Below are 57,671 nucleotides of genomic sequence, written 5' to 3' on the forward strand. Positions count from 1 at the left end.
CCCGACGGAGAGGCGGTCGACGTCTTCTGGCGGACCGGCGGCGATCGTGTGGGCACCCGCGCGGCGGACCGGGTCCTCGGCGACGCCGTGGCCGGGGCCCTGACCGGCTCGGGACTGAAGATCGAGCGGCGGACGGACATCGGGGTCCGTGCCGTCGGCGGCACCACGCCGCACACCGGGCCCGCGACCCGACCGGCGGACTGACGCACCGTCACCATGCTCTCGACGACAGACGCCCAGCGGCCCTTGCCGCGACCCCTCGTCATCGTGCACCGGCCCGACGGGTGGGGCGGCAGACGCGTGCGCGTCCATGGCCTCGTCATGGGGCGCGCCTATCACCTGCCGCATGTGGTGGAGTTCATGCGGAGGGCGTGGCTGGACCCCGGTCAGGTGGATGTCCGGGACCCTCGGCAGGTCGAGTGGCGAGGTGGCGGGCCGGACGTCTGGCCCGGCACCGTGTGCGCGCCGACTGCGCCGTGCGGTGAGGAGCGGGCCGGGCCCCGGGTCGCTCCGCCCCGCCCCGGGGACGAGGTCCGCGCGGCGGCGCACGGGACGGAAGCCGAGACGGGGACCGGCCCGGGCCAGGGGCAGGCGGGCCCATGAGATGCAGCGCTCACCCGGCGGGAGCGAGGCGGAGGCCGTGCGACCCTGCGCGGTCGTCCCCGCCGGACGCGTGGCGCCACCGGACGGCCACGTGTTTGACTCTCACGCATGCCAACGATTCTCGGTGCGTCACGGCCCGACCCGGCCGCCTACATGCTGCGGGCAGCAGGCGGCGGCGCCGGGCGAGCGTACGAACAGGAGCTGATCGAGCTGCTGGACGTCCGGCCCGGTCAGACGGTGCTGGACGTCGGGTGCGGGTCGGGTGCGGATCTGCCCGCGCTGGCGGAACGGGTCGGTGGCGCCGGCACCGTGATCGGCGTGGACCACGACCCGGCCATGCTCGCCGAGGCGCGGCGGCGCACGACCGGCCTGCCGGTGATCGACCTCCGCGAGGGGGACGCCCACGCCCTGCCCGTGGCGCCCGGCACGGCGAACCGCGCCAAGGTCGACCGGGTCCTGACGCACGTCGCCGACCCGGTCGCCGTACTGGCGCAACTCCACACGGCCACGCGCCCCGGAGCGCTGGTCGGGCTCGTCGAACCCGACTGGGACACCCTCGCCGTCGACGCGGAGGACCTCGACACGAGCCGGGCGTTCACGCGGTACACGACCTCCGAAGTGGTCCGCAACGCCACGATCGGCCGCAGTCTCGCCCGGCTCGCCGAGCGGGCGGGCTTCGTCGTGCAGACCGTGCTCACCACGACACCCGTCTTCCGGGACTTCGAGGACGCCGACCACATGCTGGGACTGGGCCGTAGCACCCAGCGCGCCATCGAGGAGGGGCACATCGACGCCGCACGCGGCCACAGCTGGTTCGCGTCCCTGTCGGAAGGTCCGTTCTACGCGTCCTTCACCCTGGTCACCGTCGTCTGCTCGCGCTGAGCGAACCCGCCCCACCTCCCGCTCGGCGGCCCGTTCGCCCACGAGGAGGGCCCGCCCGTAACGCGTTCCGTGCCCCCCTCGGGACACGCGCCCGGGAGCGCGGTGCCCGCCGCGCCGGCGGTCCGCTGCGGGCGACGGCCCGCCCCGGCGAGGTGTCGACGGCCGATCGCGGGGCATCCGTCCGCAACCGGCTGCGATCGGCTGCCCGGAGCGTCCCGCTCCGGGCGGCCGGGGCGTCCGGGGTCACACGGAGAATGCGGCCTGGCCGCGGAAGGGCGGTTGACGTGCGCAGTGTGGGTGTCGAGGAAGAACTGCTGTTGGTGGACGCCGAGAGCGGTGAGCCCCGGGCCCTGTCGACGGCCCTGCTGGCCACCGCCTCGCGCGAGGCCGTCCGTGATGACACGGAGGAGGTCTTCGAGGAGGAACTGCACCGGGAGCAACTGGAGTTCGCGACCCGGCCGCACATCGCCATGCCGGACATCGCGGAGGAGATCCGGGGCTGGCGGGCCGAGGCCGCGCGCCATGCGGAGCGGGTGGGCGGTGCGGTGGCCGCGCTGGCCACGTCCCCGCTGCCCGTCAGCCCCTCGATGGGCTTCGGCGAGCGGCACCGCTGGCTGGGCGGGAAGTTCGGCCTGACCGCGCAGGAACAGCTCACCAGCGGCTGCCATGTGCACGTCTCGGTGGAATCCGACGAGGAGGGCGTGGCGGTCCTGGACCGCATCCGGCCGTGGCTGGCCGTGCTCATGGCGATGAGCGCGAACTCCCCGTTCTGGCAGGGCAAGGACACCCGGTACGGCAGCTACCGCAGTCAGGTCTGGGGACGCTGGCCGTCCGCCGGCCCGGTCGACGTCCTCGGCTCGGCGCAGCGCTACCACGAACTGGTGCGGGACCTGCTGGGCACGGGTGTGCTCCGTGACGAGGGCATGGTCTACTTCGACGCCCGGCTGTCCCACCGCTATCCGACCGTCGAGATCCGGGTCGCGGACGTGTGCCTGTCCCCCTCGACGACGGTGCTGCTCGCGACCCTGGCCCGGGGACTGGTGGAAACGGCGGCCCGCGAGTGGCACAAGGGCGAACCGCCCGCCCGGCACGGGACGTCGCTGCTGCGGATGGCGGCCTGGCAGGCGGGACGGTACGGGCTCGAGCACGAGTTGATGCATCCCCTGACCATGCGGCCGGAGCCGGCGGGGAACGTGGTGCGCGCGCTCTTCGACCACGTACGGGACGCCCTCGACGTGACGGGTGATCTTGCGGCGGCCCGGAAGGCCCTCGACGTACTGCTGTCGGAGGGCAACGGGGCGCGGGTCCAGCGGGAGCTGCTGGAGCGGACCGGCAACCTCCGTGATGTCGTCACGGAGTGCGTGCGGCGTACCCAGGGCTGACCGGGCTCCGGGGCGGAGGACGTCAGGCGGCCCTGGGCAGGGGCCGTTCCCGCTCCTCCGGACCGGGCTCCGGCCGGCGGCGCGGGAGGAGGCGTGGACGGCGTCGCGGCCGGGCGTGCCGCGGGGGCTCCGGGACCGCGAACAAGCGGTCCTCGAAGCGGTCCATCGCGATGATCAGGAGCAGAAGCGCGGGGGGAATGAGCACGGCGATGAGAATCACGGGCGTCTCCTCGTGGACTGGAGCTCGCTTTGCCGCCGGAGCGCGAAGCGAACGCCCGTGTTCGTGAAGTTTCTGTGACCGCTCGCGGGCCGGGGCACCGACCCGGGCGGCACCGGCACGAAAGGGCGCCCGGCGTGCCGAGTCCGTCCTTGTGGGCATGTCCGGCAGACCGGCGGCCGTAGCCGGTGCGCCGAGCCAAGGGGCGCCCTGGCGGTGAAGGACGGTCCGGGACGGCGGAGTCGAGGTTCCGGGTGGTCGTCACGGCGGAGCCCCGGGTGGGCGAATCGTCCGTGAGCCGGGCGTAGTTGGCGGGCCACCGGGCCATCAGGTCACCCGTCCCGGACTATTGACTCTTTGTGTGACAGTCGCGATTCTCGTCGCACCGCTTGCACGGGTCATGACAGGGGGATCTCGGCGGAAGGTCCCGGCTCCGGACGGACCCGGCCCCGGCCCGGCCGTCCGCTCACCGAAGGCTTGAGTGATGACGATGAAACGGCTCTCGCGCCGCCGCCGTGGACCCCTCGCGGTGGTGACCCTGCTCCTCACCGCACTGACCCTGGTCCTCGGCACGGCCCCCGGTTCCTCGGCCGAGTCCGGCTGGTGGGTGCCTGCCGCCCGGCCGGCGCCCGACTCCGGGATCAATGTCACGGGCGAACCCTTCAAGGGCACCGGACCGGACGGAAAGGTGCGCGGTTTCGTCGACGCGCACAACCACATCATGTCGAACGAGGCGTTCGGCGGGCGGCTCATCTGCGGCAAGGCGTTCTCGGAGCAGGGCATCGCCGACGCCCTCAAGGACTGCCCGGAGCACTACCCCGACGGCTCCCTCGCCGTCTTCGACTTCATCACCAAGGGCGGGGACGGCCGGCACGACCCCAACGGCTGGCCGACGTTCAAGGACTGGCCCGCCCACGACTCGCTCACGCACCAGCAGAACTACTACGCCTGGATCGAACGGGCCTGGCGCGGCGGTCAGCGCGTCCTCGTCAACGACCTGGTGACCAACGGTGTGATCTGCTCGGTGTACTTCTTCAAGGACCGCAGCTGCGACGAGATGACCTCCATCCGCCTGCAGGCTCGGAAGACCTACGAGATGCAGGCGTACATCGACGGCATCTACGGCGGACCGGGCAAGGGCTTCTTCCGGATCGTCACCGACTCCGCGCAGGCCCGGCAGGTCATCGAGCAGGGCAAACTGGCCGTGGTCCTCGGGGTGGAGACCTCCGAGCCGTTCGGCTGCAAGCAGATCCTGGACGTCCCGCAGTGCGGCAGGGACGACATCGACCGCGGTCTCGACGAACTCCACGAGCTCGGCGTACGGAGCATGTTCCTCTGCCACAAGTTCGACAACGCGCTGTGCGGCGTACGGTTCGACTCGGGCACGCTCGGCACCGCGATCAACGTCGGCCAGTTCCTGTCGACCGGCACCTTCTGGAAGACGGAGAAGTGCGCGGGCCCGCAGCACGACAACCCCATCGGCCTCGCCGCCGCCCCCGGCGCCGAGAAGGAGCTCCCGCCGGGCGTGAAGGTCCCGTCGTACTCCGCGGACGCGCGGTGCAACACCCGCGGCCTCACCGAACTAGGCGAGTACGCCGTGCGCGGCATGATGAAGCGCAAGATGATGCTCGAGATCGACCACATGAGCGTCAAGGCCACGGGCCGGGTGCTCGACATCCTCGAGGCCGACGCGTACCCGGGTGTGCTCTCCTCGCACAGCTGGATGGACATCGACTGGACCGAGCGCGTGTACCGGCTCGGTGGCTTCATCGCCCAGTACATGCACGGTTCCGAGCAGTTCAGCGCCGAGGCCGACCGCACCGACGCGCTGCGCGAGAAGTACGGCGTCGGATACGGCTACGGCAGCGACATGAACGGCGTCGGCGGCTGGCCGGGGCCGCGGGGCGCCGACACCCCCAACCCCGTGCGCTACCCCTTCCGCAGCGCCGACGGCGGCTCCGTACTCGACCGGCAGACCACCGGCCTGCGCACCTGGGACCTCAACACCGACGGCGCGGCGCACTACGGCCTCGTCCCGGACTGGCTGGAGGACGTACGGATCGTGGGTGGCCAGGGCGTGGTGGACGACCTCTTCCGGGGCGCCGAGTCCTACCTCGGCACCTGGGGCGGGTCCGAGCGGCACAGGGCCGGGGTGAACCTCGCCGCCGGCGCACCGGCCACGGCCAGTTCGTCGGAGTGGAGCCTGTTCACCAGTTACGCCCCCGCCAGGGCCGTCGACGGCGACGCGAGGACCCGCTGGGCGAGCCACTGGAACGACAACCAGTGGCTCCGGATCGACCTCGGCGCACCGACCCTGGTCAAACGGGTCACTCTCGACTGGGAACGCGCCTACGGGAAGTCCTACCGGGTCGAGGTGTCGTCGGACGGGACGAACTGGCGGCCGGTGTGGTCCACGACGGCCGGTGACGGCGGCCTGGACACCGCCCGGTTCGACGGGACGACGGCCCGCCATGTGCGTATCCACGGGCTGGAGCGCGGCACCAAGTGGGGCTACTCCCTGCACGAGGTCGGCGTCTACAGCAGCTGAGCCGCGGACGGGGTGAGCACAGCGGCCGGGGCCGGCAGGCCCCGGCCGCTTCCCCGCAACACGTCGCGAGGCTCCGGGGCGAGGCGGGGTGGGCACGGGGAACACCACACCGGCACCGCGGGGCGCAGCACGGCAGGCACGGCACAACAGAGGACAACGAAAGACACGGCACAGCAGGGGAACGAGGGAACCGCATGGCACGGATGCCGTCGGCCGAACGGCGCCGGCAGCTGATCGAGGCAGCGATCCGGGCGATGACCCGTGACGGTGTCCCCAGGACGACGACTCGGTCGATCGCCGCCGAGGCGGATGTGTCGCTGAGCGTCTTCCACTACTGCTTCGACTCCAAGCAGGAACTGCTGGAGTCCGTCATCGAGGCGATCACCGAGCACTACATCGCGGTGGTGCGGGAAGCGATCCGGCCCAAGGCGACCCTGCGGGAGACGGTCCGCGCCGGGTTCCAGGCCTACTGGGACCATGTCTGCGCCAACCCCGGCGAGCACATGCTCACCTACGAGCTCACCCAGTACGCACTGCGCCAGCCGGGCTTCGAACATCTGGCACGCCGTCAGTACGAGTTGTACACGGACACGTTCACCGAGCTGATCGACCAGTTGCGGCACGACATGGGGCTCGAGACGAGCGTCCCCGTCGCGGTCCTGGCGCACTACCTGGCCGTCATGACCGACGGGCTCACCCTGAACTTCCTGGTCCTCGGCGACGCGACCGCCGCTGCGGACGTCCTGGACACGATCGCCGACCAGGTCGTGCGTCTCGTCCGCGCCGAGGACCGGCCGACCGCGCCCGGAACCACCTGACGGCCGCTCGACACTCGCTCCCGTCCGCGGTCCGAACCGGGCCCGGGCGCATCCGTCGACCGCCGCCTCAAGCGGGCCCCGCGGGGCGGCGCCGGACCGGGCCGCCCCACCGCCTCGCCCGACAGCTCCTTTTTGCATTTTCCCATACATTGGGAAATATGCTGGTTTCACCTCATCGTTCGCAGAGCCGCCACGGCCGCGGCGGAAGGACGCCGTGGACGCGCGGGCGTCCGGCCCGTGCCCTGGCCGCCGCCACCGCGACCGCGGCGCTCGCCGGACTCGCGGCCTGCGGGACGGCCGGGGAGGCGGGTCAGGACGCGGGCGACACCTCGGGCTCGGGCGGCTTCACGATCGGGCTGCTGCTCCCGGACGTCCACACCGCGCGCTGGGCGACCGCCGACAAGCCCCTCATCCAGGCGAAGGTCAAGGCGCTGTGTCCCGACTGCACGCTGCTGCACGCCTACGCCTCCGCGGACGTGGCCACTCAGCAGCAGCAGATCGAGTCCATGATCGCGAAGGGGGCCAAGGTCCTGATCCTCGACCCCGTCGACGACAAGGCACTGCGGTCATCGATCGCCCGGGCCCCGCGACGCGAACGTGCCGGTGGTCTCGTACGACCGCCTCGCCCAGGGGCCCATCTCCGCCTACTCCAGCTACGACTCGGAGGAGATCGGCAGGATCCAGGCCCAGGAACTCCTCAAGGCGATGGGACCCAAGGCCCGCGGCGGCCAGATCGTGATGATGAACGGCGACCCCACCGACCCCAACACCCGGGACCTGCGCCGGGGCGCGCTGTCCGTGCTCCAGGGCAAGGTGAAGATCGCCAGGTCCTACTACACCGGCGGGTGGATACCGGAGAACGCCTTCCGGAACATGTCCGCAGCGATCGCCGAACTCGGCCCGGACCGCATCGACGGCGTGCTGTCGGCCAACGACGGGCTGGCGGGCGGTGTCGTCACGGCACTCAAGGCGGCCGGGGTCAAGCCGCTGCCGCCCGTGACCGGGCAGGACGCCGATCTGTCCGCCATCCGCAGGATCGTCAAGGGCGAGCAGTACATGACCGTCTACAAGTCCTTCGAGGCGGAGGCCGAGGCCGCCGCCGAGATGGCCGTCGCCCTGGGACGCGGCGAGAAGCTCGACGACGTGGCCCAGGACCGGGTGCGCAACGACACCGACGACGACATCCCCGCGGTTCTGGGGCCCCTGGTACCCGTGACCGCGGACAACATCGAGGAAACGGTGGTCGAGGGCGGCCTCTACACGGTCGACCAGATCTGCACCCCGGCGGTCGAGGCCGCCTGCCGGAAAGCGGGACTCACCGGATAGCCGGCCGGATGCCGCCGGTGCGGCTCCCGGCCGGAGCGACGGACGGGACGGGCGAAGGAGATGGTTCACGTGTCGAGCGCCCCACTCCTGGCGATGCGCGGGATCAGCAAGCGGTACGGCGCAGTGTGGGCACTGACCGACATCGAGCTGGAGATCCACGCCGGCGAGGTCGTCGCCCTGGTCGGCGACAACGGGGCGGGCAAGTCCACGCTGGTCAAGGTGATCACCGGGGTCGGACCCGCCGACAAGGGCGTCATCGAGTGGAACGGCCGCCCCGTGAGGATCTCCCGCCCCCGCGACGCCCAGGCCCTGGGCATCACCAGCGTCTACCAGGACCTCGCCCTGTGCGAGACGCTCGACGTCGTCGGCAACATCTTCCTGGGACACGAGCTCGGCGGGAGCGGCATCCTCGACGAGGTGTCCATGGAGCGACGGGCCCAGGAACTGGACGTACTGGAGTCGCTGTCGACGCGCCTCCCCAGCTTCCGCGTACCCGTCGCCTCGCTCTCCGCGGGGCAGCGGCAGACGGTCGCCATCGCCCGCGCGCTGCTCAGCGAACCCAGGCTGCTCATCCTGGACGAGCCCACCGCCGCGCTGGGGGTCAGACAGACCGCCCAGTTCCTGGACCTGATCGAGCGGCTGCGGGACCGAGGGCTCGGAGTGCTCCTGGTGAGCCACAACCTGGGCGACGTGAAGGCCGTCGCGGACCATGTCGCGGTGCTCCACCTCGGCCGCAACAACGGCTTCTTCAGCGTGCCGACCACCTCCCAGGAGCAGATCGTCTCCTCCATGACCGGCGCCACCAACAACGCCGTGACCCATCGCCGGGACCGGTGGGGGGAGGTGCTGCGGTGAAGCGGAGCGGAGCGTCGGAGCGCACCGGGGCCACGAGACCCGGGGAGGGCGGGGCCCGGGGCAGCCCCGCGCGCGCCGACCGGGCCCGCGCGGACGCCGACAGGGGTTTCAGAAGCCACGCCCGGGACTTCGTCCGCCGGATGCGCAGCGGCGAGTTCGGCGCGGTCCCGGGAGTCGCCGCCGTCGCCCTGCTGTGGATCATCTTCCAGAGCCTGGACCAGCAGTTCCTCTCTCCGCGCAATCTGTCCAACCTCAGCATCGACATCGTCGGCACGGGCATGATCGCGCTCGGTCTGGTCTTCGTGCTGCTCCTCGGCGACGTGGATCTGTCCGTCGGCTCCGTCAGCGGGCTCACGGCGGCCGTGTTCGCGGTGCTCAACGTGAACCAGGGCATGCCGGAGTGGGCGGCCGTGCTCGCCGCCCTGGTGGTGGGCGCGGCGATAGGCGCCGCCCAGGGCTTCTTCTCGGCCCGGCTCGGCGTCCCGGCGTTCGTCGTCACACTGGCGGGACTGCTGGCCTGGAACGGGCTGATGCTGTACGTGCTGGGCGCCAGCGGCACCATCAACCTCCCCGAAGAGGGCTTTATCCACGCCCTGACCAGCTACTACTTCCGGGAGACCGCGGTCGCCTACGGGCTGGCCGCACTGAGCGTGGCCGTGTTCTTCCTCGCGTCGTACCGGGACTCCCGCCGGCGCCGGTCCGTCGGTGTGATGTACCGGCCGCTCAGCGTCGTCGTCGTGCGCACGGCCGCGGTGGCTGTGGTCGCCTTCGCCGCCGCGTACATCCTGAACCGCTTCCAGGGCCTGCCGCTCGCGCTGCTGATCTTCCTGGCCTTCGTCGTCGGACTGGACTTCGTGCTGCGGCGCACCTTCTACGGCCGCAGGATCGTCTCCATCGGCGGCGGTCGCGAGGCGGCCCGCCGTGCCGGGATCAACGTGGTGTGGCTGCGGATCTCGGCGTTCATGGTGTCCGGGACGCTGGCCGCGGTCGGCGGGCTGTTCCTGGCGTCCAGGGTGGCCGCCGTCGGCCAGACGTCGGGCTCCAGCATTCTCCTGATCAACGCGATCGCCGCGGCCGTGATCGGCGGCGTCAGCCTGTTCGGCGGGCGGGGGACGACATGGTCCGTGCTGCTGGGCATGCTCGTCATCCAGTCGATCGCCTCGGGCATGGTCCTGCTGGGCATCCCGACGCCCATGCAGTCGGTGATCACCGGGTGTGTGCTGCTCGCCGCGGTGGTCCTCGACTCGTTGGCACGGCACTCGCAGAAGGCGCACGGCAGGGCGTGACCCGGCCGGCGCGGAGGGCCCGGCCGTGGCGCTCGGCCGCGCGCGGGCCCGTGGGCCGGTCCGGGCAGCCCGGCAGGTCATGGAAGCCCGGGCCGCGGAGGGGGTCGGCGCCGCACGCGCGTGACGGACGGTGCGGAGCGGGGCTCGGCCGGGGTCCGGGCCCCTGCGGCTACTCGAACCGTGCGGTGTCGCCGGCGCCCCGGCGCACGATCTCCGGTTCGCCGCCGGAGAAGTCGATGACGGTGGTCGGTTCGGTGCCGCAGTCGCCCGAGTCGAGCACGGCGTCCACCACGTGGTCGAGCCGTTCCTTGATCTCCCAGCCCTGCGTCATCGGCTCGTCCTCGTCGGGCAGGAGGAGGGTGCTGGACAGCAGGGGCTCGCCGAGCTCCTCGACGAGCGCCTGCGCGACGACGTGGTCGGGGATGCGGACGCCGACCGTCTTCTTCTTGGGGTGCAGCAGCCGGCGCGGCACCTCCTTGGTCGCCGGCAGGATGAACGTGTAGCTGCCGGGGGTGGCGGCCTTGACCGCCCGAAAGACGTCCTTGTCGACGTGCACGAACTGGCCGAGCTGGGCGAAGTCCCGGCACACGAGGGTGAAGTGGTGGCGGTCGTCGAGACCGCGGATCGAGCGGATCCGGTTGATGCCCTCCCGGCTGCCGAGACGGCAGCCCAGGGCGAAACAGGAGTCCGTCGGGTACACGACGAGGCCGTCGGACCGGATGGAGTCGGCCACGGTGTTGATGGTGCGGCGCTGGGGGTTCTCGGGATGGACGTCGAAGTACTTCGCCATCCGGCGAGTGTAGGTGATCAGGGCGGATCGGCCCCCCGGGCGGGCGAGGACGTTCAAGGCGGCGGCGGCAGGTCGCGGGTGGGGCGGGGCAGGATTCCGGAGAATCGCCGGTGCGGGGCGCGTGCGCGGGCGCACGCTGGGCATGCCCGACTCCGGGTCCCTCCCGGCACGTACGTGCGGAGGGGCAACCGGACGAGCGGCGACTGACGAGCGATCATGACGGGTGCACTGATCGCACCCACCGATACGGAGGAGTGGAACGGATGCCGAACGAGCGCGCAGGACAGCCGGCGCGGCCGGAGGACCTCATCGATGTGCCTCGGCTGGTGACGGCGTACTACGCCTTGCACCCCGATCCGGCGGACCCCGCCCAGCGGGTCGCCTTCGGCACCTCGGGGCACCGCGGGTCCTCCCTCACCACGGCCTTCAACGAGGACCACATCGCCGCGACCAGCCAGGCGATCTGCGAGTACCGGAGCCGGCAGGGCATCGACGGGCCGCTGTTCCTCGGCGCCGACACCCATGCGCTGTCCGAACCCGCGAAGGTCACGGCGGTCGAGGTGTTCGCGGCCAACGGCGTCACCGTGCTGGTCGACGAGACCGACGGCTACACCCCCACCCCGGCCGTCTCGCACGCCATCCTCGTCCACAACCGCGGTCGCGCCTCCGGCCTGGCCGACGGTGTGGTGGTCACGCCGTCGCACAATCCCCCGTCGGACGGGGGCTTCAAGTACAACCCGCCAAACGGCGGCCCCGCCGGTTCCGAGGCGACCGGCTGGATCCAGGAGCGCGCCAACGAGATCATCACCGGCGGGCTGAAGGACGTGCGCCGCATCCCCTGGGCCAGGGCGCTGACCGCCGCGACGACCGGCCGGTACGACTTCCTGGGTTCCTACGTGTCCGACCTGCCGTCCGTGCTCGACCTCGACGCGGTGCGCGCCGCGGGCGTACGCATCGGGGCCGATCCGCTCGGCGGGGCGTCCGTGGCCTACTGGGGCCGCATCGCCGAGCAGCACCGCCTCGATCTGACCGTCGTCAACCCGCTCACGGACCCGACGTGGCGCTTCATGACGCTGGACTGGGACGGCAGGATCCGCATGGACTGCTCCTCCCCGTACGCGATGGCGTCGCTGATCGAGCAGCGCGACCGCTTCCAGGTCGCCACGGGCAACGACGCCGACTCCGACCGGCACGGCGTCGTCACCCCGGACGGCGGGCTCATGAACCCCAACCACTATCTGTCCACGGCGATCTCGTACCTCTACGGCCACCGCGCCCAGTGGCCGGCCGGAGCGGCGGTCGGCAAGACGCTGGTGTCGTCGAGCATGATCGACCGGGTGGCGGCCGACCTCGGACGGGAACTGCGTGAAGTACCGGTCGGTTTCAAGTGGTTCGTGGACGGGCTGCTCGACGGCTCACTCGGCTTCGGCGGTGAGGAGTCCGCCGGCGCCTCGTTCCTGCGGAGGGACGGCTCGGTGTGGACGACCGACAAGGACGGCATCGTGCTCGCCCTGCTCGCGTCCGAGATCCTGGCGGTGACGGGGGCGTCGCCCAGCCGCCACTACGCCTCGCTCACGGAGCGGTTCGGCGAACCGGCCTACGCCCGGGTCGACGCTCCCGCGACCCGTGAGGAGAAGGCCGTGCTGAGCCGGCTCTCCCCCGAGCAGGTGACCGCGGACACCCTGGCCGGGGAGCCGATCACCGCGGTGCTGACCCACGCGCCGGGCAACGGCGCGCCGATCGGCGGCATCAAGGTGACCACCGCCAACGCCTGGTTCGCGGCGCGGCCTTCGGGCACTGAGGACGTCTACAAGGTGTACGCCGAGTCGTTCCTCGGACCGGACCATCTGACGAGGGTCCAGGACGAGGCCCGGTCCGTGGTGGCGGCGGCCCTGCGCGGCTGAACCCGGGCCGCGACGGCCACCGGTCCCGCGCTCGCCGTGGCGCGGGCCGGGCCGTCCGACTGCGCGTGGAGCACCGGGACGGGCCCTGCCCCGCTTCCACCAACAGCATCCTTCCCGCGCGGCGGGGCGCGCCCCGAACGCGGACTCGACGGGCCCCCCGGACTCACCCCGCGTGAGGGTGATCGCCGGTCACGGGCGAACGCGCCCCGACGCCCTCCGAAGCGCCGGACCGGGGTGTGTCAGAGCGGTTCGTCCCCGGAGGGCCGGACGAGGGGCAGGCAGACCCGGAACCGCGTGTCGCCCGGGTGCGAGGCGACGCGGATGTCACCGCCGTGCTTGTCGACCACGATCCGGTAGGAGATGTCGAGTCCGAGGCCCGTCCCCTCGCCGACCGGTTTCGTGGAGAAGAACGGTTCGAAGATGCGGGGGCGGATTTCGGGATCGATGCCCGTGCCCGTGTCCCGTACCTCGATGTACGCCTTGCCGTCCTCGTGCCAGGTGGCGAGGGTGAGAGTGCCGTCGCCGTCCATCGCGGAGAGGGCGTTGTCGATGAGGTTCGTCCACACCTGGTTGAGCTCCGCGCCGTACGCGGGGACGAGCGGCATGTCCCCGGCGTACTCCTTCTCCACCCGCACCCCGGCGGGGATCTTGGCCTTGAGCATCACCAGGGTGGCGTCGAGGAGTTCGTGGACGTCGACGGGCTGTTGGGCGGCGCGGTCGAGCTGGGAGTACTGCCGTGCCGCGTCGACCAGTCCGGAGACGCGGCGGACCGCGTCCTCGATCTCGCCCATCAGCATCTCGGTGTCGACGGTGTAGTTCAGCCAGGCCACCGCAGCCCGACGGTTCTCGTCGGACAGTTCCGCGGTGGCGTCGGCGAGCCAATCGGCGTCGATGCCGCCGGAGACGAGGGTGGGGGCGATGTCCCAGGCGTTCTCCAGCCCTGCCTCCGCGAGCCAGTCGCCCAGTTCGTCCTCGGCGTCGGCCGCCTCGATCGCCGTGAGCCGGCGGGCGTCCCGGGCCCGCCGCACCGCGGCGTCCTGCATCTCCACCAACTCGTGGAGGCGCTTGCCGTCGACGCGGCCGTCGGCGATCAGCGCCAGCTTGTGCCGCATGCGGGTCACCCGGTCACGCAGGGTGTCGGTGGCGCGGGCCGCCGCCGCGGCGGGGTTGTTGAGCTCGTGGGTCAGGCCGGCGGTCAGCGAGCCGAGGGCGACCAGCCGCTCGCGTTCGCCGACGATGATGTCGCTGGCCCGGAGCCCGAGGAACAGTCCTTCGAGCAGATGCAGGGCCATGGGGAACCAGGTACGGATGGCCGTGGCGAACTCGGACGCGGGCAGGACGAACAACTCCACGTCGGTCACCGCACGCATCGTGTTCGAGTACACCTGGTCCACGCGGTCGCCGAGGTAGGCCTGGGTGGCCCCGCCGTAGGCGCCGCGCTGTCCGCTGCGGCTGAGTTCGATCTCGTCGCCGTGGAGCTGGCGGCTGATCGCGACGGTGCCGGCGAGAAGCACGAAGAAGCAGGTCGCGCCCTCGCCCTGGGCGTACACGGGCGTTCCCGCCTCGCGCACCTCCACGCGCCCGCGCTCGGACAGCCAGGCCAGCTGGTCGTCGTCGAGCGCCTCGAAGAGGAACAGGGTGCGCAGCTCGTCCGGGGTGAGCACCTCCCGCGAGACCGAGGCGGTCATTGGGCCTCCAGATAGCGGTGCACGAGCGTGACGGCCATCGCCCCCTCGCCGACCGCGGACGCCACCCGCTTGACCGACTCGGCGCGGACGTCCCCCGCCGCGAACACCCCGGGCACGCTGGTCTCGAGGTGGTACGGCGCCCGCACCAGCGGCCAGCGGGGCGACCGTCCGCCCGCCTCGGGGAGGTCGGGGCCGGTCAGGACGAATCCGCGGTCGTCACGGGCGATCAGTCCGTCCAGCCACTGCGTCTGCGGCTCGGCCCCGATGAACACGAACAGCCAGGTGGCGTCGACCTCCGTGCGGGCCCCGGTGCGGTTGTCCCGCAGGGTCAGCCGCTCCAGATGGCCCTCCCCGTCCCCGGTGGCCACCTCGGTGCACGGATGGATCTCGATGTTGGGCACGGCCTCGATCTGCTGGATCAGATAGGCGGACATGGAGTGGGTCAGGTCCGGGCCGCGCAGCAGCACATGGACCCTCGCGGCGAAACGCGAGAAGTACACCGCCGCCTGCCCGGCGGAGTTGGCGCCGCCGACGATGTACACGTCGTCACCGCGGCAGCCGGCCGCCTCGAAGGCCGCCGAGCCGTAGAAGACGCCCGCGCCGCAGAAGCCGTCGAGCTGTGCGCCGGCGAGACGCCGGTAGGTGACCCCCGTGGCGAGGACGACGGTGTGCGCGCCGACCGAGGTGCCGTCCGCGAACCGCAGGACGCGTCCGGACCCGGCGGCCTCCAGGGCCACCACCTCGGTGGCGCTGAGTATCTCGGCGCCGAACCGGGCCGCCTGCCTCCGCGCACGGTCGGTGAGCTGCGCGCCGGTGACCCCGTCGGGGAAGCCCAGGTAGTTCTCGATCCGGCTGCTCTGCCCCGCCTGGCCGCCGGTGGCGCTGCGCTCGACGAGCACCGTGCGCAGCCCCTCGGAGGCGGCGTAGACGGCGGCGCCCAGCCCGGCCGGGCCGGCGCCGATGACGACGACGTCGTAGAAGTCGGCCGCGGGGCTGGTGCGCAGGCCGACGTGGGCGGCGAGTTCCGCCCCCGTGGGGGCGTGCAGGACCTTGCCCTCCGCGGTGACGACGAGGGGGACGTCCGCCGGTGTGAGCCCGGCCGCCTCGAGCAGCTGGGCGCCCTCGGGTTCGTCGGCGGCTATCCACCGGTACGGCACGAGGTTGCGCGCGAGGAACTCCCTCACGGCGAAGGAGGGGGCGGACCAGCGATGGCCCACCAGCCTCGTCTCGGGCGTCTCCGGGTCGGATGCCGCGCCCCAGATGTCGACCAGGGTGTCCAGCACGGGGTAGAGGTTCTCCTCCGGCGGGCTCCAGGGCTTGAGCAGATAGTGGTCGAGATCGACGACGTTGATCGCGTCGATCGCCGCGCCCGTGTCCGCGTACGCGGTGAGCAGCACCCGCCGCGCCCGGGGGAACAGGTCCATGGCGGCCTCCAGGAACTGGACGCCGTTCATGGTGGGCATGCGGTAGTCGGCGATCATCACGGCGACCGCCTCGCCCCGCAGCCTGACCTCGCGCAGGGCTTCGAGACCCTCGTCGCCCGAGGTGGCGCGCAGCACGCGGAAGCGGTCGCCGTAGTGGCGCCGCAGATCACGGGCGATGGCCCGGGAGACTCCTGGATCGTCGTCGACGGTCAGGATCGTCGCCTTAGCCATCTCTTCATGATGCGCCCGCGGTCGTGCGGGCGCCCACCGGGCCGGCGTCTCCGCCGGGCGTTCCCACGGTGCGGGCGCCTGCCGGGGATGGGCTCCGTGGGCGCTCGCGCGGACCTACGGGCCGGCACCGGCCGCGCGGACGTACGGGCCCTGACGGAGAAGGGCCCCGCCCGCACGGGAACGCCTGGGTGAGCACAGGCGGAAGCCCCGGCGGGAGCGCAGACTGAGTGTCGTCGGGCCGAGCCCGAGCCGCCTCCTTGTGTGACGCGGAGGAGTCCGATGGCACATCCAGTCACGCCCACCGCCGGGGAACCGCCGGAGGAGCCTCACCGGACGGGCCCGCGCGCCCGGTTCCCCGCGCACGCTGTCCTCCGCGGCTGCCGCGCCGCCGTCGTGCTGCCCGCGGTGCTCGCCCTCGGTCTGCTGGTCGTGGGCGACCCGGCGCTGGCGGGCTTCGCGGCATTCGGGGCGTTCGCCTCCCTCGTCATCGCGTCCTTCGGGGGCTCCCGGAACACCGGGGCCCTGGCCTTCGCCCTGCTGCTCGCGGTCGGGGGACTGATGGTGGCCGCAGGCTGCCTGGCGTCGCTGAGCCTGCCCTCCGCCGTGCTGGTGACGCTTCCCGTGGCCTTCCTCGCCTACTACTGCGCGATCGAGGGCCCGCACGGGGGGTCGGGCGCGACGGCCGCGCTGCTGGGATATGTGCTGGCGGCCTCCACCCCGGCGCCGCTGTCCGAACTGCCCATGCGCGTCGGCGGCTGGTGCCTCGGGGTCGCGGCCGGAGGGGTCGCCACGCTGCTGCTGAGGGCCCCCGCGGGCGAGGACTCCTTCCGTTCGGCGGTCTCGCGCACGGCGCGGGCGCTCGGCGGCCATCTGTCGGCGCTGCTGGACGGCACGGCGGGACCGGACGAGGCACGGTCCTCGGAGAAGGCCGTAGGCACGATGCTCACGGAGTTCACCTCCGGGATGCACCAGCCGAGCGGCACCAGGTCCGCCGACCGGTCGCTGACGGACGTGGTCGGGGCACTCCTCTGGGCCAAGGGGCTGATCGGCGAGGCAGCCAACCGGTGCGTGGGAGGTCTGAGCAGGGCGGACAGGCCAGAGACCGAACTCCTGGAGACGTCCGCGGAACTGCTGTGCCGGACCGCGGACTTCCTCGACGACGAGGGCCCGGAGCCCGACGCGACGCGGGTCCAGCGGCTCCTGGCGGCGTACGGGACGCGGGTGGACTGCATGGACCACGAGTCCCCGCCGTCCGGGACGTTCGTCTCCCACGCCTTCTACACCGCCAACATCGGTGAAGCGGCGGCGACCACCGCGGTGGAGACCCTGCGGGCGGCGCGCCGGCCCCCCTCCTACCGGCCGCACATCGCCTGGCGCCGGGCCGTCGCCCCGTGCCGGTCGTCGCTGCGGCACCTGGCCGGCCGGGCGCGCCACAGCAGCGTCGTCACGGCCTGGCGGGACTCGGCCACCATCGACTCGATCTGGTTCGTCAACGCGCTGCGCTCGGCGGTCGCCATGGCGCTGACCATCGTCGTCGTCCACCTGGCGGGGCTCGACCGGGGCTTCTGGGCACTGCTCGGCGTGCTCGCGGTGCTGCGCACGAGCGTCGCGTCCACCGGGTCGCGGGCCGTGGTCGCCCTGCTGGGGACGGTCGCGGGTGTCGTCGTGGGCGGCGTCCTGATCGGCCTCGCGGGCGGCGATTCGGCCGTCATGTGGGCGGTGTTCCCCTTCGTCGTGTGGCTCGCCGCGTTCAGCCCCGGCACGCTGCCCGACGCGGTCGGCCAGGCGGCGTTCACCGTGGTCGTCCTCTGCCTCTACACACTCCTCTCCCCCTCGGGCTGGCAGTTGGGGCTCGTCCGGCTGCAGGACGTGGCCGTCGGGGCAGCGGTCAGCCTGCTCGTCGGGGCACTGATGTGGCCCCGCGGCGCCGCGGGAGTCCTGCGGAGCAACATGGCCGAGGTGTTCCGGCTGGGCGGCCGGGACCTGACCGCGTCCACCGGTTGGGCGCTGGGATTCGTCACCACCCGTCCATCGGTGCGTCTGACCTCGTCGTCGCCCGCGACCCGCCACATGCACGACTCCCTGCGCGGTTTCCTGGCCGAGCCCGCCTCCAGCGGAATGGAGCGGACGGACCTGTGCTTCCTGTCCTCCTCGGCCGTCTGGCTGCGGATGACGACGAGCGGCCTCGCCCGGCAGTCGCAGGTCGTGCTGGACAAGGACCCGGACCGCTTCCGGCTCGGCGACCTCGCGTCGCGGCTCGCCACCTTCTACACCCGGCTCGGGGACCGGCTGGAGCGGGCTGACGTGCGGAACCCGGCGAGCGGGCCGTCGGACGACCGCGTCACGCTGTCCGGGGTCATGCCCCGCACATGCCGGTCCTGGTGGGTGTACGAGTACCTCCTCCATCTCGACCGACAGGCCGCGCGGCTGACGGCACCGACGCTCCGGCTGGCCAGGGAACCGGGCCCGGGCGGCCGGTGGTTCGGGCGCACCGGCCCGGCCGAGCCGTCGGTACGGGAGCGTTCCGGCGAGCAGTGGTGACGCCCGTGCCGTCCGCGACCACCCGCGGGTGACGGCGCCCGGGCGGCCGGCCCGCTGAGATCCCGCACGGGCGTCCGAGCGGACGGCCGCTCCCATCCGGCGCGGGCGTCCCGCCCGACCCGTCCCCACCGGGGACGCCCGACCCGGGCATTGGCCCATCGGACGTCTTTCGTACGGCCGAACGGCGGGCAGGCCGCCCACCCCTGTGGCGACAGGTCGTCAAAGGGGGAACAGAACCCGGTTCACAGGGTTCCGGAGCACCCTCGAACCCCACGTCCGGGGCCCTTTGGTCACTCACCCGCATGGACTAATCACGGAGCGAGAACCCCTGCGGCCATTGGGGTGTCCGCCATTCGGAGTTGCAGCCCCCCACGGGCCATGAGTCCTTGGAAAGCGTGTCCCGCCGGTTCTCACCATCAGGAGGAGACATGGGCACTGTGCAGAACAGCCGACAGAACGACAGGCTGTCCGTGGTTTTCGCGGTCCGGGTCATCGAGGGCGGCGAAGAGGGATTCCTGGAGATGTACGACAAGCTCCGGAAGTCCGTCGCCGGTACTCCCGGCCACATCGTCGAGCGGCTCGGTGAGCCCGTCGACGACTCCCGCCAGTGGGTGATCACCAGCGAGTGGGAGACTCCCGAACACTTCTTCGCCTGGCAGCAGAGCGAGGACCACCGTGCGCTGGTGGCCCCGCTCCGCGAATGGGTCGACTCGACGCAGTCCCTGAGGTTCCGGGTCGTCAAGGAGACCGTGAAGGAGACGTCATGACATACGCCACGAACGGCCCCGTCGCCGTCCTCGGTCTCGGCACCATGGGCAGCGGCCTGGCCTCGCGCCTCCTCGATCAAGGCATACAGGTGCGGGTGTGGAACCGCACCCCGGAGCGTGCCGAGTCCCTCGCCAGAGCGGGCGCCTTCGCCGCGTCCCGCCCGAGCGAGGCTGTCGAGGGCACGAGTGCCGCCATCTGCACCGTCGCCGACGGCGACGCCCTGCGGACCGTACTGCGCGGTCCGGACGGGATCCTGGCACGGGACGGCTATCCCGGAGCCCTGATCTGCGCCAGCACCGTCGCTCCCGAGGAGGTCGTCCGGCTCGCCGGTGACGCACCCTCCGTCCTGGACGTCGGCATGCTCGGCAACCGCGACCACGCCCGCGACGGCGAGCTGCGCCTGTTCGTCGGCGGCGAGGAGCGGGTCTTCACCGCCGGCCGTCCGCTGCTGGAGATGCTGGCCAAGGAGGTCGTCCATCTGGGCGCACTCGGTTCCGGCATGCGGATGAAGCTGCTCCTCAACCTGCTGATGGGCATAGAGGTGCAGGCGATGGCCGAGGCCGCCGAGCTGGCGGCCGCCTCCGGACTCGACCGGAAGCAGGTCCTGCGCACGATTGCGGGCAGCGGCTTCGCGTCGCCGGTCATGTCGTTCAAGTCCCGGCGCCTTGCCTCGGGCCGCTTCGAGGAGCCGGACTTCCGGCTGCGGCTGATGGCCAAGGACCTCATGCTCGCAACGGAGCAGGCCGCAGCTTCCGGCCTGAGCCTGCCGCTCACCGCGGCGGCCGCGGAGACCCATGTCCGCGCCATCGAGCAGGGGTTCGGTGACGAGGACTGCGCCGCGGTCACCCGCGCCCTCACACGGAAACCGGGAACCGACAAATGATCATCGACATCCACGGACACCTGTCCCCGCCGGAGGCGGCCGAACGCTTCCCCATGCCCCCCAGCCTGACCGACGTGGACGGAATGCTCGCCGCCCGGGCCCAGGCCGGAATCGACCTCACCATCATCGGCAGCCCCGTCGGCGCCGGGGCGATGGCACGGGTCCCGGGCGTGGACAACTACAAGCAACCGCGCGACCGGCTGCGTGGCTTCCACGCGTGGATGTCGGGCCTGATCACCACGTTCCCGGACCAGTTGCGCGGGTACGTCTACGCGAACCCGTTCGGGGACGACGACCATCTGGAAGGGGTGCGGGAGACGCTGGCGGACCCCGCCTTCGTCGGTCTGATCACCACTTCCAGCGTGCACGGCGAGCTGCTCTGCTCGCCGCGGGCGGACTCCTTCTTCGCGCTGGCCGCCGAGGCAGGAGTGCCCGTCATGGTGCACGCACCGGCGGAACCGGTCGGCACGGAGCGGGTGGAGAACATCGCCTTCGTCGAGCAGATCGGCCGTTTCGGCGACGTCACCATGGGCATGGCCATGATCGCTTTCGCGGGGTGGCTGGACAAGTACCCCGGTCTGCGACTGATCGGCGCGACCGGCGGCGGTGCCATGGCACTGCTGCCCGAGCGCCTCCAGATGGCGGCGCGCCCCCGGCACTGGGGCGGGGGCGCGCCGCCCTCCGCCCCGCCGGAGGCCGGCCGGAAGGGGGCCGGAAGGCCCTCGGCCGGCCGGCCGGCGGGGGGCCCCGGGCCGACCGTCCCGGCGTCGCCCGACCCGGGTGCCGCGCTGCAGCGCATGTACGTCGACACCAGCCCGTTCAGCCCGGCGCACCTGAACCTCAACGCGGAGGTCCTGGGGCCCGAGCGGATGCTTTTCGGCACCGACTCGCCGCCGCTGTCCGTGCCGCTCGAGGACCTCGTCCGCATGATCGAGAAGCTGCCCGTCCAAAAGGCGGACCAGCAGCGCATCCTCGGCGGCAACGCCGAGGCCCTCTTCGACCTCAGGAGCCGTCCGTGACCACGACGCACGACCCCGTCGCCGCAGCCGAGCGGTGCACCGCGGAGTTCCGGCGGAACCCGCACCCGGTGTACGCGCACCTCCGGGACACCACTCCCGTCTGCCCGATGACGCCGCCGCACGGCATCGAGACGTACCTGATCACCCGGTACGAGGACGCGCGCGCGGCACTGTCGGACCCCCGGCTGAGCAAGGACATGTACGGGGCCATGGACGCGTACCGGAGGATCTTCGGCGACTCGTCGGTGGCACTGGACGACAACATGCTCAACTCCGACGCGCCCAAGCACACCCGGCTGCGCAAACTCGTCAACTCCGAGTTCACCCCGCGCCGGGTCGAGGCCCTGCGGCCGAAGATCCAGGAGATCGTGGACCGGCTGCTCGACGCATGCCCGACCGGGGAGCCGTTCGACCTGCTTCCGGCGTTCGCCTTCCCGGTGCCGATCACGGTGATCTGCGAGCTGCTCGGCGTACCGCCGGAGGAGCGGTCGCTGATGCAGGAGCTGTCGACGACGGTGGCCCAGACGGGCTTCGGCGAGGAGTTCAAGCGGGCCCAGCAGCAGGCGGAGGAGAACCTCCACGCCTACTTCACCGAGCTCATCGCGCGCAAGCGCGACCGGCCGGGTGACGACCTGCTCAGCGCGCTCGCCGCGACCCAGGACCAGGAGGGCGGGCTGACCGGCAACGAACTGGTCTCCACGGCCTTCCTGCTGATGTTCGCGGGCCACAAGACGACCGCGTACCTCATCGGCAACGCCGTGTACCACTTCCTCGCCAACCCGGCACAGCTCCGCGCCGTGCAGGCGGACCCGCAGCTGACGGGCCCGGCGGTGGAGGAACTGGTCCGCTTCGACGGCTCGGTCGAAAGCGCGACGTTCCGGTACGCGACCGAGGACATGGAGATCGGCGGCACCCGGATCCCCAAGGGCGCCCTGGTGCAGATCTCGCTGCTCTCGGCCAACCGCGACCCGCTGAAGTTCGAGAACCCGGACGAGTTCGACGTGCACCGCCAGGGCACCGCCGCGCATATCGGCTTCGGGCACGGCGGCCACTACTGCCTGGGAGCGCCGCTGGCACGGCTGGAGACGCAGTTGGCGCTGAACGGCCTGTTCGGCCGGTTCCCGAGGATCGCACTGGCCGATCCGCAGACCGGGCCGGCGTGGATGGAGGTGCCGTTCCCGGCCTTCCGCGGCCTCACGGAACTGCCGGTCGTGCTCGAACCCGCCGCCTCCTGAGCGGCGGCGTCCAGAACGCCGCGGTGCGAGCCCGTACCCCCGAGCCGGACTCGCACCGCGGCCCCATGTGCCCCGGGGCCCGCCGGTGGGTACGGTCGGAACCATGCGACGGGCCGACGCGGTACTGATCGACATCGACGGTGTCCTCACCCTCTCCTGGAAGCCCCTGCCGGGGGCGGTCGAGGCCATGGAGCGCCTGCGGGAGCGGCGCGTCCCGCTGGCACTGGTCACCAACACCACGTCGCACACCCGCGAATCCGTCGCCGCCGCACTGGCCGGGGCCGGCTTCCCGGTGACCGCGGACGACGTCCTCACCGCGCCCGCCGCGACCGCCGCCCATCTCGCCGCGCGGTTCCCCGGGGCGCGATGCCTGCTGCTCAACAGCGGTGACATCGCCGAGGACCTCGAAGGGGTCACCGTCGTGGGCCCGGAGGACGACACCCCGGCGGACGTGGTCGTCGTCGGCGGCGCGGGGCCCGAGTTCGGCTACGCGGCACTGAACCGCGCGTTCGCCCATCTCCAGCGCGGCGCACGCCTGGTCGCCATGCACCGCAATCTGTACTGGCGGACCGACGCGGGACTCCAGCTCGACTCGGGCGCGTTCCTGGCCGGCCTGGAACGGGCGGCCGGCACGGAGGCCGAGGTGATCGGCAAGCCGTCGGGGGCATTCTTCGCCACGGCACTGACCCGTCTCGGCGCCGATCCCGCCGGGACGCTCATGGTGGGCGACGACATCGAGTCCGACGTCCTCGCGGCACAGCGCCAGGGCCTCACCGGGGTCCTGGTCAGAACGGGCAAGTACCGGCCCGAGACCCACCGGGACGCGTCGGGGACGCCGGACCACGTCCTGGACTCCTTCGCCGACGTGCCGGGGCTGTTGGAGCGGCTGGCGGGCCGGGACGGCTGAACATCCCGGAGCGCCTCTCGTGGTCGACGCGGGTCCGCGTCACCGGCCGCGGCAGGAGGTGCCGGCGCACCTGCCGGCCCGGGTGCGGAGACGGGCCTCGACCGGGAGCGCCGCACCGGCCTCGGCGCCGCGCGGGAACGGGAGCTGATCGACGCCCTGCGCGCGGTCCGGGCACCGCATGACGCGCGGGGACGAGCGGCACGGACACCACGTGATCGCACAGGACGCGCGGTCACCGGGCGACATGACGGGTCCGCCGTGTCGGCCCCGGCGCAACCCCGTCGCAACGTCGCCGGGGGTTGACTCGGCCACCACGCCGCGCCCACGTACCGCGGCGGGGAAGGGGCGGAACGTGTATCAGCGTCATACGGAGCGGCCGGTGCGCGGGTGGGCACCTCGGCCCCCGGATCCCGCGTCATGAGCGCCGGGACGGGTGCGCTCGCGCCCGTGGAGCTCACGCCGGCCGCGGCCGGCCTCGTACGTCGGCTGACCGCGGCCCACGGGCCCTTGATGTTCCACCAGTCGGGAGGCTGCTGCGACGGCAGCGCCCCCATGTGCTACCCGGCGGGCGAGTTCCGCACCGGCGGCTCGGACGTGCTGCTCGCCGAGCTCGTGGTCGAGGGCGTCGACGCGCCGGTGCCCTTCTGGATGTCGGTGAGCCAGTACGAGGCGTGGCGCCACACGCGTCTGATCGTCGACGTCGTCGAGGGGCGAGGCAGCGGGTTCTCGCTGGAGGCCCCCGAGGGTGTGCGGTTCCTGATCCGCTCCCGGATGCTCGGCACCTGATCCCCCCGGCCCGGTCCGCGACGCCCCGGTGCGGCGGGGAGAGGGCGGGCCACGTGTCGGGGCGGGGCTCCCCCGGACCGGCGACACCCGGGGGGCTCGTGCGTCGATGCCCCGCCGCGCCACCGCGCGGGACGGCGCGGCGGTGGTTAGCGTGGCCGGCGGGGGAGCCTTTGAGCCTCACGATCCGCACAGAAGTCCGCACAGAAGAGAGTCACCGTCATGGCAGACGCACCCGAAGGCACACCGATCTGGGCCGACGCGATGTTCTCCGACCTGGAGGGGGCCAAGGCCTTCTACGGCGAGGTCCTGGGCTGGACGTTCGGCGAGTCGTCGTCGGAGTACGGCAACTACACGCAGGCGTACGCGGACGGCAAGGCCGTCGCCGCGGTGGTGCCGCCCATGCCCGGGCAGGAGGGGCACTCCCGGTGGTGCCTCTATCTGGCGTCCCCGGACGCCGCCGCCACCGCCGGGAAGATCCGGCAGAACGGCGGCACCGTGCTCATGGAGCCGATGCAGGTCGGCGACTTCGGGACGATGTGCCTCGCGCAGGACCCGAGCGGTGTCGCCTTCGGCGTCTGGCAACCGGGTACGCACAAGGGCTTCGAGGCGACGAACGTCCCCGGCTCCTTCTGCTGGGCGGAGGTCTTCACCCGTGAGCCCGGGAAGTCGGACGCGTTCTTCCCCGCGGTCTTCGGCTACGGCGTGAAGGCCGTCGCGGACCCCGGGATGGACTTCAAGGTGTTCGACCTGGGCAGCGATCCCGTCCTCGGACGGATGAGGATGACGGACGAGGAGTTCCCGCCCGAGGTGCCCTCCTACGTCCAGGTCTACTGGACCGTCGCGGACTGCGACGCCGCGGTGGCGAAGGTCCGGGAACTGGGCGGCAGGGTGGTGTTCGGGCCGATGTCGATGCCCTTCGGCCGCTTCGCGGCCGTGATCGACCCCCAGGGCGCGCCGTTCGCCGTCATCGACACCACCACGACCGAGGGCGAGATGCCGACGTTCACCTGACGCGCGGCCGGACGCCCGGCACCCGCACCGGTGCCGGGCGTCCGCGCGCGCCGGGAACCGGCAGTCCTCCGCGGTCGCGTACGGGGGGTGCCGGCCGGAGGGCCGGTTCAGCGGCGCGTGAAGGTGCCCAGGCCCGTCTCGTCGAGGTACTCGACGCGCAGCGTCCGCGCCGCCGTGCCGCCTTCTCCGAAGGAGAAGGTGACGCCCGTCGGCCCCACGGCGTTCTCGCCGGTCGTCTCGAAGCTGAAGGTGTCGCCGTCGTAGTGGCGCAGCGGGAAACGCTTCGGCTCCGGGCCGAGTTCGAGCACGAGACCGTCCGGACCGGTGGTGACGACGGCCTTGCCGTAGTAGGCGTTGCCGTACGTCCCCGTGTAGGCGCCGTCGGGCCGGGCGGCCTTGGCGGCGGCGGGCGGTTCGGCGTAGTCCGTCGGCGACACACCGGCGTCGTCCATCTCCGTGTACAGCGCTGCGAACAGGGCGAGCCAGTCGCGAGTGGGTTTGCCGTACTGGGCGGTGTCGAAGAAGTCCTCGGCGACGGCGTCGGCCAGTCCCACGGGCTTGCCGTTGGTGAGCACGACGATGCCGAGCCGCTCACCGGGCAGCATGGTCACGTTGGTGTTGGCGCCGAGCTCGAAGGCACCGGAGTGGCTGAGCCGCAGCCTGGCCTGGTTGTCGTAGTTCACGTTCCAGCCCAGCCCGTAGAAGCCGGTGCGGCCCGCGGGGGCCGTCGGCGGCTGGGAGACGATCTCGGGCAGATGGGTGTGCCGCAGGCTCGCCGCGTCGATGAGCTGTCTGCCGTCGAGCCTGCCTCCGGCGAGTTGGAGCCGCAGCCATCGCATCATGTCGGCCGCGGTGGAGCTGACGCCTCCGGCGGGCGCCTGGGCGTCCGCGTTCCGGACGTACTTGGCCTGCCAGGTGCCGTCGGGCCCGGGCACGTGGGCCACCGCCTTGTTCGCGGCCTTCTCGTAGTCGGCGAACGTGGTGCTGGTGGAGTCCATGCCGGCGGGCCGGAAGAGGGTGTCCTCGGCGAGCTTCTGCCAACTGACGCCCTCCGCGCGGGCGACGGCCTCCGCACCGGCGGTGAAGCCGAAGTTCGTGTACGCGTACGAGGCGCGGAAGGGGGCGAGCGGCTCCTCGCGGAGACGGCCGAGGATGTACGCCTGGTCGTAACCCAGGTCCTCCAGCAGGTCTCCCGCGTGGTCGGGCAGCCCGCTGCGGTGGGACATGAGGTCGGTGACGGTGACATGCCCGGACACCCAGGGGTCCTTGAGCGCGAAGCCGGGCAGGTGGCGGGCGACGGGTTCGTCCCAGCCGGCCCCCCGGTCGTCCGCGTCCTTGCCGGCGACGGCCCCCGCGACGACGGTCGAGCCGATGGGCTTGGAGAGGGAGGCCAGCTGGAAGACGGTGTCGGGGTCGACGGCCGCGGGCTCGCCGACGTGCCGCTGGCCGAAGCCCTTCAGATACAGCACGCGGTCCTCGTGCACGACGCCCACCGCGACTCCGGGGACGCCGGTCTGCTTCATCATGCCCCGCACGACGCCGTCGAGCCGGGCCACGGCGCGGTCCACGTCGGCCCGGGTGAGCAGCGGCGGCGGCTGGTCCGACGGGGGTTTCGGTACGGCTCGGGACGGCGGCGGGGTGGGGCTGGGCGAGGGGTCCTGACCGACCGCACCCGAGGTGAGGGCCGTCGCCGCGAAGAGCAGTGCGGCCAGGCCCGATGCGGCGAGCGGGCGGCCACGGCGCGGCCGCAGGCCTTTCGCGGCGTGCATGAACCCATTGAACGCCCGAATCGGGGTCCTGTCGTCCGGAGGCCGTGGCCGTACGCGCTCGGACCTCCGGCTCCGGGCCCGGGCGCCGTCGTCCGCTGCGGGGGCCGGCCCGCGGGCGCCGGGGCCGCCGTCGGGGCGCCGAACCGTCAGGGCTTGAGCTTGCCGACGACCTCGGCGGTCGCGGAGACCCCGTCGTGGATGGTGGGCGCCATGCTCGTACCCGCGAGGAAGAACCCGAGCAGGCCGCACACGAGGGCGTGTGAGAGCTTCAGCCCGCCGTTGCGGAGGAAGATCACCGCGAGGACGAGCAACAGCAGCACCACTGAAACCGAAACGGCCATGGCCGGTCTCCCTCCGCCGCACCGGGGTTGTGCGGCATTCGGGCGCCAGTGTGGCGGAGTGGAGGCGCCGGACGACCGACTGGCGTGTCCGCCGATCGGGTGGTCGTCAAATCGGTTGTTGACCCCTGGCGTTGCCGCGGGTCAGCCGTCGTGGGCGAGGAGGAAGCGGCGCAGACCGGCGAGGTCGTCGGTGTTGATGTGGTCGGCGCGGGCCGCGAGCAGTTCGTGCCACACGGCGTCGCGGGCGGCGCCCGGAGCATCGGGGGTGGACCAGAACCGGACGCGCTGTCCTCCGGCATGGGCGGTGGAGACGATGGAGTTCAGCCGGGCTCGCTCGGCTTCCGGGAAGGGCCCGTCGCCCCGCCAGGTGAAGCTCTGGGTCCGGTTGCCGGAGACGAGCGGGATGAAGGAGGCCGGGGCCGGGGCGGCGAGGTCGCCGCCGAACGCCGAGGCGGGCCAGTGCCACCGGCGGGAGACCAGCGGCTGGTCGGCGCCGAGGTCGGCGGATCTGGTCCGGGTTCTCCTGGGAGGTGGTGAGACCGGCGGTGCCGGTGCACGCCTTGACCGGGTCGAAGGGGGAGGCGGCGGCGAAGACCGCGAAGGTCGATGCCGTCAGCACGGGACGGCGGACAGCGCCCGCCGTCCCGTCATCCGTGCCATCGGCCCCCAGGGCAGGCCCCGGGGGTCGCGGGGTGCTCACCTCGTCGGCAGGCCAAGGCCGGCCGACCGGAATTCAGTCAGCCCCGGTCCCCGGGGGCCCGCCGCGTCACTGCGGGCCGGGCAGCGAGACGAGTTCCGCCAGCACCTCCTTGTGACGGCCCGGGGTGCCGAGGGCGATCTCATCGGCCTTGGCACGTTTGAGGTACAGATGTGCGGGGTGCTCCCAGGTCATACCGATACCGGCGTGGAGCTGGACGCACTCCTCGGCGGCGCGCACCGCCACTCGGGAGCAGTGCGCCTGGGCGACGGAGACCGCGAGCGGCACCTCGGCGCTTCCGGTGGCGAGCGCGTCCGCCGCGTTGCGGGCCGCGGCGCGGGCTCCGGCGACATCGACCCACAGTTGCGCCATGCGGTGCTTCAGTGCCTGGAACGAGCCCACGGGCCGGTTGAACTGGTACCGATCACGCGTGTACCGGACCGTCTCCTCCAGGCACCATTCCGCGATCCCCAACTGCTCCGAGGCGAGCAGCCCTGCGCCGGCGAGCAGCCCGCGGCGCACCGCGGCGCGGGCCTGCTCCGCGTCCGCGATCCGGGTGCCGGATCCTTCCGCGGTGGTGACGGAGGCGAGGGGGCGGGTGAGGTCGAGCGGGGTGAGCGGTTCGACCGTCGCGTCGCCGCGCTCCACGGCGTGGAGGCCGTCGTCCCTGAGCACGAGGAGCACATCGGCGGCTGCGGCGTCGGCGACACCCGTGACGGTCGTTCCGTTCGGGCGGTCGGACCCGGCGGAGTCGGAGAGCGGGAGGGCGAGGACCGCCACGGTCCGACCGGCGGCCAGCCCCTTCAGGAGGCCCGTGACACCGTCACGCGCCGCGCCGAGCGCAAGCAGCGTCTCGGTGGCGATGACCGAACTGGTGAGGTAGGGCGCGGGGGTGACCGCGCGGCCGAGCTCCTCGAGGACGACGGCGGCCTCGCGGTGACCGGCGCCCTGGCCGCCCAGTTCCTCGGGCACGAGGAGTCCGGCCGCGCCGATGCCTGCCGCGAGCGACTGCCACAGCCCGTCGTCGTAGGGCGATCCCGACTCGGCGCGGGCGAGGACGGCCGTGTGGTCGGACCGTCCGGTGAGCAGGGAGCGAACCGCTGCCCGCAGGTCGTCCTCGGTCTCGGAGTAGAGGAGGTCGGGCTGTGTGCTCATCGCGCGAGGTCCTTCCAGGGGACGTCCTTGTCGTTGCGGGGTTCGGCGGGCAGTCCGAGCACCCGTTCGGCGACGATGTTGAGCAGCACCTCGCTGGTGCCGCCCTCGATCGAGTTGCCCTTGGACCGCAGATAGCGGTAGCCCGCGTCACGTCCGGTGAAGTCGACCAGCTCGGGGCGGCGCATGGTCCAGTCGTCGTACAGCAGGCCCTCGCCGCCGCGGAGTTCCACCTCGAGGCCGCTGATCTCCTGGTTCAGCCGTGCGAAGCCGAGCTTCATGCCCGATCCCTCGGGGCCCGGCCGGCCCGCGGCCAGCTGCTGGCGCAGTCGTTCGCCGGTGAGCCGGGAGACCTCGGCCTCCACCCAGAGGGTGAGCAGCCGCTGGTGGAGGTCGTGGGTGCGCAGCTCCGGGCGGTCGCGCCAGGTGCGGGCGACGGGCCCGATCATTCCGCCTTCGCGCGGCAGCCGCATGCCGCCGATGGAGACGCGTTCGTTCATGAGGGTGGTCTGGGCGACCTTCCAGCCCTCGCCGACGGGCCCGAGGCGGCGGGCGTCGGGGATCCGCACGTCCGTGAGGAAGACCTCGTTGAACTCGGCCTCGCCGGTGATCTGGCGCAGCGGCCGGACCTCGACGCCCGGGTCGCTCATGTCGCAGAGGAAGTAGGTGATGCCCCGGTGCTTGGGAGCGTCCGGGTCGCTGCGGGCGATGAGGATGGCCCAGCGGGCGAGGTGCGCGCTGGAGGTCCACACCTTCTGGCCGTTGACCACCCAGTCGCCGCCGGCGCCCTCCCGGACGGCGCGGGTGCCGAGAGCGGCCAGGTCGGAGCCGGCGCCGGGTTCGCTGAACAGCTGGCACCAGACCTCCTCGCCGACCCAGAGCGGGCGCAGGAACCGCCGCTTCTGCTCCTCGGTGCCGTACGCGAGGATCGTGGGCGCCGCCATGCCGAGGCCGATGCCGATCCGGCGGGGGTCGTTGTCGGGGGCGCCGGCGGCTTCCAGTTCGGCGTCGACGACGGCCTGCAGCGAGCGGGCCGCGCCGAGTCCGCCGAGCCCGGCCGGGTAGTGCACCCAGGCCAGGCCGGCGTCGAAGCGGGCCCTGAGGAAGTCGGTCCGCCCGGTGGTGGCGGGCGGGTGCGCCGCGAGGAACTCGCGGGTGCGCAGACGCAGTTCGGCGGCGTCGGTCATGCGGCCGCTCCTTCCGGGAGGACGACGAGGCGTCCGGTGGTGGTGCCGTCGGCGACGCGCTGGACGGCGTCGGCGGCGTCCTTGAGGGCGACCCGGTCGCTGACGAGGGGCTTGATCAGCCCCCTGGCCGCCAGGTCGGTGAGCGTCTCGTGGCAGCGGAGCACGGCCCGGGGGTCCTTCCGGTTGTAGAGGCCCCAGTGCAGTCCGACGATCGAGTAGTTCTTCACCAGCGCGTGGTTGAGCGCCGGACTGGGGATGCCGCCGCTCGCGAAGCCCACGACGAGGATGCGGCCCTCGAAGGCGACGCACTTGGCGGACTTGGCGTACGCGTCGCCGCCGACCGGGTCGTAGACGACGTCGGCACCACGGCCGCCGGTGGCGTCCTTCACCGCCGTGACGATGTCGTCCTCACGCCGGTCGATGACGTGGTCGCAGCCGAGTTCGCGGGCCACGGCGGCCTTCTCCGGTCCGCCGACGACGCCGATGACACGGGCGCCGGCGGCCTTGCCGAGCTGTACCGCCGCGCTGCCGACGCCGCCGGACGCCGCGTGCACGAGCAGCGTCTCGCCCTCCTGGAGGTTCGCGCGACGGTGCAGTCCGAACCAGCCCGTCTGGTAGCCGATGTGCAGTGCCGCGGCCTCGGCGTCGTCGAGGGCGTCGGGTGCGGGGAGCAGCGCGACCTCGTCCGCGACGGCGTACTCGGCGAGCCCTCCGTACGGCAGGGCCGGAGTGGCGATGACGCGGCGGCCGTCCTCGGTCTCACCGCAGATCTCCACCCCGGGGGTGAAGGGCAGCGGCGGCGTCACCTGGTAGTGGCCGCGGCAGAGCAGCGCGTCGGGGAAGTTCACGTTGGCGGCCCGCACCCTGAGCAGGACCTGCCCTTCGCCGGGCTCCGGGCGACTGGTCTCCTCCAGGCGCATCACCTCGCCCGGCTCGCCGTTCCGGTGCACTCGCCATGCCTGCATTCGGGCCTCCGCGGTGTGTAGGGCGTACCACTGCTCTGCGCATACTAAGCGGTCGCTTGCCCTTCTGGGAACAGCCGCTTCCGGCCGGGACGCCCAGCCGCCGGCCCTCCCGGCTCCCGGCCCTGGCTGCTCCGCTCTCCCCCGGCCGCCGGCCCTTCACTGCGCCCCGCCGGAAGCCCCCGCCGCACGGCGGCAACCGTCGGGCCGCCACCGGCGTCCCGGCCCACGGCCGAACACCCCGCCCGTGCGGCCGCGTCGCGGGACCGCGGGTCCGGGAGCACGCTGGACAGTAGGCCGTCTCCCGGAGGGCGTGTCCATGAACGCCATCGCTGACACCGAGGCGGGGCGCCGTCTCGCCGCATTCTTCGACAACCCCGTCGTCGGGATGCTCCCGTGGATCATGTTCTCGGTCCTGGTCGGCCCCGGCCGGTTCGAGTTCGCCGTCGGGGTCTCCCTGGCGATCGCCGTCTTCGTCCTCGTCGTGGACCGGCTGAGACGCCCCGGCACGTCGGTCAAGATCCTCGAGGTCTCCGACGTCGTCTTCTTCGCGGCCCTCACGATCGTCGGCCTCTTCGCCTCGGTGGGTACGCTGCGCTGGCTGGAGACGTACTCCGGGGAGCTCTCCAACTTCGCCCTGGTGGCCATCGCCCTCGGTTCGATCGCGGTCCGCGAGCCCTTCACCGTGCAGTACGCGCGCGAACGGGTGGACCGCTCGCTGTGGAACACCCGCGGCTTCCAGCACACCAACTACGTGATCACCGCCGTATGGGGACTCGCCTTCCTGGTGGCGGCGGTGGCGGGGCTCATCGGTGACCTCGTGCTGCGCCAGCCGGACAACATCTGGACCAACTGGGTCATCCAGATCGGGGCGATCATCGTCGCCCTGCGCTTCACCGAGTGGTACCCCCCTGTCGTACGGGAGCGCATCCACGGCGGCAGGCCGTCCCGCGGCGGCCCGACGTCCGTGGGCGCCCTGTTCATGCCCTTCGCCGGCTATCTGGTGCCCGTGGGGATCGTCGTGCTCGCCTTCGGCTCCGGGCCGACCTGGCTGGGCATCGCCCTGATCGTCCTCGGAGCCCTGCTCGTACGGGCGTTCAAGCTCGACGCGAACGGCGAGCGGGCCACGGAGCCGCGCCGCGATGCCGACTGAGCGCCACGGCGTGAACCGTCCGACACCACCGGCCACCACGAGCACCGTCGCCGAGACCCGAGGAACCACCGGGAGATCCGTCATGACCGCGCACACCGCTCCGCCCGCCCCGTTCGACCCGACCCGGGTACCCCATCTCACGGGGCTGTTCGCGCCCGTCACCGAGGAGGTCGACGCGGCCGACCTGGAGGTGTCCGGCGAGCTGCCGGACGAGCTGGACGGCGTGTATCTGCGCAACGGCCCCAACCCGCGCTTCTCGCCGATCGGTTCGTACCTCTTCCCGATCGACGGCGACGGCATGGTGCACGGGGTGTGGCTGTCCGGCGGCAGGGCCCGCTACCGCAACCGCTTCGTCCGCACTCCCGCCCTGCGGGCGGAGGAGAAGGCGGGTCACGCGCTGTGGGGCGGCCTGGAGTCCATGATCACGCCCGGCCCCGACGAGGTGGGCCCGGACCTGGCGCACACCTTCAAGGACCTGCCCGACATCAACGTGGTCCGGCACGCCGGCAGGATCCTGGCGCTCGCCGAGTCGGCGTGCCCGTTCCGGCTCACACCCGGGCTGGGCACCGCGGGGCGGGAGACCTTCGGCGGACGCCTGCCGGCCGGGATCACCGCCCACCCGAAGATCGACCCCGTCACGGGCGAAATGGCCGTGTTCTGCTACGACATCGAACCGCCCTACCTCACCTGGTCGTTGATCGGCCCGGACGGCGCGGTGCGACGCGGCCCCACCCCGGTCGAGGGCGCCGACGAACCGATGATGATCCACGACATGGCGTTGACCGACCGCTACCTCGTGGTGGTGCTCGCACCCGCCTTCTTCGACATCGCGGCGGCCATGCGCGGCGGTTCGCTCCTCGCCTGGCGGCCGGAGCGGGGCACCAGGGTCGCGCTCATCCCGCGCGACGGCTCACCGGTGCGCTGGGCGCACGACGAGGCGTTCTGGATCTGGCACACGGCGAACGCCTACGACGCCGGGCCCGGTCCGGGGGCCGAGGTGGTCCTGGAGTACGTGCAGTGGTCGAGGCTGAGCCTCGGACCGGGCGAGCCCGGGGCGGAGCAGGCGAGGAGCGCCCTGGTGCGTGCCGTGCTCGACCCCGCCTCGGGCACGATGCGGCGTACGGTCCTCGACGAGGCGCGGCTGGAATTCCCGCGCATCGACGACCGGAGCCTCGGCAGGCGGCACCGGCGCATCGCCATCGCCACGGAGTCGGGCACGCTGGACCTGCTGCCCGGCGAGTACGACGGGATCTCCTGGTACGACACCTCGGCGCCGTCGGACGGCGGGGTGCGGAAGTGGTTCGCCGGGGACGACTCGGTCGGCGAGCCGGTGTTCGCGCCCTCGCCGGGTCGGACGGGCGACGACCGGGGCCACTGGCTGGTGTTCGCGACCGACCGCACCGACGGGACCTCCCGGCTGCTGGTCTTCCCCGCGGAGGATCCCGCCTCGGGCCCGGTCGCCCGGGTGCGGATCCCCGTACGGGTCCCGCTCGGGCTGCACGGCGCCTGGCTGCCCACGGAGGAATGAGGGGCCGTCCCGGGAACCTCCCGGCCGGTCCGGGACACCGCCGGCCCGTCGGGGTGCCGGTCCGGGCCGCTCCGCGGTCGCCCCAGAGCACCTCCGCAGCCCGGCGGAGAGCTGCGCCTCGGCGTCCCGAGGCACACCGGACCGGCGCCTCGGGACGAGCCGGTGTGGCCGGTCGCCGGGGCGGGCGCCGAGTGCGCCACCGCGACCACAACGCAGCCCGCAACATCGTCTTCGAAGGACGCCGAATCGTCGCCGCCGGACGGGCGGAGACTCCAAACGCCTGTGGAGCGCCGGTAAGACGGGCAGCAGTGCCCGCACAGCGCGGTGAAGCAGGAAGCTCCCGGAAGGGTCACACGACCCCGGCCGGAATCCCCGACTCCAGGCCGGGGAGCACGTCAACGGCCGAAGAGTTCGAAGGCCACCGCCGGCACCCCGCCGAACCGGGGCGCCACCGACTGCGCGTTGCCCACCAGGAACTCCCGGCAGTACGCCTCCGGGTCCCTGTCCGTCAGAACCTCGATGTAGCTGCGGTGCTGCAGCAGCGACCGCACCGAGCGCTCGAGTCCGGCCGTGGCGTCCACGGCGTGGGTCGGGGTCGACGAGCCGGCGATCGCCACCCACCGGACGCCGCTCCAGGGCCGGAGGCCGTGCTCGGTGAGCAGTTCGGGGAAGATCCAGCGGTTGCCGGCGTCACCGGCGGCGTCCAGCACGGCCCTGCCAACGGCTCGATGGTCCGGCGAGTTCCAGGCGCCGCCGACGGCCGGGCCCCAGGTGTCGCGGTGGTTGAGGGTGACGACCAGTTCGGGGCGGTGCCGACGGATCGCGGCCGCGATGTCGCGGCGCAGCGCCGTGCCGTACTCGATGACGCCGTCCCGGTGGTCGAGGAACTCGACGGCGCTCACGCCGACGACCGCGGCGCTCGCCCGCTGCTCACGCTCGCGCAGCGGGCCGCACTCGGCGGGGTCGACGGTGTCGATCCCGGCCTCGCCCCGGGTGGCGAGCAGGTACGTCACCTCCTTGCCCGCGTCGGTCCAGCCGGCGACGGCCGCGGCGCAGCCGTACTCGAGGTCGTCCGGGTGGGCGACGACGGCGAGAGCCCGCTGCCAGTCGTCCGGTACGGGCGCGAGCTGAGGTTCGGTCAGTTCGGTCATACGGGCAGCGTATCCGCGGTGGCCGCGCGTCCCGGCGGCATCCACGGGCGCCGGTGGGGAGTCGCCGCCGTCCCCGCCCGCCGGCGCCGGATCGCGGCGCCTCGTCACACCTCGTCGCGGACCAGGGCGAGCAGCCGGTCGAGCACACGGGAGCCGGACGCCCGCACGCCGTCGTGCTCGTACTCGTCGGTGACCCAGGTGCGCAGTCCGCGGATGGCGCGGGCGGTCGCGAGGGAGTGGGCGGTGTCGACGTACATGTCGTCGTGGTAGACGGCCGCGGCGACCGGGACCTCGTTGGCCGCCAGGCGCTCGGTGTCGTACAGCGCGGGCCAGTCGGTGCGGGCGGCCAGGATCTCGGCGGCGGCGCGCAGGGGGCGCAGGGCGGGGTCGGTCTCGAAGTGCCAGGGGTGGACGGACTCGCCGGTGAAGAGCAGCGGTCCGTCCCCCGCCAGCGCCTTCCCCGCGTCGAACTGCGGGAACTCGGCGCGCACCCGCTCGGCCGCCCAGGCCGTGGGGGCCTGGCCCTGGGCGTAGATGGCCTCGTGGAGGACGGCGTACAGCGGATGGGCCGCGTATGAGAGCGCGGTGAGGACGCCCTGCCGGAAGGCGTCGGAGAGTTCTTCGCCGTCGGCCGTGCGGACGAAGGCGTTCTCCAGCAGGTAGTGGAGCTGGTGGCCGCCGTCGCCGGTGCCGAGCTGGATCCCCAGCGACTGGAACGCCTCGGGGGTGAGGACGTAACCGCCGGGCAGGACGGTCCGCCGGGCGGCGAGGTGTTCGGCGATCCGCCGGGCACGCTCGACGTCCTGCGGGTACCGGGCGTAGTGGGCGTCGTTCTTGCGCTGGACGCGGGGGTACGCGGCGCGGTAGACGTCCTCGGCCCCGGCGTCCAACGAGGGCAGGCCGCCGGTGATCAGGACCGCCTTCAGCCCTTCCGGGGCCGTCGAGAGGTAGTGGGTGGCGCAGAATCCGCCGAAACTCTGGCCGAGGACGGTCCAGCGCGCACCACCGGTCAACCGTGCGCGGACGGCTTCGCAGTCCCGGACGATGCTGTCGGCCCGGAAGTGCGAGAGGTAGCGGGCCTGCTCCTCGGGGCCGCCGCGCAGGGGCAGGGTCTGCCGGTTGGCGGGCGAGGACAGTCCGGTGCCGCGCTGGTCGAGGAGGAGGACGCGGAACTCCTGCACCGCGCGTACCAGCCAGGCCTGCCTGCCGGGGAAGCGCCGCGCCCCGAAGCCGGGTCCGCCCTCCAGGTACACCAGCCAGGGCAGGTCCGCTCCCACCCGGCTGCTGGAGACGACCTCACGTCCGTAGAGGGCTATCTGCTCCCCCGAGGGGTCGGCGTGGTCGAGGGGAACGGTGAAGTGGCGGTCCGTGAGGACGAGGCCCGGCTGCCGGTAGCTGGTCACTGCGCGCTCCTGCCGTGTGGTCGCTGATGGTGCGTTCCCCGCCCGCCCAGTGCATCACACGGGCGGGCGGGGGTCGCACCGAGGACCAGCCGACCGGGAAGCCGCCCGGGGTCCCGACGGGTCGGGAAGCGACGCCGTTGAGCACGCCGACCGCTGTGGGGCCGCCGGCCCGGGTGCGGCCCGTGTGCGCACCGCGCGCGGCGCGCCTAGCGTGGACGCATGATCCGGTTCGAGGAGGTCGGCAAGGTCTACCCGGACGGGACGGCCGCCGTGGACGGGCTGTCCTTCGAGGTCGCCGAGGGCGAACTGGTCACGCTCGTCGGCCCGTCCGGCTGCGGCAAGACCACCACCATGATGATGGTCAACCGGCTGATCGAACCCACGTCCGGGCGGATCCTGGTGGGAGGCGAGGACATCTCCCGGGTCGACCCGGTCCGGCTGCGCCGCCGGATCGGCTACGTCATCCAGCAGGTCGGCCTCTTCCCGCACCGGACGGTCCTCGACAACACCGCGACCGTGCCGTCGCTGCTGGGCTGGAAGAGGCGCCGGGCCCGGGACCGGGCCGCCGAGCTCCTCGATCTGGTGGGCCTCGACCCGAAGACCTTCGGAGACCGCTACCCCGAGCAGCTCTCGGGCGGCCAGCGCCAGCGGGTCGGGGTAGCCCGGGCGCTGGCGGCGGACCCTCCGGTGCTGCTGATGGACGAGCCGTTCGGCGCGGTGGACCCGGTGGTGCGGGAGCGGCTGCAGAACGAGTTCCTGAACCTCCAGGCGACGGTCCGCAAGACGGTGCTGCTCGTCACCCACGACATCGAGGAGGCGGTGCGGATGGGCGATCGCATCGCCGTGTACGGGCAGGGGCGCATCGAGCAGTTCGACACGCCGGGCGCGGTGCTCGGCACGCCCGCGACCGACTACGTGGCCGGGTTCGTGGGCGCGGACCGGGGGCTGAAGCGGCTCTCGGTGACCTGGATCGAGGAGGACGGCCTGGAGCAGCCGCCGATCGCGCGTCCGGACGAGCCGGCCGGCGCCGCGGCCGGCCGGCTGCGGGGGGCGGACGCGCGCTGGGCGGTCGTGCTCGACGCCGGGGGCGATCTGCACGGCTGGGTGTCGGCCGAGTCCCTGGCCCGGGCCGGTGACCGCGGCACGGTCGGCGATCTGGCGCGCCGGATGGAGGCGTGGGTGCCGCTGGGGGCGCCGCTGAAGCAGGCGTTCAGCGAGATGCTGCAGCACGACGCGGGATGGGTGGCCGTGGTGGACGGGAGCCGTTTCGTGGGGGTGCTGACCCCGGCGAAACTCCACGAGGCACTGCGCCGTTCGGTGGACGCCGAGGCCCGGGGAGTGGCCAGGGACCAGGTGGACTTCGACTCGGTGGCAGACGCCTGAACCACCCGGGGAGCGGCCGCCCGCGCCGCCCTGGAGAGGAGCGGCACGCGGATCACTCGGGGAGCAGGCCCTTGGACTCCAGGTACCGCCGGGCGACGTCCTCGGGCAGTCGGCGCCGGCTGTCCACCTGCTCGTTGAGCCGGGCGAGGTCCTCCGTGGTCAGGACCTCGTTCAGCTTGTCGAGGGCCTTGTCGACCCCGGGGCCGCCGGCCCGCGCCCGGTTGACGACGGGCACGATGTGGTCCGCGTTCTGGAGGTGCTTGTCGTCCTTCAGGATCACCAGGCCGAAGTCGTCGAGAGTGGCGTCCGTGGTGGTGGTGAGGACCATCTGGTCCCGGCCCGACCGGACGGCCTGTTTGGCCTGGGTGGTGCCGACGCCCTTGGGGTCGATGCCGCTGATGCGGATGCCGTACGTCTTCTCCAGCCCGGGCGCGCAGTACGGCCGCCGGACGCACTCGTCCCCGGCGGCGAGGCGCACGGGGACCCCGGACCTTCCGAGGTCGCTGAGGGTGCGGAGGTCGTGGGCGCGGGCGAACTCCTCGGTGACGGCGAAGGCGTTCTGGTCGACGGCGCGCCCCGGGTCGAGGACCTTCAGCCCGCGCGCTTGGGCCAGCGGGCGCAGTGCGTTCATGGTGGCGCCGAGGTCGGGCGAGCCGACGGCCGGTGCGTCGGGGCCGTGCGCCCTGGCGCCCAGCCAGTCGGCGAAGGTGGCGGCGTACTCGGGGACCACGTCGATCTGGCCGCTCTCCAGGGCGGGTTCGTAGATCTCCCGGTTGGTGACGGAGATGATCTTCGTCTGGTAGCCGGCGTGCTCGAGCAGCAGGGAGTACATCTGCGCCAGCAGATCGCTCTCGGTGAAGCCGGCGGACCCGATCGTCAGATGCCTGCCGTCCCCGGGCGAGGCCGTCACCCGTCCGCGGTCCTCCAGGGACGGGCCCGTGGTGCAGGCGGCCGCCAGGGCCAGCAGGGACGCGCCGAGGAGCCCGGGGAGCCGTCTCATGGCGACTTCCCCCTGGCCCGGGCGGGCGCGGACCGCTCCACGGCGACGAAGACCCCTTCCACCACCAGGGCGAGGGCGGCGACGAGAACCGCACCGGCGACCACCTGCGGAGTGGAGGCGAGATGGAAGCCCGCCGTGATGATGCGGCCCAGCCCGCCGCCGCCCGCGAGCGCCGCGACGGTCGCGGTGGCCACGAGTTGGACGGCCGCGATCCGTACGCCGGTGAGGACCAGCGGTGTCGCGAGCGGGAGTTCGACGCGGAACAGCGTCTGACTGCCCGTCATGCCCATCCCCCGCGCGGCGCGTACGACGTCCCGGTCGACACCGCGCATACCGACGTAGGCGTTCGTCAGCAGCGGCGGCATGGCGAACAGCACCAGCGCGACGACGGTGGGCCAGTCGCCCCACGTGCCGATCGGGCTGAGCAGCAGCAGGACGAGGACCGCGAAGGTCGGCACGGCCCGGCCCACGTTGGAGATGTTGACGGCGAGGGCGCCGCCCTTGCCGAGGTGGCCCAGGACGAGGGCGACGGGCAGCGCGATCGCGCAGCTGACGACCAGACACACCGAGGTGAGGTAGAGGTGCTGGCCGAGCCGGCGCCACACCCCGTTCTGGCCCGACCAGTTGGCGGAGCTGGTCAGCCAGTCCCAGGTCTGCCCGAGCGTGTTCACACGGCGGCCCCCCGGGAGGGGCGCGTCCACGGCGTGAGCATCCGCTGGACGCCCAGCAGGACGAGGTCGGCGGCCACGGCGATGAGCACGCAGAGCACCGAGGCCGTGAGCACCTGGGCCTTGAAGTAGGTGTTCATCCCCGAGTAGATGAGGTTTCCCAGCCCCCCGAAGCCGACGATCGCGCCGACGGTGACCAGCGAGACGGCGGACACGGTCGCGATCCGCAGCCCGGCCATCGCGGCGGGCAGGGCCAGCGGCAGTTCGACGGCGAGAAGCTGCCGCGCCGGGCCGTAGCCCATGCCGCGTGCGGCCTGCCGGATCTCCGCGGGGACGGAGCGGAGTCCCGCGAGGACGTTGCGGACCAGCAGGGTGAGGGAGTAGAGCACGAGCCCTGCGACGACCAGTGACGCGGAGAGCCCGTACACCGGGAGCAGCAGCGAGAACATCGCCAGGGACGGGATCGTGTAGAGGATCGTCGTCACCCCGAGCACGGGACCGGCGGTCCAGCGCCACCGCCGGGCCGCGACCGCCAGCGGCACGGCGAGGAGCAGTGCCAGTGCCACGGATACGAACGTCAGCTGGAGGTGCTGGAGAGTGGCGTCCCAGAGGATCTCGCGGCGGGTGGAGAGATAGGCGCCGCAGATCCACTCGTTGCGTGCGAGGCAGTCGTCGGGGGTGGCGGTCACCCGTCCATTGCAGCCCGGGGACCCCGCTCTCGCGCGCTGTGCGCGCCTGTCCGAGTGCGCGGCGGTGCCTCAGGTACGGCCGGCCGGACCGCGGGATCCCGCCCGTCCTGCGGCGCACGGCACCGGGCCGCGGACGCACCCGACGCACTGCCCGGCACGTCCCCCGACGGCGGAACGGGGGCGATGACGTCGCCGAGGACGCGGGAGGCCGGGGACCGGGCGGCGGCCGGGGCCGAGGACGGCCCGGCCGGCCTGGACGACGCCCGGGCCCCGCGGTCACACGTGGCGGAGTCACCGCGGGCGGGACCGCGGTCCCGCCGAGGGCCCGCGGTCCCGCCCGACGCGTCAGATCTTCTCCTCCTGCGACCGTCCCACGCACAGGGCCCAGATGATCGCGATGTAGAGGGCGATCGCGACCAGGGACCACAGCGGGTAGTACGGCAGGGAGAGGAAGTTGACGACCAGCAGCACTCCCGCGAGGGCGATGCCGAGGATCCGCGCCCACAGGGCGCCCTTGAAGAGGGCGAACCCGGCCGCGACGGCGACGATCCCGAAGATCAGATGCAGCCAGCCCCATGCGGTGAGGTCGAATCGGAAGACGTAGCCGGGCGTCGCCACGAAGACGTCGTCGTTCGCGATGCCCATGATTCCGCGGAAGAAATCGAGGAATCCGGCGATGATCAGGACCACTCCCGCGAACATCGTCAGGCCTCCGGCCCAGGCGAAGTAGCTCTTGGAGTGTCCGGTGGTCGGTTGGGTCATGATGTCCCCTCGTCCTCAACTCAGGAGCTTGTCCTTGGCTCGCTGGAACTCCTCCTCGCTCAGGTCACCCTTGGCCTTGAGCTCGGAGAGCCGGGCAAGCTCGTCCCCCGGGCCGGCACCCTTGGCGGTCTGCCGGATGTACGCGTTGAAGGCTTCCTGCTGCTCCTGCGCGTGCTTGATCTCGCGCTTGCCCATGTCCCTGCCGCGGACGATCACGTAGACCAGCACGCCGAGGAACGGAATCAGCAGCATGAAGATCAGCCAGGCCGCCTTGGCCCAACCGCTCATCTCGTGGTCACGGAAGATGTCCACGAAGACACGGAAGAGCAGCACCAGCCACACGACCCAGAGGAAGATCCACATCACGGTCCAGAACGCGCCCAGAACCGGATAGTCGTAAGCGAGGTAGACCGTGTCGCCCATCTCCGTCCTCCTGCCGTTCCCGTCGGACCTCGGGTGTCCGCTCGCCGTCAGTGTGGGGCGGCGGGCGCGCGGTTCCCTCACCCCGCACGGGTGAATCGGCGGCCCGGCCGGACCACGCGGGGCGGCGGGCGAGCGCCGTGTCGGTGCCCGGGCGGGACGGCCCCGTACCCGACGATGAACCGGTCCGTGGTGCCTGGTGACGGGGTGGGTGATGGTTCCGTGAGCGGTGGGAACGCCCTGACCGGGGTGGCCGTGGCGGTGGTCACCGCGGGGTATGCGCTGGTGTCGCGGCGCATCGCCGCCACCGCCGTCACCGCGCCCCTGTTCTTCACCGCCTGCGGGGTGCTGATCGGCCCCGCCGGGCTCGGACTCTTCGGCCTCGAACACAGCTCGGGCCCGGTGCTGGTCCTGGTCGAGACGGCACTGGCGCTGGTCCTGTTCACCGACGCGATGAGTCTGCGCGGACGCCAGCTGCACCAAGGACGCTTCCTGCCCGTGCGGCTGCTGGCGCTCGGGCTGCCGCTGACGATCGCGGCGGGCTGGCTGCTCGCCTGGCCGCTGCTGCCCGGGCTGACCGTGTGGGAACTGGCGCTGATCGCCACGATCCTCGCGCCCACCGACGCGGCGGTGTGCCGCACCGCCCTCTCCTCACCCCGGGTGCCGCCACTGGTCCGCAGCGGTCTCAACGCGGAGTGCGGCGTCGGTGACGGCATCGTGCTCCCCGTCTTCGTCCTGCTGCTCGCGGCTCTGCCCGGCGCCGCCGAGGAGGACCACGTGGGCGTCTTCTGGCGCTCGCTGGTGCTCAGCGCGGCGCTCGGGGTCGCCTGCGGGGTCGCGGCCGCCCTGCTGCTGGGGCGGGCCCGTGCCGCCGGGTGGGTGAGCGGGGAGGGGAACCAGCTGATGGTCCTGGCCACCGTCCTGGCGTCCTTCGCGCTCGCGCGGCTCGTCGACGGCAGCGGATTCATCGCCGTCTGGGCGGCGGGCATCGCCTTCGCCGTACTGATGCGCCGCGGCGGACCGGCGCAGGGCTCCCCGGACGGCGCGGAGAGCCGGGCATTCGCCGGGAGCCACGAGTTCACCGAGAACGTGGCCGCGCTGCTCGCGGCGATGAGCTTCCTGGTGTTCGGCGCCGTGCTGCTGGGGCCCGCGCTGGAGTACGCGGACTGGCGGACCGTCGTGTACGCGCTGCTCAGCCTCACCGTGGTGCGGATGGTGCCGGTCGCACTCGCCCTGGCCGGCACCGGGCTGCGGCGGCCGACCGTGGCGTACGTGGGCTGGTTCGGGCCGCGGGGACTGGCGTCTCTGGTCCTGGCGCTGCTGGTGGTGAAGGAGTACGGCGCCGAGGCGGCCCTGCCCGGCCGGGTCGTGGCCGTCACCGTGGGTCTGAGCGTGCTGGCGCACGGGGTGACGTCGGTCCTGCTGAGCGAGCGGTACGGATCCTGGTACGAGAGGGCCTCGCGACGCGATCCGGAGCTCCGGGAACGCGTGTCCGACGGCGAGCGGACCGGCTGACGGTCCGGGCACGGGCCTCGCCCCCGCGAGGGCCGGACGGCGTCGGGGCCGTGCCGGGCGCCGCCGGCGGCGCCCGGCGGAGCGGGCACCCGACCGCGGGGACCGGGCGGCGTGCCGGGACCGGGCCGGGCTCCCGTGGCCGAAAACCGCGCCGAGCGGCCCGCGGGCCGTGCAACGGTCTCAGTCGGGCAGCCGGCGCAGCTCCACCACACGGAGACCGAGGTCCTGGAAGCGTACGAGCAGCCCGTACAGATGTGCCTCGTCGGTGACGGGCCCGTACAGGACGGTCTCCTCCGGCACCGTCACTTCGTCGAGCTCGGGAAAAGCACCGGCGACGGCCGGTGACAGATGACCGGAGATGCGGAACTCGTATCGCATGCGAGCACTTCCCCGTGCGCTGAGGGCTCTTGCCGCATGGTCCCGCCGTGCGCGTCCGGGCCGCATCACCCGGACGAGGTGACCCGGCGCATGACCTGCCCGACGGGCCCGGCCTCAGAGCAGTCCGGCGTCCCTGGCTCGGCGTACCGCCTCACTGCGGCGGGAGACCGACAGCTTGCGGTAGGCACTCTTCAGATGCGTCTTGACGGTGTTGACGGACAGGAACAGCTCGGCCGCGATCTCGTCCGTCGACATCATCTCGGCGGCGCAGCGCAGGACGTCCCGCTCCCGGGGGCTGAGCCGCTCGACGAGCAGTGGGGCCCCGGCGGCCGTGTCCCCGGCACCCGGGCCGCCGCCACCGGGCCTCATCTCTGCGTCGCCGGAACGTCCCGTCAGCCAGACCCGGGCGTCGGCCAGTCCGGGTGCGCGGGCGAGGAGGTGCCGCAGCCACGGACCGGACTCCGTGAACGGGGCGCGCAGTCCGTGCGTCCGCGCGGTGCGCACGGCGCCGGCGACGAGCGTCGCCGCCTTCGCGGTGTCCCCCTCCACCGCCGCCAGCTGGGCTTCGATCAGCTGCGCGCGGACCCCGACCGCCGGGGGGACACGGTCTCCGGCGGCGAGTTCGGCGAGCAGCCGTCGGGCCCGTCCGCCGTCCCCGGCCACGAGACGGGCGGCGGCCGACGCGACGGTGAGGGCGGGGCCGCCCGGAGGTGCCTCCTCCAGCGCGGCGAGCGCGGCCGCCGCATCACCGCGCACCAGGTGGACGGAGCAGCGGGCCAGGGCGATGCGGCCCGCCGCCTCTCCCCCGGCGACGGCGGGACCGTCGGCGGAGACGGGTGCGTCGTCGAGCGCCGACAGTGCCGCCGCCGCGCGCCCGTGGGCGAGTTCGAGGCGGGAGCGCAGCACCGCGGCCTCGGCGGCGGCCGGTACGTCACGGACGGGCGCGTGGGTGCGGGCGGCGGCGAGATACCGGCCGGCGGTCGTGAGGTCGCCGCGGTCGGCGGCGACCGAGGCGAGCGCGAGATGGCAGCGTGCCGTGCGGCGGTCGACGGGGATGCCGTGCTCCTCCGCGGCCTTGAGCCCGTCCCGGGCGTGTGCCTCGGCCTCTCGCAGCAGTCCGTCGCCGGCCTCGGCGAGGGCCAGCGCGCCGAGGCAGTGGTAGCGGACCGTCCAGGTGCGCTCGTCCGTGGCCGCGGCGAGTGCGGCGGCGAACGCCTCCCGGGCCTCGGACCGGTGCCCGGTGGCCAGGAGGGCGCGGCCGCGGCCGTAGCGCCGGAGTGCCTCGATCTCCGGGTGCCGGGCGAGCAGGTCGGGGTCCACCCGGTCCATCAGCGTCCGCACCCCGCGGTCGGGGTCCGGCGTGCCGTGGTCCGCGCCCGGCTCCTCCGCGGCCCGCTCGGCGTCGTCGGCGCCCCCGGCCGGGACGCGCGCCCCGGGGTGCGCGATGCCGGTGTCCGCGTCGGTGAGGAGCTGCAGCAGAGCCCGGGTGAGCAGGCTCTCGGGTGCGGCGTCGCCGTCGGGGCGGACACCCGCGAGGTGTTTGCGGCCGGCGGCGGTGTCCCCACGGGCCAGTGCGCAGACGGCCGCCGCGAGGGCGGGCGCGGTACCGGGCAGCCCGTCCGGCATCGCACTGAACAGCCGTTCGAGGCGATGGCCGTCCGGTCCGGTGAGGAGGCACCCGGCGGCGAGCCTGTCGACGAGGAGACCGGCGGCGTAGGGCCAGTCGTCCGCCGCTGCCGCGTGCTCGATCGCGTCGGTCAGCCTGTCGTGGCCGTCGAGCCATCGTGCGGCCTCGCGGTGCAGCGGCCCGCCGAGGGCCGGGCTGCGGCTGCGCAGATGGGCCCGGAGCACTTCGGCGAACAGCGGGTGGCAGCGGTACCAGGAGGTGTCGCCGATCGGCTCGACGAACGCGTTGTCCCGGACGAGCCTGCCGAGGATGTGCTCGCCGTCGTCCCGTCCGGTGAGGGCGTCGGCCAGTCCCGGGTGGACGTGGGAGAGGATGCTGGTGCGGATGAGCAGGTCCTGGGTCGCCGCCGGCTGGGCTGCCAGGACCTCCGCCGTCAGATAGTCGGCGACGGCGTTCTGCGAGGCGGCGAAGGACTGGGCGAAGTGCTCGGCGTCCTCCGCGCGTTGCATGGCCAGGGCGCACAGCCGCAGCCCGGCGGCCCAGCCCTGGGTGCGGTCGGTGAGGGCGCCGACGCTTTCCCGGGAGGGCGTGAGCCCGTGGCAGCGCAGCAGCCGCGCCGTCTCGCGCGGGGTGAAGGCGAGTTCGGACCGGCGGATCTCGCAGACCCGTGCCTCGGCACGGTAGCGGTGGAGGGGCAGCGCGGGATCGACCCGCCCGATGAGTACCAGCCGGAGGGACGGCCCGGCATGGGCGAGGAGGAAGTCCAGCTCGGCGGCGACGCCGTGGACGCCCGCGTGTTCCAGCCCGTCGAGGACGAGCACGACCGGTTGGGGCAACTGGGTGAGGGCGGAGGCGAGCCGGACGATCAGCGAGTGGTCGACGTTGTCGGCGCTCGACGGGCTGCCGACACCGTCGGGCAGCGGCACCCGGTGGTAGCGGAAGGCGCCGAGCACATAGGCCCAGAACACGCCCGGCGCGTTGTCGTCGCTCTCCACGGAGAGCCACACGACCGGGCCGGGCGCCAGGTCCGCCTCGCGCCAGGAGGCGGCGAGGGTGGTCTTGCCCGCGCCGGCGGGGCCCGTGATCACGGTGAGGGGCCCCTGGGCGCCCTCGGTGAGCCGGTCCAGGAGACGCTGCCGGGCCACGAAAGCAGGCGGTACGGCGGGTACCGCGAACTTCGCGGCCAGCAGCGGGTCGCCGCTGGGGTGCAGCTGGGCGTCCTCGGCCATGGGTTCCACCGCCGTGCCGTCCGTTCGTCAGCCAGCCCTCATGGTCCCAGCGCCGTTCCATGATCGCCAACGACGGGCGGGACGCCGCGCCGGCGGCGTCCCGCTCCCTGACGACCGGTCGACGAGGCGGCGGGGGGTCGGGGGAAGGGGACGTCGCGGCGGTACGGGCCCGGCGGGAACGGCCCTCGGGACGAACGGCGCACCCTCGAACCGGGCGCGAGCCCCGGCGAACGGCGGCGGGACGTACAGCCCCCGGAACGACCGACAGCGTCCGGAACCGGCCCGCGGGCGCGCACGGCCTCGCGGCGTCAGGAGAGGCGGCCGCCTCTGCGCGGTTGTGCAATGGCGGTAGGACGGACACGGACCGGAGGTGCCATGGACGACGACGGCAGGACGCGCGCGGTCCGGGGCCGGCGCTGGTGTGCGCGGCTGGCGATCCTCGCGGCCGCCGCGGCCGTCGTGCTGCTCGTGGCCTCCGGGCTCGGCGGCATCGCGATGGTGCTGCTGGTGCTCGCCGGGACGGTGGTGACGGCGGCGGCCCTGTGGTGGGCACTCACCCGGCGCGGGCCGGTGCGGGTGCTTGCGGTGCTGCTCGCGCTGGCCGCACCGCTGACCGTCATCTGGCTGCAGGTCCGTTCGGGGGTGCTGTGGGTCATGGTGCTGTGTCTCGCCCTCGGGGCGGTGGCCGCCTGGGCGGGCTGGGAGGCCCTCGCCCTGGACGCCCGGCGCAAGGCCCAGCCCACGACGGCCGCGGAGCGCCCCGCACGCCCGTTCCTGATCATGAACCCGCGTTCGGGCGGCGGGAAGGTGGAGCGCTTCGGGCTGAAGGCGAAGGCGGAGCGTGCCGGGGCGGAGGTCTTCCTACTGGATCCGGACCACCCGAGCGACGTCGCGGCCGTGGCCCGGCAGGCGGTCGCCGACGGCGCGGACCTGCTCGGGGTGGCCGGCGGGGACGGTACGCAGGCGCTGGTGGCGGGGGTGGCGGCCGAGCACGGGGTGCCGTTCGTGGTGGTCCCCGCCGGGACCCGGAACCATTTCGCGCTGGACCTGGGGCTCGACCGGGACGACCCCTCGCGGGCGCTGGAGGCGCTGACCGACGGGGTCGAACTCGTCGTCGACCTGGGCATGGCCGGCGACCGGGTGTTCGTCAACAACGCCTCGTTCGGGGCCTATGCGCTGGTCGTGCAGAGCGACGCGTACCGCGACGACAAGGTCGGCACCGCCCTTCAACTGTTCCCCGACGTGCTGACGCACCGGGCCGGACCGCGGCTCACCGTGCGGGCCGCGAGGACGACGCTCGACTCCCCGCAGGCGGTCCTGGTCAGCAACAACCCCTACCGCGCCGGGGACCGGACCGCTGTCGCGCGCCGGGACCGCCTCGACCGGGGCGTCCTGGGGGTCGTGAGTGTGACGGTGGACAGCGCCGCCCAGGCCGCCGGGCTGTTGCGCGGCGAACGTGCGGCCGGGTTCACGGCCCTCACCGCCCACGAGGTCGTCGTGGCGGCCGACGCGCCGGAGGTGCAGGTCGGCGTGGACGGGGAGGCCCTGACGATGCCCGTGCCGGTGCGCTGCACCGTCAAGCCCGGCGCGCTGCGGGTACGCGTCCCCCGCCACCGGCCCGGGGTCCCCCTCGCCCGGCCACGGCTGAACTGGCGCCGACTGGCGATGCTGGCGCTGGCACGCTGACACGGCCACCGGCGGATCGGGGCCGTCGACGGGTAGGGGCGGACCGATCCCCTCCGGCCGCACACCGCCGCGCCGGAGGCCACGCCCCCGGCAGGATGCGACGCACCACCGCGCAAGCGAACCCCGCCCGGCCCGCACACCGCCGGCGCTCACCCCGGCAGGGCGGACGCGCTCGGCGTACGCGCCCCGCGACGGCGCGTACGCCTGCGGCGCACACTCCGGTTCACGCCTCCCGGGCGAAGGCCTCCAGGATGCGTTCCGCCGCGAGGGTGGCGGTCAGTTCGCCGTCGCGGACCTGCTGTTCGAGGGCGGGGCCGAGGGCCCGTACCGTCGGGTGGGCACGCAGGCGTCCGAGCAGTTCGTCCCGCACCATCGCCCAGGCCCAGTCGACCTGCTGCTCACGGCGCTTGGCGACGAGGCGGCCGTCCGCGTCCAACAGGGCGCGGTGCTGCTCCAGCCGGTCCCACACGGTGTCGAGCCCGCTCGACTCCCGCGCGCTGCAGCTCAGCACGGGCGGGGTCCAGGCGGCATCGGCCGATGGGGTATCCCCAGGTCCAGCGGAGCTGAGACCGTGGGGACGCATCAGCCGCAGCGCGCCCGCCAGTTCGCGCGCGGCGGCGCGGGCGTCGCGCTCGTGCGGCCCGTCGGCCTTGTTGACCGCGAGGACGTCGGCCAGTTCCAGGACGCCCTTCTTGATGCCCTGGAGCTGGTCGCCGGTCCGGGCCAGGGTGAGCAGCAGGAAGGAGTCGACCATCCCGGCGACGGCCGTCTCGGACTGGCCGACGCCCACGGTTTCCACCAGGACCACGTCGTAGCCGGCGGCCTCCATCACCACCATGGACTCGCGGGTCGCCTTGGCCACTCCGCCGAGCGTGCCGGCCGAGGGCGACGGCCGGACGAAGGCCGCCGGGTCCACGGCCAGCCGCTCCATCCTCGTCTTGTCGCCGAGGATGGAGCCGCCGGTGCGGGTGGAGGACGGGTCGACGGCCAGCACCGCCACCCGGTGGCCGAGCCCGGTCAGCATCGTGCCGAAGGCGTCGATGAAGGTGGACTTCCCCACCCCCGGCACTCCGCTGACACCGATCCGCCGTGCGCTGCCGCTGTGCGGCAGCAGTTCGGTCAGCAGTCGCTGGGCCGCGGCGCGGTGGTCGGGCCGGGTGGACTCGACGAGGGTGATGGCGCGGGCGACGGCCGCCCGCTTCCCGTCGAGCACGCCCTTGGCATAGGCGTCGATGTCGACTTCCCTGGCCATCCGCGGCTACAGCTCGTCGTGGCCCAGCGCCGCGGCCAGGCGCTCGACCAGGTCGTGGGCGGCGTCGGGAATGACCGTGCCCGGCGGGAAGACCGCCGTCGCCCCCATCTCCAGCAGGGTCGGCACGTCCTGCGGCGGGATCACCCCACCCACGACGATCATGATGTCGTCGCGCCCCTCCTCAGCGAGCTGCTCGCGCAGCGCCGGGACGAGGGTGAGATGTCCGGCCGCGAGCGACGAGACGCCCACGACGTGCACGTCCGCCTCGACCGCCTGCCGGGCCACCTCCGCCGGGGTCTGGAACAGCGGGCCGACGTCCACGTCGAAGCCCAGGTCGGCGAACGCGGAGGCGATCACCTTCTGGCCGCGGTCATGGCCGTCCTGGCCCATCTTGGCCACGAGGATGCGCGGACGGCGCCCCTCCGCCTCCTCGAAGCGGTCGACCAGTGCACGCGTGCGGTCCACGGAAGGGGACTCTCCTGCCTCGTTGCGGTACACGCCGGAGATCGTACGGATCTGGCCCGCGTGCCGTCCGTACACCTTCTCCAGGGCGTCGGAGATCTCGCCGACGGTGGCCTTCGCCCGGGCGGCGTTCACGGCGAGCGCGAGGAGATTGCTCTCCGGGCCGGCCCCGGATTCCCGTCCGGCCGCCTCGGTCAGCGCGCGCAGCGCGTCCTGGCAGACGGCCTCGTCGCGCTCCTCGCGCAGCCGCCGCAGCTTGGCGATCTGCTGGGCGCGCACGGAGGAGTTGTCGACCTTGAGGACGTCGATCTGCTCGTCGTTCTCGACCCGGTACTTGTTGACCCCGATGACGGGCTGCCGCCCTGAGTCGATACGGGCCTGGGTGCGGGCCGCCGCCTCCTCCACGCGCAGCTTGGGGATGCCGGCGTCGATGGCCTGCGCCATGCCGCCGGCGGCCTCGACCTCCTGGATGTGCTGCCAGGCCCGGCGCGCGAGGTCGTACGTCAGCTTCTCGACGTACGCGCTGCCGCCCCAGGGGTCGATGACGCGGCAGGTGCCGGACTCCTGCTGGAGCACGAGCTGGGTGTTGCGGGCGATGCGGGCGGAGAAGTCGGTCGGCAGGGCGAGCGCCTCGTCCAGGGCGTTGGTGTGCAGCGACTGCGTGTGGCCCTGGGTCGCCGCCATGGCCTCCACGCAGGTGCGGGTGACGTTGTTGAAGACGTCCTGCGCGGTGAGCGACCAGCCGGAGGTCTGCGAATGGGTGCGCAGCGAAAGCGACTTGGTGTTCTTCGGCTCGAACTGCTTGACCAGCTTGGCCCAGAGCAGCCGGGCCGCGCGCATCTTGGCGATCTCCATGAAGAAGTTCATGCCGATCGCCCAGAAGAAGGACAGACGCGGTGCGAAGGCGTCCACGTCGAGGCCGGCGTCGCGCCCGGCGCGCAGGTACTCCACTCCGTCGGCGAGGGTGTACGCCAGCTCCAGGTCGGCCGTCGCACCGGCTTCCTGGATGTGGTAGCCGGAGATGGAGATGGAGTTGTAGCGCGGCATCCGCTGCGAGGTGTACGCGAAGATGTCGGAGATGATCCGCATCGAGGGCCGAGGCGGGTAGATGTAGGTGTTGCGGACCATGAACTCCTTGAGGATGTCGTTCTGGATGGTCCCGGCCAGCTTCTCGGGCGGTACGCCCTGCTCCTCGGCCGCCACGATGTAGAGCGCGAGTACGGGCAGCACGGCGCCGTTCATCGTCATCGACACGGTCATCCTGTCCAGGGGGATGCCGTCGAAGAGCTGCCGCATGTCGTAGATGGAGTCGATGGCGACGCCGGCCATGCCGACGTCACCGGTCACGCGCGGGTGGTCGCTGTCGTAGCCGCGGTGCGTGGGCAGGTCGAAGGCGACCGACAGGCCCTTCTGGCCTGCGGCGAGGTTGCGCCGGTAGAAGGCGTTGGACTCCTCGGCCGTGGAGAAGCCCGCGTACTGGCGGATCGTCCACGGCTGGTTGACGTACATCGTCGGGTACGGGCCGCGCAGGTACGGCGCCACGCCCGGGTAGGTGCCGAGGAAGTCCAGGCCCTCCAGGTCGCGTCCGGTGTAGAGCGGCTTGACGCCGATGCCCTCCGGCGTCTCCCACAGCAGGTCGTCGGCGCTGCTGCCGGTGGACTCCTTCACGGCGGCGCGCCACTGCTCCTCCGTGGCCGCGGCGGGCGGGGTGCCCTCGCCGAGGGCGACCTCGGAGAAGTCGGGGATCTGCGTCACGGGGCCACTCCCATGCGGTCGAGAACGGAGGACAGGACGCCGACGGCGTCGCAGCCCGCGAAGACGTGGGCGTCGACACCGGCGTGGTCGCCCGGCCGGCCGGCCAGGAACACCTGCTCGGCACCGGCGGACCTGAGTGCTTCGGCGACCTCCTCGGCCTGCTCCTCGTACAGCGCGTCGCTGGAGCAGAGGCAGGCGACGGCGGCGCCGCTGCGCGCGAAGGCGTCGGCGGCCGTGGCGGCGTCGACCGTCACCGGGTCGTGGACCGGCTCGACGCCGCCCGCCTGGAACAGGTTCGAGGCGAACGCGGCGCGTGCGGTGTGCGCGGAGGCGGGACCGAGCGCGGCGAGGAAGACGCGGGGGCGCGAGCCGGTCGCGGCCAGGTGCGCGTCGGAGCGGGCCCGCAGGGCCTCGTAGTCCTCGTCGCGCCGGACGCGGGGCAGGCCGCCCTCGCTGCGGGGGACCTCCGGGGCGGGCTCGCGCGCGACGGGCTTCTCGGCGAGGAACGGGAACTCGCTGACACCGGTGACGGGTTCACGGCGCTCGGCGAGCCTGCGCTTGCGCTCCTCCCAGGTGGCCGCGATGCGTTCGCCGACCAGGCCGGAGCGCAGGGCCTCGCCCTGACCGCCCGCACGCTCCAGCTCCTGGAAGAACGCCCAGGCGGCGTGGGCGAGTTCGTCGGTGAGCCGCTCGACGTACCAGGAGCCGCCCGCGGGGTCGGCGACCCGGCCGAGGTGCGACTCCTCCAGGAGGATCGAGGAGGTGTTGCGGGCGATACGGCGGGCGAACGCGTCCGGCAGGCCCAGTTCGTGGTCGAAGGGCAGCACGGTCACGGCGTCCGCGCCGCCGACTCCCGCGCCGAGGCAGGCGATCGTGGTGCGCAGCATGTTCACGTACGGGTCGCGGCGGGTCATCATCACCGGCGATGTCACCGCGTGCTGGCGCTGGGCTGCGCCCGCGTCCCCCGAGGCACCGGACACCTCGGCGACGCGCGCCCACAGCCTGCGGGCGGCGCGCATCTTGGCGACGGTGAGGAACTGGTCGGCGGTGGCGGCGTAGCGGAACTCCAGCTGCCGGAAGGCGGTCCCTGCCTCCAGTCCGGCCGTGGTGAGGGCCCGCAGGTAGGCGACGCCGGTCGCGAGCGAGGTGCCGAGCTCCTGGGCGGCCGAGGCGCCTGCCTCGTGGTAGGGCAGCGCGTCCACGGTGAGCGCGCGCAGTCCCGGGTACCGGTCGTGGACGCGGTGGGCGAGCTCCACGGCCGCTTCGGTGTCCACGGGGTCCCCGGTGCGGGCGGACAGGCCCAGCGGGTCGGCGCCGAGGTTGCCGCGCGCCTCCTCGCGGGGGACGCCGCGCTCCTCGTACAGCCGCAGCAGTTCGGACGCGGCGGCAGCGGTCTCCGCGCCGGCGTCGAGGACGACCGGCGCGAGGTCGAGATAGACGCCGTCCAGGGCCTGTGCGAGGCCCGTCACGGGCACGCCCGCGGCGCCGACGGTGAGCCAGAGCGAGGTGACGCCGTTCTCGAGGTCCGTGAGCACGGCCTCGTTGGTGCGGCCGGCGTCGGGCCGTCCGTGGCGCTGGCGCACGTCCCAACCGCCGACGGGCCGGCCACCGCGCACATAGGGCGCGAAGCCGGGATAGCCGGCGTCGGGCGCGGCATCCCGCGCGGTGTAGAGGGGGCTCGCCACGAGCCCGTCGTCCAGGGCTGTCGCCAGCGCCTCTTCGGCCGCCGCGCCCGACACGTCCTTGCCCGATTTGCGCAGCACACCCTCGACGAGGCGCTGCCACTGCTCATGGGTGGCGTCGGGGAACTCGGCGGCGAGCGTAAGCCCGTCATCAGGCAGAACCGTCATGCTCGGATGCTAGGGCAGGGTTACGGATGAGCAGCAGAGGAGACGGCTGTGACCTTGCTCGCTGATTTGGCACTCAGTGCCGCCACCGAAGCCCGCCGCGGGCGGAATGTCCGGTGTGTACCGCACGAACCGCTTCTGATGCCTCGTCGGCGGAAATCCGGCGCGAACCGGCCTCAATGGCCCGAGAGCAGTTTCACCGCGATGACGCTCACCCCGATGACGGTGTCCACGATCCCGGAGAGGAACGCGCTGAGCGGGCCGTTGCCCATGCGCAGTCCGGTCCGCCAGCCCCAGAGGAACAAGGTGGCGACCTCGACCGCCGCACTCAGGAGCAGCGCGGTCCCCAGGTCCAGCGCGCCCAGCGCCGAGACGCCGATCAGCGCGAGCGGACCCACCGCGGTGAGCAGCAGCGGGCTGGAGACATGCAGCGCGGCGCGGATCTCCTGGCGGTTCGCGGCGCGCCCGGTGAGCGCCCGGTGCGACTGCTCGTCGGCGACGAGGGTGGCCAGCCAGACCCCCAGCGCGGTCACGGCCACGGTGAGGGCGGACTCCAGGAGCTCGGGGTGTGCCGTCTCGGCGAGGGCGACCACGACGGCGGTGAGCGTGATGGTCGCGTAGATGCGTTCCTTGAGCCGCGCCGCAGCGGTGTCGCCCGCCCGGGCGGCGGTGGCCACCGCCTCCGGAGTGGCCCCCGGGCCCTGCTGTGCCGACGCCACCATCGATCACCCGCCCTTTCCGATGGCACACCGTAGGGGCCGGTGGGGGGCTCGGGCGCGGCGCAGCGCGGGGGTTGCGCCGCTCGGGGGAGGCGGGCCCGGCCCGGCGGCCCTTCGACCAGCAATGCGCCGTCGCACCGCCGGCCGCGTCTCCTTCAAGCAGCGGTCGCTCCGAGCCGAGCCCGGAGGCTGTCGGCCTTCCTGCTCACCCGCTCACCCGCTCGCCCCGGTCGCCCGGTCCGCGCCGGTCGCCCCGCTCAGCAGTGCGGCGAGACGGACGGCGGTCTTCTCCCCGGCTCTCTGCCTGATCAGGCCCTCTTTGGCAGCTGCGCGAAGCCGGACCTCCGAGCCGTCCTTGTCGACCTTCAGCACCCGTGCGGTCACCACCACGGGATTCAGACCGCCGGCACCGCCGCCGGCAACGACGCGGATCGTCTCCTCGTCCTCGACCTCGGCCGCGCCGACCGGCACGGTTCCGACCGCGCGGCCCGCCCTTCCGAGCACGCCGGAGACGCGCTTCACCACGTCGTCGAACGGCAAGGGCACGAGCAGGTCGATCTCATGGACGTTCTTCCTCATCAGATTGGCCACAACCCGGACCAAGCGACCGCTGCCCCCACCCACCGCGCCGAGCGAGGCAAGCTCGTCAGCCAGGATCTGGTCCTCGCTCAGGTCCACGCATCCACCCCCACCACTGGTTCGGCCCACCAGGCTGCCACATGCCCTCGGCGCCCACGGCGGTCGGAGCTCGGCGCGTGCCCGGACCGGGCCCCGGAACCGCGGGCGTCCCTCCCGCGTGGGAGCGCGGTCGGGCCCCGGGTGCCGCCGTCAGTGGCCCCGTGCGGGCGCCGGTCCACCGCCCCGGCACCGACCTCGTGCCGCCGTCAGTGCCCCGCGCCGCGCGGCACGGCGAAATCGGTGAGGAGGGAGCCCCCGGGGGCGGCTTCGGGCCACGACCTCTGCTGGGTGAGCACCGCGATGGCCGCGGTCGGGAACTTCTCCTCGACCCGCTGGAGGGTGTCGCCGAGCCCTTCCGACGCCATCAGCAGAACGAACTCCTCCAGCGCCGGGTTGTGGCCGACGAGGAGCAACGTGGCCACGTCGTCCGGGGTTTCCCGTACGACGGCGAGCAGGTCCGCGGCGTCCGCGCCGTAGAGACGAGGGTCATGGCGCGTCCGCGGGCCGGTGGGGAGCTCCCCGGCTGCGAGGTCCCAGGTCTCGCGGGCCCCGTACGGCGGGTGAGCACAGCACCAGGTCCGGGACGCAGTCGGCGTCCCTCAGCCAGCGGCCCGCGGCGGGCGCGTCGCGCTGCCCGCGCTCGGCCAGCGGCCGTCGCACGTCGGGCACGCCGGGCGGCCGGGCGGACTTCGCATGCCTGAGGACGACCAGTCGTCGGAGAGTCATGGGGCCTCCACCCGTCGGGCCTCCACCCGTCGGTGAGCGGCGACAGTCTGTGCGCCGCAAGCTTTCCACCCCCCGGCGGCCCGGGCCAGTGCACGCACGCGGTTGCCGCGGCTCGGCTGCCGGGAACGCGCTCGCCGCTCCCCGGACGGCGGTCGGGTGTCGTGCCGGGCCCCCACCTCCGGCGAGCCCGGGGCCCTGGCGGGAGTCCGGGGCTGCCGGAGCGGCGGCTTCCCGATGTGATCGAGCCGAGGATCCGCACCCCGCGCCCCGGTGCACTCCGGCGCGTTGCCGGGCAGGCCGTGCGGGGTGAGGTGGCCGAGGACGGCGAGGGCAATGGTCTCCTTCTCCGGCGAGGGAAGCACGGGTTCGTCCGACGTCCGCGGGGCGACCCCGGCCGGCCCGTCCCGGAGCATCGCCGTCAGCACGGGGTTCCGGGTGCCTCCGCCGGAGGCGACCACCTCGGTGGCGCCCGGCGGCCGGACCGCGTCGGCGACGGTGCGCGCGAAGAGCCGGGTCACGGTGGCGACCGCGTACTCGGCCGGGAGTCCGCCGAAGCCCGCCGGCACCGCGCGCAGGTAGCCGCGGTGGAACGACTCCTTGCCGGTGGTCCGGGGCGCGGGCCTGCGGCAGTACGGCGCGTCGAGCAGTCCGAGCAGCAGGGGTTCGTGGACGCGGCGGGCGCTCGCGAGCGCCCCGCCGTCGTCGTGGGCGAGCCGTCCGGCCGTCGGCTTCGTGGACCGCGGCGTCGATGAGTCGTTGTGGGGCCCGGTGTCGAACGCGACCGGCTGTCCGCCGCGGGGCAGGGCGGTCAGGTCGGCGACTCCGCGATGTTCAGTGCGGCCGGCCGGTACGTGGGCTCCCCCGGGCCGCGTGCGCGGCGCGGTGTGGCCGTGTGCGGCGCCGGACCGGCTCCCCGCCCCGCACGGAGCCCCCTGTGACCGCGCAGTCCCCAGTGGTGACCTCCCCGTCGTGGAGGAGACTGGGAGCAGAGACCGGGAGCGGCAGAGACCGGGAGCGGACGGGGCTTCGACTCAGGCGAGGCTGGTTGCGATGGGCACAGGCGGCGTCACCCGGCGCAGGGACGGGCGCGAGCAGGCCGCGGCGCGGGGCTGGGCCAAGGTCGTGGTGAACGAGCGGGGCGTGGTGACCGGATGGAGCTCGGCGGCCCACCAACTGCTCGGCTGGCCGGCGGACCGGGTCCTGGGCCGTCCCGCCGTCGAACTGCTGGCCGGGGCGGACGAGGCGGCCTCTCACGGAGCGGGCCCGGAGCCCGGCACTCCCCCGCCCTCCGCCACCGGCACCGCCGTGCCCGACGGTTCCGGGCCCGGCCCCCGCTCCGCCCCTGGGACCGCCTTTGCCGCCCCCTCCGCCACCGGTTCCGGCTCGGACGTCGGCGGGGTGCTTCTGCGGCACCGGGACGGAGGGCTGCTCTCCTGCCGCCTGGGCATCCGCCCCGGAGCGGCCGGCGGGCCCGGCATCGGCTGGGAGGTGCTGCTCGGTCCCGCCTCGGCGGGACCGGCTCCCACGACCGGGACCCCGGGCGGGACCGGGACCGACACGGAGCTGGACAGGGCGCTGCTGGAGGCGCTGTTCAGCCGCTCCCCCGTGGGACTGTTCGTCGTCGACCCCGAACTCCGGCTCATCCGCATCAACCCCGCGGCCGAAGGCATGCAGGGTCTGGCCGTCGAGGAAGCGCTGGGGAAGCGGCCCGGAGAGGCGTGGCCCGACTTCAGCCCGGAACTCGCCGAGCGGGTGATGGGGCAGGTGCTCCGCACCGGCCGGCCGGTCATCGGCTGGGAGAAGCACGGCAGGCCGCCAGGGGACCCCGATCACGAGCACGTGTACTCGGCCTCCTCCTTCCGGCTCGAGGACGCGGACGGCCGCGTCCTCGGGGTCGCCGATGCCGCGATCGACGTCACCGAACGCCATCGGGCGCAGGAACGGCTGGCGCTGCTCGCCGAGGGCGGGGCCCGGATCGGGACGAGCCTGGAGGTCATGCGGACGGCGCAGGAGCTGGCGGAGGTGGCGGTGCCGCGGTTCGCCGACAGCATGGCCGTGGAGGTCCTGGAGGAGGTCCTGGCAGGCGAGGAGATCTTTCCCGGCGCGGTGCGCCCCGGGGCCGTGCTGCGCCGTGCGGCGTCCCTGGCGGACAGCCCGGCGGAACCGGCGGGCGTGTACGCGGACGGCGAGGTCAGTACCTTTCCGCCGGCCTCCCCGTCCCTCGATGCGCTCACCGACCTCCAGCCGCGGCTGGTCGACACCGTGGGGGCCGACAGCGCGTGGGTACTGCAGGACCCGGCGCGCGGCGCGCGGATCCTCCAGGACGGGATCCACTCGTTGATGGTCGTACCGCTCGTCGCCCAGGACCGGGTCCTCGGCATCGCCACCTTCTATCGCTGGGGAGCGCAGGGCCCCTTCCGGGACGACG

At 73.2% G+C, this 57,671-nt stretch carries 46 protein-coding genes and 4 pseudogenes (2 of these 50 cut by a window edge); 23 read left to right on the plus strand and 27 right to left on the minus strand.

The genetic code is table 11. From position 1 onward, the window contains the following. The 3 genes from O7595_RS02125 to O7595_RS02140 all read left to right on the plus strand — a co-directional run. On the plus strand, positions 1-204 hold the end of the coding sequence (locus O7595_RS02125; RefSeq protein WP_269727008.1) for an STAS domain-containing protein. 480 nt of this gene lie to the left of the window's left edge; 204 of the gene's 684 nt are visible here — the last part of the coding sequence; the start codon falls outside the window, past its left edge; its stop codon occupies positions 202-204. Positions 205-711: 507 nt separating this feature from the next. Beyond that, a complete protein-coding gene (locus O7595_RS02135; protein WP_269727009.1) occupies positions 712-1,485 on the plus strand; it encodes a methyltransferase domain-containing protein in 774 nt (257 codons plus the stop codon). 284 nt (positions 1,486-1,769) lie between these two features. Next, a complete protein-coding gene (locus O7595_RS02140; protein ID WP_269727010.1) occupies positions 1,770-2,867 on the plus strand; it encodes a glutamate--cysteine ligase 2 in 1,098 nt (365 codons plus the stop codon). Between the two features lie 22 nt (positions 2,868-2,889). Here O7595_RS02140 and O7595_RS02145 read toward each other — a convergent pair whose 3' ends face one another. Next, on the minus strand, positions 2,890-3,087 hold the full coding sequence (locus tag O7595_RS02145) for a hypothetical protein (protein ID WP_269727011.1): 198 nt from the start codon (positions 3,085-3,087) through the stop codon (positions 2,890-2,892). Between the two features lie 487 nt (positions 3,088-3,574). Here O7595_RS02145 and O7595_RS02150 point away from each other — a divergent pair, with 487 nt between their 5' ends. The 5 genes and pseudogenes from O7595_RS02150 to O7595_RS02170 all read left to right on the plus strand — a co-directional run bounded on the left by O7595_RS02150 (position 3,575) and on the right by O7595_RS02170 (position 9,917). After that, entirely contained in the window at positions 3,575-5,632 is a 2,058-nt protein-coding gene (locus O7595_RS02150) for a discoidin domain-containing protein (protein ID WP_443071807.1), read from the plus strand. 194 nt (positions 5,633-5,826) lie between these two features. Continuing rightward, positions 5,827-6,450, plus strand: coding sequence for a TetR/AcrR family transcriptional regulator (locus O7595_RS02155; RefSeq protein WP_269727013.1), 624 nt, complete (start codon positions 5,827-5,829; stop codon positions 6,448-6,450). 158 nt (positions 6,451-6,608) lie between these two features. Then, positions 6,609-7,776: pseudogene (locus tag O7595_RS02160) on the plus strand (sugar ABC transporter substrate-binding protein). Between the two features lie 60 nt (positions 7,777-7,836). Further along, positions 7,837-8,631, plus strand: coding sequence for an ATP-binding cassette domain-containing protein (locus O7595_RS02165; RefSeq protein ID WP_269727014.1), 795 nt, complete (start codon positions 7,837-7,839; stop codon positions 8,629-8,631). A gap of 140 nt (positions 8,632-8,771) precedes the next feature. Next, the gene (locus O7595_RS02170; protein ID WP_443071809.1) at positions 8,772-9,917 is read left to right on the plus strand and encodes a sugar ABC transporter permease; all 1,146 of its coding nucleotides are present in this window, start codon (positions 8,772-8,774) and stop codon (positions 9,915-9,917) included. 169 nt (positions 9,918-10,086) lie between these two features. Here the strand turns inward: O7595_RS02170 and O7595_RS02175 are convergent, their stop codons facing one another. Beyond that, complete coding sequence (locus O7595_RS02175) at positions 10,087-10,707, minus strand: L-threonylcarbamoyladenylate synthase (protein ID WP_269727016.1); 621 nt, start codon at positions 10,705-10,707, stop codon at positions 10,087-10,089. Between the two features lie 263 nt (positions 10,708-10,970). On the opposite strand from O7595_RS02175, the gene pgm reads away from it, so the two are divergent. Beyond that, the gene (gene pgm / locus O7595_RS02180) at positions 10,971-12,611 is read left to right on the plus strand and encodes a phosphoglucomutase (alpha-D-glucose-1,6-bisphosphate-dependent) (RefSeq protein WP_269727017.1); all 1,641 of its coding nucleotides are present in this window, start codon (positions 10,971-10,973) and stop codon (positions 12,609-12,611) included. A gap of 239 nt (positions 12,612-12,850) precedes the next feature. Here pgm and O7595_RS02185 read toward each other — a convergent pair whose 3' ends face one another. Both O7595_RS02185 and O7595_RS02190 read right to left on the minus strand, forming a co-directional pair. Beyond that, complete coding sequence (locus O7595_RS02185; protein ID WP_269727018.1) at positions 12,851-14,299, minus strand: sensor histidine kinase; 1,449 nt, start codon at positions 14,297-14,299, stop codon at positions 12,851-12,853. After that, entirely contained in the window at positions 14,296-15,954 is a 1,659-nt protein-coding gene (locus O7595_RS02190) for an FAD-dependent oxidoreductase (protein WP_269727019.1), read from the minus strand. The genes O7595_RS02185 and O7595_RS02190 overlap by 4 nt, the downstream gene beginning before the upstream one ends. A 279-nt stretch (positions 15,955-16,233) precedes the next feature. Here O7595_RS02190 and O7595_RS02195 point away from each other — a divergent pair, with 279 nt between their 5' ends. From O7595_RS02195 to O7595_RS02230, 8 genes are all read left to right on the plus strand, one after another. After that, a complete protein-coding gene (locus O7595_RS02195) occupies positions 16,234-18,495 on the plus strand; it encodes an FUSC family protein (RefSeq protein WP_269727020.1) in 2,262 nt (753 codons plus the stop codon). A 428-nt stretch (positions 18,496-18,923) separates the two neighbouring features. Next, positions 18,924-19,262 carry an antibiotic biosynthesis monooxygenase family protein gene (locus O7595_RS02200; protein WP_269727021.1) on the plus strand — a complete coding sequence of 113 codons (339 nt, stop codon included), beginning with the start codon at positions 18,924-18,926 and terminating at the stop codon, positions 19,260-19,262. After that, positions 19,259-20,146, plus strand: coding sequence for an NAD(P)-dependent oxidoreductase (locus O7595_RS02205; protein WP_269727022.1), 888 nt, complete (start codon positions 19,259-19,261; stop codon positions 20,144-20,146). Before O7595_RS02200 ends, O7595_RS02205 begins: the two co-directional genes overlap by 4 nt. Further along, positions 20,143-21,165 carry an amidohydrolase family protein gene (locus O7595_RS02210; protein ID WP_269727023.1) on the plus strand — a complete coding sequence of 341 codons (1,023 nt, stop codon included), beginning with the start codon at positions 20,143-20,145 and terminating at the stop codon, positions 21,163-21,165. Before O7595_RS02205 ends, O7595_RS02210 begins: the two co-directional genes overlap by 4 nt. Beyond that, complete coding sequence (locus tag O7595_RS02215) at positions 21,162-22,400, plus strand: cytochrome P450 family protein (protein ID WP_269727024.1); 1,239 nt, start codon at positions 21,162-21,164, stop codon at positions 22,398-22,400. Before O7595_RS02210 ends, O7595_RS02215 begins: the two co-directional genes overlap by 4 nt. Before the next feature lie 103 nt (positions 22,401-22,503). Beyond that, the gene (locus O7595_RS02220; RefSeq protein WP_269727025.1) at positions 22,504-23,307 is read left to right on the plus strand and encodes an HAD-IIA family hydrolase; all 804 of its coding nucleotides are present in this window, start codon (positions 22,504-22,506) and stop codon (positions 23,305-23,307) included. A gap of 417 nt (positions 23,308-23,724) precedes the next feature. Beyond that, positions 23,725-24,093 carry a DUF779 domain-containing protein gene (locus O7595_RS02225; protein ID WP_269727026.1) on the plus strand — a complete coding sequence of 123 codons (369 nt, stop codon included), beginning with the start codon at positions 23,725-23,727 and terminating at the stop codon, positions 24,091-24,093. Between the two features lie 219 nt (positions 24,094-24,312). Beyond that, positions 24,313-25,104, plus strand: a complete 792-nt coding sequence (locus O7595_RS02230) for a VOC family protein (protein ID WP_269727027.1) — start codon at positions 24,313-24,315, stop codon at positions 25,102-25,104. A 107-nt stretch (positions 25,105-25,211) separates the two neighbouring features. Here the strand turns inward: O7595_RS02230 and O7595_RS02235 are convergent, their stop codons facing one another. The 7 genes and pseudogenes from O7595_RS02235 to O7595_RS02265 form a co-directional block, all read right to left on the minus strand. After that, positions 25,212-26,873, minus strand: a complete 1,662-nt coding sequence (locus tag O7595_RS02235; protein WP_269727028.1) for a serine hydrolase — start codon at positions 26,871-26,873, stop codon at positions 25,212-25,214. 146 nt (positions 26,874-27,019) lie between these two features. Beyond that, positions 27,020-27,214 carry a hypothetical protein gene (locus tag O7595_RS02240; RefSeq protein ID WP_138051660.1) on the minus strand — a complete coding sequence of 65 codons (195 nt, stop codon included), beginning with the start codon at positions 27,212-27,214 and terminating at the stop codon, positions 27,020-27,022. Between the two features lie 141 nt (positions 27,215-27,355). Next, positions 27,356-27,649 (minus strand): annotated as a pseudogene (locus O7595_RS02245) (hypothetical protein); the annotation flags it as partial. Further along, positions 27,644-27,874, minus strand: a pseudogene (locus O7595_RS02250) (ABC transporter permease); the annotation flags it as partial. The pseudogenes O7595_RS02250 and O7595_RS02245, both read right to left, overlap by 6 nt. A 106-nt stretch (positions 27,875-27,980) precedes the next feature. After that, a complete protein-coding gene (locus tag O7595_RS02255; protein ID WP_269727029.1) occupies positions 27,981-29,066 on the minus strand; it encodes an acyl-CoA dehydrogenase family protein in 1,086 nt (361 codons plus the stop codon). Beyond that, positions 29,063-30,250 (minus strand): acyl-CoA dehydrogenase family protein, encoded by a 1,188-nt coding sequence (locus O7595_RS02260; RefSeq protein ID WP_269727030.1) that lies wholly within the window; start codon positions 30,248-30,250, stop codon positions 29,063-29,065. Before O7595_RS02260 ends, O7595_RS02255 begins: the two co-directional genes overlap by 4 nt. Continuing rightward, positions 30,247-31,215, minus strand: a complete 969-nt coding sequence (locus tag O7595_RS02265; RefSeq protein ID WP_269727031.1) for an NADPH:quinone oxidoreductase family protein — start codon at positions 31,213-31,215, stop codon at positions 30,247-30,249. Before O7595_RS02265 ends, O7595_RS02260 begins: the two co-directional genes overlap by 4 nt. Before the next feature lie 316 nt (positions 31,216-31,531). Here O7595_RS02265 and O7595_RS02270 point away from each other — a divergent pair, with 316 nt between their 5' ends. Continuing rightward, complete coding sequence (locus O7595_RS02270) at positions 31,532-32,365, plus strand: hypothetical protein (protein WP_269727032.1); 834 nt, start codon at positions 31,532-31,534, stop codon at positions 32,363-32,365. 82 nt (positions 32,366-32,447) lie between these two features. Next, the gene (locus O7595_RS02275; RefSeq protein ID WP_269727033.1) at positions 32,448-33,893 is read left to right on the plus strand and encodes a carotenoid oxygenase family protein; all 1,446 of its coding nucleotides are present in this window, start codon (positions 32,448-32,450) and stop codon (positions 33,891-33,893) included. Positions 33,894-34,288: 395 nt separating this feature from the next. Here O7595_RS02275 and O7595_RS02280 read toward each other — a convergent pair whose 3' ends face one another. Both O7595_RS02280 and O7595_RS02285 read right to left on the minus strand, forming a co-directional pair. Then, positions 34,289-35,044 carry a PIG-L deacetylase family protein gene (locus O7595_RS02280; RefSeq protein ID WP_269727034.1) on the minus strand — a complete coding sequence of 252 codons (756 nt, stop codon included), beginning with the start codon at positions 35,042-35,044 and terminating at the stop codon, positions 34,289-34,291. 104 nt (positions 35,045-35,148) lie between these two features. After that, entirely contained in the window at positions 35,149-36,447 is a 1,299-nt protein-coding gene (locus tag O7595_RS02285; protein WP_269727035.1) for an alpha/beta fold hydrolase, read from the minus strand. A 219-nt stretch (positions 36,448-36,666) separates the two neighbouring features. Here O7595_RS02285 and O7595_RS02290 point away from each other — a divergent pair, with 219 nt between their 5' ends. Further along, positions 36,667-37,830: a betaine/proline/choline family ABC transporter ATP-binding protein gene (locus O7595_RS02290; protein WP_269727036.1), complete on the plus strand. Its 1,164-nt coding sequence runs from the start codon at positions 36,667-36,669 to the stop codon at positions 37,828-37,830. 52 nt (positions 37,831-37,882) lie between these two features. Here O7595_RS02290 and O7595_RS02295 read toward each other — a convergent pair whose 3' ends face one another. The 5 genes from O7595_RS02295 to O7595_RS02315 form a co-directional block, all read right to left on the minus strand. Continuing rightward, positions 37,883-38,830, minus strand: a complete 948-nt coding sequence (locus O7595_RS02295) for an ABC transporter substrate-binding protein (protein WP_269727037.1) — start codon at positions 38,828-38,830, stop codon at positions 37,883-37,885. Then, positions 38,827-39,501, minus strand: a complete 675-nt coding sequence (locus O7595_RS02300) for an ABC transporter permease (RefSeq protein ID WP_269732335.1) — start codon at positions 39,499-39,501, stop codon at positions 38,827-38,829. Before O7595_RS02300 ends, O7595_RS02295 begins: the two co-directional genes overlap by 4 nt. After that, positions 39,498-40,187 (minus strand): ABC transporter permease, encoded by a 690-nt coding sequence (locus O7595_RS02305; protein ID WP_269727038.1) that lies wholly within the window; start codon positions 40,185-40,187, stop codon positions 39,498-39,500. Before O7595_RS02305 ends, O7595_RS02300 begins: the two co-directional genes overlap by 4 nt. Positions 40,188-40,532: 345 nt before the next feature. Next, the gene (locus O7595_RS02310; protein ID WP_269727039.1) at positions 40,533-40,949 is read right to left on the minus strand and encodes a DUF7144 family membrane protein; all 417 of its coding nucleotides are present in this window, start codon (positions 40,947-40,949) and stop codon (positions 40,533-40,535) included. A 15-nt stretch (positions 40,950-40,964) separates the two neighbouring features. Then, positions 40,965-41,372, minus strand: coding sequence for an SHOCT domain-containing protein (locus O7595_RS02315; protein WP_269727040.1), 408 nt, complete (start codon positions 41,370-41,372; stop codon positions 40,965-40,967). 219 nt (positions 41,373-41,591) lie between these two features. On the opposite strand from O7595_RS02315, the gene O7595_RS02320 reads away from it, so the two are divergent. Next, positions 41,592-42,884: a cation:proton antiporter domain-containing protein gene (locus O7595_RS02320; protein WP_269727041.1), complete on the plus strand. Its 1,293-nt coding sequence runs from the start codon at positions 41,592-41,594 to the stop codon at positions 42,882-42,884. A gap of 180 nt (positions 42,885-43,064) precedes the next feature. Here the strand turns inward: O7595_RS02320 and O7595_RS02325 are convergent, their stop codons facing one another. Continuing rightward, positions 43,065-43,262: a hypothetical protein gene (locus O7595_RS02325; RefSeq protein ID WP_269727042.1), complete on the minus strand. Its 198-nt coding sequence runs from the start codon at positions 43,260-43,262 to the stop codon at positions 43,065-43,067. A gap of 114 nt (positions 43,263-43,376) precedes the next feature. Continuing rightward, positions 43,377-46,118, minus strand: coding sequence for a LuxR C-terminal-related transcriptional regulator (locus O7595_RS02330; protein WP_269727043.1), 2,742 nt, complete (start codon positions 46,116-46,118; stop codon positions 43,377-43,379). 375 nt (positions 46,119-46,493) lie between these two features. On the opposite strand from O7595_RS02330, the gene O7595_RS02335 reads away from it, so the two are divergent. Then, complete coding sequence (locus O7595_RS02335; RefSeq protein ID WP_269727044.1) at positions 46,494-47,804, plus strand: diacylglycerol/lipid kinase family protein; 1,311 nt, start codon at positions 46,494-46,496, stop codon at positions 47,802-47,804. Between the two features lie 223 nt (positions 47,805-48,027). Here O7595_RS02335 and meaB read toward each other — a convergent pair whose 3' ends face one another. From meaB to O7595_RS02370, 7 genes and pseudogenes are all read right to left on the minus strand, one after another. Continuing rightward, positions 48,028-49,056 (minus strand): methylmalonyl Co-A mutase-associated GTPase MeaB, encoded by a 1,029-nt coding sequence (meaB, locus tag O7595_RS02340; protein WP_269727045.1) that lies wholly within the window; start codon positions 49,054-49,056, stop codon positions 48,028-48,030. Between the two features lie 6 nt (positions 49,057-49,062). After that, entirely contained in the window at positions 49,063-51,273 is a 2,211-nt protein-coding gene (scpA, locus tag O7595_RS02345) for a methylmalonyl-CoA mutase (RefSeq protein ID WP_269727046.1), read from the minus strand. Next, positions 51,270-53,123 carry a methylmalonyl-CoA mutase small subunit gene (gene mutA / locus O7595_RS02350; protein WP_269727047.1) on the minus strand — a complete coding sequence of 618 codons (1,854 nt, stop codon included), beginning with the start codon at positions 53,121-53,123 and terminating at the stop codon, positions 51,270-51,272. Before mutA ends, scpA begins: the two co-directional genes overlap by 4 nt. Positions 53,124-53,296: 173 nt before the next feature. Continuing rightward, on the minus strand, positions 53,297-53,842 hold the full coding sequence (locus O7595_RS02355) for a hypothetical protein (protein WP_269727048.1): 546 nt from the start codon (positions 53,840-53,842) through the stop codon (positions 53,297-53,299). Positions 53,843-54,052: 210 nt separating this feature from the next. After that, complete coding sequence (locus O7595_RS02360) at positions 54,053-54,517, minus strand: hypothetical protein (RefSeq protein ID WP_269727049.1); 465 nt, start codon at positions 54,515-54,517, stop codon at positions 54,053-54,055. Between the two features lie 206 nt (positions 54,518-54,723). Beyond that, a pseudogene (locus O7595_RS02365) lies at positions 54,724-55,243 on the minus strand (SixA phosphatase family protein). After that, entirely contained in the window at positions 55,240-56,232 is a 993-nt protein-coding gene (locus tag O7595_RS02370; protein ID WP_332328345.1) for an anhydro-N-acetylmuramic acid kinase, read from the minus strand. Before O7595_RS02370 ends, O7595_RS02365 begins: the two are co-directional and overlap by 4 nt. 61 nt (positions 56,233-56,293) lie before the next feature. Between O7595_RS02370 and O7595_RS02375 the strand changes: the two genes are divergently transcribed. Beyond that, positions 56,294-57,671: the 5' portion of a SpoIIE family protein phosphatase gene (locus O7595_RS02375; RefSeq protein WP_269727050.1), read on the plus strand. 1,286 nt of this gene lie beyond the right edge of the window; only the first 1,378 of its 2,664 coding nucleotides appear in the window; it begins with the start codon at positions 56,294-56,296; the stop codon falls past the right edge of the window.

This window comes from Streptomyces sp. WMMC940 (assembly GCF_027460265.1).
Taxonomy (GTDB): Bacteria; Actinomycetota; Actinomycetes; order Streptomycetales; family Streptomycetaceae; genus Streptomyces.

Excerpts from the sequence above, each read along its gene's own strand:
- O7595_RS02315 (WP_269727040.1), bottom strand. The coding sequence starts at position 41,372 with ATGGGCGACACGGTCTACCTCGCTTACGACTATCCGGTTCTGGGCGCG.
- O7595_RS02150 (WP_443071807.1), top strand. The coding sequence starts at position 3,575 with ATGAAACGGCTCTCGCGCCGCCGCCGTGGACCCCTCGCGGTGGTGACC.
- O7595_RS02135 (WP_269727009.1), top strand. The coding sequence starts at position 712 with ATGCCAACGATTCTCGGTGCGTCACGGCCCGACCCGGCCGCCTACATG.
- O7595_RS02190 (WP_269727019.1), bottom strand. The coding sequence starts at position 15,954 with ATGGCTAAGGCGACGATCCTGACCGTCGACGACGATCCAGGAGTCTCC.
- O7595_RS02220 (WP_269727025.1), top strand. The coding sequence starts at position 22,504 with ATGCGACGGGCCGACGCGGTACTGATCGACATCGACGGTGTCCTCACC.
- O7595_RS02335 (WP_269727044.1), top strand. The coding sequence starts at position 46,494 with ATGGACGACGACGGCAGGACGCGCGCGGTCCGGGGCCGGCGCTGGTGT.
- O7595_RS02200 (WP_269727021.1), top strand. The coding sequence starts at position 18,924 with ATGGGCACTGTGCAGAACAGCCGACAGAACGACAGGCTGTCCGTGGTT.
- mutA (WP_269727047.1), bottom strand. The coding sequence starts at position 53,123 with ATGACGGTTCTGCCTGATGACGGGCTTACGCTCGCCGCCGAGTTCCCC.
- O7595_RS02235 (WP_269727028.1), bottom strand. The coding sequence starts at position 26,873 with ATGCACGCCGCGAAAGGCCTGCGGCCGCGCCGTGGCCGCCCGCTCGCC.
- O7595_RS02165 (WP_269727014.1), top strand. The coding sequence starts at position 7,837 with ATGGTTCACGTGTCGAGCGCCCCACTCCTGGCGATGCGCGGGATCAGC.
- O7595_RS02185 (WP_269727018.1), bottom strand. The coding sequence starts at position 14,299 with ATGACCGCCTCGGTCTCGCGGGAGGTGCTCACCCCGGACGAGCTGCGC.
- O7595_RS02195 (WP_269727020.1), top strand. The coding sequence starts at position 16,234 with ATGGCACATCCAGTCACGCCCACCGCCGGGGAACCGCCGGAGGAGCCT.
- meaB (WP_269727045.1), bottom strand. The coding sequence starts at position 49,056 with ATGGCCAGGGAAGTCGACATCGACGCCTATGCCAAGGGCGTGCTCGAC.
- O7595_RS02170 (WP_443071809.1), top strand. The coding sequence starts at position 8,772 with ATGCGCAGCGGCGAGTTCGGCGCGGTCCCGGGAGTCGCCGCCGTCGCC.
- pgm (WP_269727017.1), top strand. The coding sequence starts at position 10,971 with ATGCCGAACGAGCGCGCAGGACAGCCGGCGCGGCCGGAGGACCTCATC.
- O7595_RS02225 (WP_269727026.1), top strand. The coding sequence starts at position 23,725 with ATGAGCGCCGGGACGGGTGCGCTCGCGCCCGTGGAGCTCACGCCGGCC.
- O7595_RS02230 (WP_269727027.1), top strand. The coding sequence starts at position 24,313 with ATGGCAGACGCACCCGAAGGCACACCGATCTGGGCCGACGCGATGTTC.
- O7595_RS02175 (WP_269727016.1), bottom strand. The coding sequence starts at position 10,707 with ATGGCGAAGTACTTCGACGTCCATCCCGAGAACCCCCAGCGCCGCACC.
- O7595_RS02295 (WP_269727037.1), bottom strand. The coding sequence starts at position 38,830 with ATGAGACGGCTCCCCGGGCTCCTCGGCGCGTCCCTGCTGGCCCTGGCG.
- O7595_RS02240 (WP_138051660.1), bottom strand. The coding sequence starts at position 27,214 with ATGGCCGTTTCGGTTTCAGTGGTGCTGCTGTTGCTCGTCCTCGCGGTG.
- O7595_RS02330 (WP_269727043.1), bottom strand. The coding sequence starts at position 46,118 with ATGGCCGAGGACGCCCAGCTGCACCCCAGCGGCGACCCGCTGCTGGCC.
- O7595_RS02355 (WP_269727048.1), bottom strand. The coding sequence starts at position 53,842 with ATGGTGGCGTCGGCACAGCAGGGCCCGGGGGCCACTCCGGAGGCGGTG.
- O7595_RS02275 (WP_269727033.1), top strand. The coding sequence starts at position 32,448 with ATGACCGCGCACACCGCTCCGCCCGCCCCGTTCGACCCGACCCGGGTA.
- O7595_RS02205 (WP_269727022.1), top strand. The coding sequence starts at position 19,259 with ATGACATACGCCACGAACGGCCCCGTCGCCGTCCTCGGTCTCGGCACC.
- O7595_RS02280 (WP_269727034.1), bottom strand. The coding sequence starts at position 35,044 with ATGACCGAACTGACCGAACCTCAGCTCGCGCCCGTACCGGACGACTGG.
- O7595_RS02155 (WP_269727013.1), top strand. The coding sequence starts at position 5,827 with ATGGCACGGATGCCGTCGGCCGAACGGCGCCGGCAGCTGATCGAGGCA.
- O7595_RS02265 (WP_269727031.1), bottom strand. The coding sequence starts at position 31,215 with ATGCAGGCATGGCGAGTGCACCGGAACGGCGAGCCGGGCGAGGTGATG.
- O7595_RS02210 (WP_269727023.1), top strand. The coding sequence starts at position 20,143 with ATGATCATCGACATCCACGGACACCTGTCCCCGCCGGAGGCGGCCGAA.
- O7595_RS02290 (WP_269727036.1), top strand. The coding sequence starts at position 36,667 with ATGATCCGGTTCGAGGAGGTCGGCAAGGTCTACCCGGACGGGACGGCC.
- O7595_RS02255 (WP_269727029.1), bottom strand. The coding sequence starts at position 29,066 with ATGAGCACACAGCCCGACCTCCTCTACTCCGAGACCGAGGACGACCTG.
- O7595_RS02325 (WP_269727042.1), bottom strand. The coding sequence starts at position 43,262 with ATGCGATACGAGTTCCGCATCTCCGGTCATCTGTCACCGGCCGTCGCC.
- O7595_RS02260 (WP_269727030.1), bottom strand. The coding sequence starts at position 30,250 with ATGACCGACGCCGCCGAACTGCGTCTGCGCACCCGCGAGTTCCTCGCG.
- O7595_RS02310 (WP_269727039.1), bottom strand. The coding sequence starts at position 40,949 with ATGACCCAACCGACCACCGGACACTCCAAGAGCTACTTCGCCTGGGCC.
- O7595_RS02270 (WP_269727032.1), top strand. The coding sequence starts at position 31,532 with ATGAACGCCATCGCTGACACCGAGGCGGGGCGCCGTCTCGCCGCATTC.